Origin of the sequence: Planococcus soli (assembly GCF_016881065.1) — a bacterium.
GTDB classification, from domain to species: Bacteria; Bacillota; Bacilli; order Bacillales_A; family Planococcaceae; genus Planococcus; species Planococcus soli.
Window position 1 is genome coordinate 114,138 of sequence record NZ_WXYN01000012.1, and the last position, 57,671, is coordinate 171,808.

Sequence of the window (57,671 nt, forward strand, 5' to 3'; positions counted from 1 at the left end):
AATCAATTAAAATGGCACCATGCTGCAATATCACACCTTTTTGGCGCGTTTGCGCACTGCCCGCCACTTTCTTTCCTTCGACGACCATTTCATACCAGCTCGGTGCATCAAAACAAACCGCCGATTTTGGTTTTTTCAGATCAGCGCGCTTGGCGTCCGTATCCGGAACCGAGAAATAGGCATCCAGCCCGAGATTCTTGAAGCCTTCCAATAAGCCTTCGCTCAATACACGATAAGCTTCCGTAACGGTTTCCGGCATGTCCGGATAATCCTCGCTGACAATGATGCTATATGTAAGTTCATGCTCATGGAGAACGCCTCTGCCTCCTGTCGGCCGGCGGACAAATCCGAGGCCTAGCCGATTGACGGCCTCCATGTCAATTTCCTTTTCCACTTTCTGAAAGTAGCCGATCGACAACGCGGCCGGCTCCCAGCTGTAGAAACGGATAACCGGCGGAATAAGCCCTTCACTGTGCCATGTCAGCAAGGCTTCATCGAGTGCCATGTTGAAAGAAGGGCTGCTCGCACCGGAGTTCACAAAAATCCATTTTGGATATTTCACAAGATCGCCTCCTATTTCCGCTAATTAGTGTAACATTGGCATTGAATATCCGTCATCTCTTCTCTTATAATAAAGGAAGATGAGAAAGGGGCAAGAACATTGGAATTTTTGTACATTACGATTGCTGTTGTATTGGCAATCATCATTTACGCGGTTATTACTTATTTCCGCATGAAAAAAGCCGTCACTAATTTGACGCAGGAACAATTTATCGAGGGCTACCGCAGAGCACAGTTAATCGACGTACGCGAGCCGAAAGATTTTGCGGCGGGACACATTCTCGGAGCACGCAATATTCCACAATCGCAATTGCGCCAGCGCTACAAGGAAATTCGTTCGGACAAGCCGGTCTACTTATATGACCAGAACGGAGCACGCAGTGGACGCGTCGCAATTTTCCTGAAGAAAAAAGGCTACGATCAATTGTTCCAGCTGCAAGGCGGATTCAAACAATGGACCGGAAAAATCAAATCCAAAGCCTAAGTTCTATACGGGGCTGTCCCAAAAGGTCATGAAAATGACCTTTTGGGGCAGCCTCTTTTTGCATCCAAAAGAACGGGTCGACCGGGCAGATGTCATGCTGGCGGATTCCGTTAAACAAGACATCTTCCGTTCGATTGATGAATTTTTCAAAGCTGATTGCCAGTTTTTCCGGGATTACAGCGTTCCTTACAAACGCGGCATCCTTCTGTATGGGTCCGCCCGGCAATGGCAAGACCACGCGGGTGAAGTCCATCACCGGCTCTGCAGAAGCGCCTGTGGTCTATTGGCAGATCACCGAATTCACCAATAGCTACACCATCCAGGAAGTCTTTAGCATCGTCTCCAGGCCGGCTCCTGCTATCCTCGTGATCGAGGACATTGACTTGATGCCGGACTTCACGCACTTGCCGATATGGCCAAGCTGACAACCAGAACTGCCGATCGGGTTTTACTGACGACAAAAAAGGCGCGGAAGCTCAATGGCTTCCGTGCCTTTTAGGTTATTCGCCTTTGTAATAACGAAGTACCGGTTTACGTGCCGCTTTTGTTTCATCCAATCGGCTGATTACCGTTGTATGCGGTGCATTTTGTACGATTTCAGGATTTTCTTCCACTTCTTTGGCAATCTGAATCATTGCGTCAATGAAAGCATCCAAGGTTTCTTTAGATTCTGTTTCGGTCGGTTCGATCATCATGCCTTCTTCCACGTTCAATGGGAAGTAGATCGTTGGCGGATGATAACCGAAGTCAAGCAGGCGTTTTGCCATATCCAATGTCCGGACACCCATTTTTTTCTGGCGGCGTCCGCTTAAAACAAATTCGTGCTTGCAATGGCGGTCATACGGCAAATCGAAATGCGGCTGCAGTCTGCGCATCATGTAGTTGGCGTTTAATACGGCATATTCCGTAACCGCCTTTAGGCCATCTGGTCCCATGGAGCGGATATACGTATAGGCACGTACGTTGATGCCAAAGTTTCCGTAAAAAGGCTTAACACGGCCGATTGATTCCGGGCGGTCGTAGTCAAATGTATAAACGTCTTCATTTTTTACCAATACCGGTTTCGGCAAGTAAGGCAGAAGATCATTTTTCACGCCGACTGGACCAGATCCAGGTCCGCCGCCGCCGTGAGGTCCCGTGAAGGTTTTGTGCAAATTCAAGTGAACCACGTCGAAGCCCATGTCTCCTGGACGTGCTTTTGACATTACCGCGTTCAAGTTTGCGCCGTCATAATACAGCTTGCCGCCCACTTCATGGATAATAGCTGCCATTTCCAGAATCTGTTCTTCAAACAAGCCAAGTGTATTCGGATTTGTCAGCATCAACGCTGCTGTATCTTCTCCAACAACCCGCTTCAAGTCTTCCAAATCCACAAGTCCCTGGTCGCTTGATTTCACCGTCACTGTTTCGAAACCAGCAACCGTAGCTGACGCCGGATTAGTGCCGTGCGCCGAATCGGGAACGATCACTTTCGTCCGTTTCATGTCGCCTCGCGCTTCGTGATAAGCACGGATCATCATCAATCCAGTCCATTCTCCATGTGCGCCTGCAGCAGGCTGCAACGTGACTTCGTCCATACCAGTAATTTCTTTCAGGTGTTCCTGCAAGTCAAATAACAGTGCAAGGGCTCCTTGAACAGTTTTTTCATCCTGCAATGGATGGATATTTGCAAATCCCGGGAATCGGGCAACGGTTTCGTTAATTTTCGGGTTGTACTTCATTGTGCAAGAACCAAGTGGGTAGAATCCAGAATCTACACCATGGTTACGGTTGGATAGAGCTGTGTAATGGCGCATAATATCAAGTTCCGATACTTCCGGCAGTTCCGCTGCTTCAGTGCGGATTAAATCATTCGGCAATAGCTCGCTCAAGTCAACCTCCGGCACGTCAAGAGTCGGCAGGCTGTAGCCAACGCGGCCTTCTTTGGTCAATTCAAAAATTAGCGCTTGGTTGTCTTTATGCATGAGTAGCCCCCGCTTCCTTCACTTTTGCAGCAATTTCCTGCACAAATGCATCGATTTCTTCTTTGGTCCGCTGTTCTGTGACCGCGACAAGCATGTGGCCATTGAATTCTTCATAGCTCAAGCCAAGGTCATAGCCGCCAATCATATTGTTTTCAAACAAGCGATCGTTCAGCTGCTTGACCGACTCTTCCGTTTTCACAACGATTTCATTGAAATGAGCGCCTTCAAATGCAATGTCCAGGCCTGCTCTTTTCAATTGCTGTTTCATATAATGGGTTTTGATGATATTTTGTTTGGCAATTTCCTGCGTGCCGACTTTGCCGAGAGCCGTCATGGCAACCGATGCTGCCAGTGCGTTCAATGCTTGGTTCGAGCAGATATTGGACGTCGCTTTGTCGCGGCGGATATGTTGTTCACGCGCCTGCAGCGTTAATACAAATCCACGGCGGCCTTCTTCATCCGTTGTTTCGCCGACCAAGCGGCCTGGTACTTTGCGCATCAGTTTTTTCGTTACGGCAAAATATCCGCAATGAGGTCCGCCGTATGCTTCCGGAATCCCGAATGGCTGGGCATCACCCACGGTAATATCGGCTCCGAGCTGGCCTGGAGACGTTAAGGCACCCAGCGCTAATGGATTGGAAGAAACAGATAACAATGCGCCGGCTTCGTGGACGATGGGCTCGATTTCTTTCAAGTTTTCCACCTGGCCAAAAAAGTTCGGGTACTGGATCATGACGGTTGCAACGTTTTCATCAATCATGTCTTTTAACGCATCCAAGTCGGTATGGCCGTCTTTGAGTGGAATCTCAATCACTTCGATAGACTGTCCGAGCGCATACGTGCGAACAACATCGCGGGATTCCGGGTGAACTGCACGCGATACCAGAATTTTTTTGCGTTTTGTATGTCCCGCCGCAAGCATTCCGGCTTCGGCAAGCGCCGTGCCGCCGTCATACATAGAAGAGTTGGCGATGTCCATGCCCGTCAATTCGCTGATCATTGTTTGAAATTCAAAAATTGCCTGCAACTCACCTTGGGAGATTTCCGGCTGATAAGGCGTGTACGCTGTGTAAAATTCAGAACGCGAAATTACGTGATCCACGATAATTGGCTTGTAATGGTCGTAAACGCCCGCTCCAAGGAATGACGCATAACGGTTAGTGTCAGCATTTTTAGCTGCAAGCTGCGCCAATTCTTTTGTTAATGATGACTCCGATTTAGCAGGTTTGATATTGTATTCGCCTTTAAAACGGACTTTCTCCGGGATATCCGAAAACAATTCATCGATTGAATCAATGCCGATCGTTTCCAGCATTTCTTTTTCGTCTTGAGACGTCATTGGTAAATAACGATGCTTCATGGAGTGCTGTCCCCTTTTCAAATTAGATTAGTTGGATCGTTTGTAAAATGGCGTTTCCACTGTTTTCGCTCTTAATCGTTTGCTGCGGATTTCAACTTCCAATTCAATTCCCAATTCAGCAAATTCACTTGAAACCAAAGCAAGGCCAATATTTTTCTTCAAAGTTGGCGATTGCGTTCCCGTCGTGACTTCCCCGACTTGCTGATCCCCAGCGTATACCGGATAGCCGTGGCGTGGAATTCCTTTGTCAATCATTTCAATGCCCACCAATTTGCGTGGGACGCCTGCTTCTTTTTGAGCTGCCAATGCCTGTTTGCCGGAGAAATTCTGTTCTTTTTTCAGCTTGACGACAAAATTGATGCCGGCTTCCAAAGGCGTAATGTCTTTTGACAGCTCCTGGCCGTATAATGCGAGACAAGCTTCAAAGCGCAATGTATCGCGGGCGCCAAGTCCGACAGGCACGAGTCCTTCCGGTTGTCCTTCTGACAGGATTTTGTCCCAAAGAACAACCAGCGCTTCAGGTGCTGCGTAAATTTCAAATCCGTTTTCCCCCGTGTAACCGGTCCGCGACAAGATAACTGTCTGGCCTGCCACCTGAACATCATGCTTAAAACGGAATGGTTTGATGCTTGAAAGTTCTTCGTCTGTCAGGCGCTGAAGCACCGTCTCAGCCAGTGGACCTTGCAGGGCCAATAAACCATAACGTTCAGAAGCGTTGTCCAATGTCACATCGCCTTTTTTGGCGCGATCCATCCAGTCAAAATCTTTTTCAATATTGGATGCGTTGACGACCAGCAAATAATGCTCGTCTGCTATTTTATAAACCAACAGGTCATCAACTGTTCCCCCGTCTTCATAACACATTGCTGTATACTGAGCTTGGCCATCTTGGATTTTGGAGACATCATTTGTCAGGAGATGCTGAAGATAGTCTAAACTGTCTGCTCCTGTGACAAAAATTTCACCCATATGCGATACATCAAAAAGCCCCGCTTTTGTTCTGACCGCCTCATGTTCTTCTTTAATGCTCGAAAATTGAACAGGCAATTCCCAACCGCCAAAATCGATTGTCTTGCCGCCGTATTTCGAATACGTTTCAAAAAGAGGTGTACGTTTTAACTGTGCCAATGATTTTCCTCCTCATTTTTCAAAGCTCTTCCGCCTGCACTAGTTGTGCAAAGACGCGAAAAAGGACAGAGATTTCCCTTTAAAGGGAAATCTCTGTCCTGGAACCTGAAAGTTTACCATAATGGCTTTCCTCGTTGGTAGCTGACATGCAGCATTCTCCAGAGATGCGTCCTATACGAGTCTTTTTGCCTGAGAGATTCATAACTTTTGTCATTTGCTCCTTCGGCGACGCATTTGCGTTCTCTCCCCGTACAATCATCCGCCCAAATCAAAAATGATTGGTCCAAACCGTTATACAGAATAGTATAACTTTGAATATATCCTAACATTGTTCCAAGTGAAGCGCAATCTTTTTTCGTTAAAAGGACAAAAGACGAATGATAAGATTAATTAAAATCAAATCATTCGCCTTTTAGTCGATTTACTTGAAAAGCAGCGTATTGGGTAATTTGCCGCAGGGTCCGGAATTCCGTGCGGATCGTAATGTGTGCAGTTTGCTTATAGTCCCGGTAACGGGATTTGTGCAGCGCTTCGATTTCCTCGCGGGTTGATTGGCGGACGATGGGACGATTCGGATCCCGGTGAATTCGCCGCCAAATCTCACGGAACGGAGCATCCAAAAACAGCACCAGTCCGGTATTTCTCATAATCTTCTGGTTTGCTTTTCGCATGGTGACGCCGCCGCCTGTTGAGATGATGCAATAATCATTTTTAAAATTTTGCAAAAACTGTGTTTCCAATTCCCGGAAATATTCTTCGCCATGCTGCTCGAAAATTTCTGGAATCGTTTTTCCTGTCTGCCGGACAATCTCTTTGTCCATGTCGTAGAAAGGCAGTTTTAGCAGGAAACTCAGCCTCCTGCCGACTGCGCTTTTGCCGCAGCCCATAAATCCAATCAAATATATTCTGTTCATCCTACCCACCCGATACTTACCTCTACTCAGGTATTTTATTTTGCTCAATATCCTTCAGTAGTTGTATCGTAGCATGTCTGTGCATATTTTCCAAACCATCATATGTTTTATATTGGATGGCATAGACCGTCAATGTGTGGGATAACAACATCAAAGCTGACAGGAAAAAGACGATTGCAACGGGGTAAACCGCTCCTTTTTCGTTTCTAAGATTGGGTAAAAACATATTCTGCCTCTTCCATCGTCCCACTGATAAATTCAATGCGGACCTTCAACTTATGGCCATCCAGTGTAAAATGGCATAGCCGGACACGAGTCAGCATGACCTCATGTCCTTTCCGATCTTTTTGTTTGCGGATCATATCGGTATACAGTTCGATGTCATATTCCTCCCCCGTCTGGACGACACGGATGCCATTGCCTCCATTGATGATTTCAAGTGAGTCACTGTTGTTTAGATAACTCTGCAAATCCACAGCAAACAATTGCCATTCTGCGCGGTGCGGATCTAAATCTTCAGTAAAGCTAAGGGCGAATCCGAAGAACAGCACAATCAGCGGAAGCATTGTCATCAGCACCACCAAATCAAAGATGGATGTTAAAAATGAAAATCCTTTCTCATCCAGGCGGATTATTCGGCGCATAGCCGCTTCTGCTTTCCCTGATAATCCGCATAATCTACACATAAGAGGTCAGCCATCTGCCAGTTATAGACGATGCCGCCAACTTTTCGCTGCCCGTGCACAGAACCTGTCGAACTGACTTCTCTGGCAGCTTCGTGCAAGGTTTCATAAGCGCTGACGCGTTCTTTCTTCATGTGCAGGCTTTGCTGCACGCTGAGCATGACCGGCAGCAAACTGCCGAAGATTATGAAGACCATGAACAAGCTGAGCATCGTTTCTGCCCAGGAGACTCCTCTCTCATTCAGAAAACACCACTCTCCCTCTCCCAAGATGAACGACCAATGTCTTTTCTCCGCTGCTGGTCGCAAAACGGAACGTGCCGGATTGGACGACGGAGCCATTTGAATTGAAATAAATTTCAGTTAAGTTGCTGGTTTTTTTCAGCACCACTGATTCTGGAAGCTTTCTGGACAAGACGACTGACTGAAGGTCTGTGAATATTTCGTATGTTCCTTTGGTTTCCCTGAAAACCACTTTCGCGGTTTTTCCCAACGAATAGCTTTGGCTCTGTGCAAAGTAGATGTCCTGCTGGAGCAGATTAAAAAAACGCTGTTCTTCCTTTTTGACGGCAAAGGTCTGGTAGCCTGGAATCGATATGGCAATGACGGCCATCAGCACAACAAGCACCAACAGCATTTCCAGAAGTGTAAAGCCCTGTTCTTTTACGACGGTTTTGCAGATGTCACTACTCCATCAACTGAAATATTGACCACATCGCCATTCGGACAATCCGTTTCTCCTGTTTTCAAATAGCCTTCCGTCACAAGATCCGCCAAGGTTGGCATAACTTTCATATCCATGCGGTAAGACTCTACTTGCCCCTGAACCATCTGCACAAAAGCTTTGCATCCTTTTTCATCAACTGCCGATGATTGTTTTGTAACGTTTGGAATGGCGATGGCAATCAGCACCGTAATGATCAACATAACGATCAGCATTTCAATTAGCGTAAATCCTTTTTGGTTTTTTAAAAAGCGCATGGGTTTCCTCCTCAAATGGTATGGACCAGGTTATACATCGGCATCAAAATAGCCAGATAGGCACCTACGATGCAGACGGCGATCATAATAAAAAAACTCGGTTGGATAATGCGCAGCAGCTGCTGAGTCTGCTGTTCAATCCGCTCCATTAGAACTTCGCTGTAAAGAATCAATTCCTTCCCAAGGTAGCCGGTCATTTCCCCGTGGTGGACAAAAGCGGACATATCTTTGGAGACAAACGAAAAACGCTCGAGTGATGTGGAAAACGTTTGCCCCATCATTAGCTCATCGTGGGACTGCCGAGTCATAAACTGAATCACTTTATGATAGTTTTGGCGCTGCAGCAGATCGAGTGATTCCTGCATGGATATCCCACTGTGCAGCAATGTTCCAAGTTCACGTGCCAATAAATGCGACCAGTACAGCTTCATAAAGCCGCGAAGAATTGGAATGGCCAGCAGCCAGTTGATTTGCTGCTGAATCGCCTGCCTTTTGAGCAGCATCCTGAAAATATATGCTGATAGGGCGGCCACAGCAAAAAACGCAATGAAAAAATCGGGCAAGCTCAATAAATAGGAAGGAATGCCCGAACCCTCGCTACCGGATTGCAGCGACTCCATCATTTCCGTCAAATTCGGCACATAGCTGGTACGGAAAAACAAAAACAGCCCAGAAGTGAAAATCAGCAGGGATACAGGATAAATTAAAATGTTTTTCAGTTTTTTTTGAACTTGTTCAGTCCGTGCGAAACTTTTGGCAATGCTGTCAATCGATTCCGGCAGCCGTCCATGGTATTCCGCGATTTCGACCGGAAACAGCACATGGTCCTTAAACCCTAAGTACTTCAGGATTTCAGCAGCATTGCCGCCACTCTTTAAAATAACCGTTATGCCGCTCAATGTTTCTTCCAGCCTGGATGTATGCATGGGCAGCAATAAACTCAAGGCAATCGGCAGCAGATAGCCTTCTTTCATTAAAACAGCCAGGCGCACCAAGAACTGTTCGCGGTCACGAAGACGGATTTTGTCAGAGCGTGCAGGAAGTTTGAATCGCACCAATTTTCACTCCTTCCGTTACTTGACCCTCAAATGACAGTTCCGCAGGCAAAGAGTAAGGTTTTTTCAAGCTAGCTGCCAGCAAAGCATCTTCCAGCCGCTCGCCTTCCAGAATTTCAAAAAGCGCGCGATAGCACGATTCCGATTGGTTGATGTCAGAGAACACCGGAATGATCTTTTGGGCTGAAACGGCAATAAGGGTTTGGGACATGTCTTCAAATGATACGCCCAAATCTCGCAGCCGGTGCAGACAGCCGACAGAATGCCTGGCGTGGATGGTTGAAAAAACCAGATGGCCTGTCAATGCAGCTCGAACAGCAATTTGCGCTGTTTCAGCATCGCGGATTTCCCCGATCATAATAATGTCGGGATCGTGCCGGAGAATCGCTTTTAGTCCGGAAGCATAGCTGAGCCCTGCTTTTTCATTGACCTGGATTTGCAAAATCGACTGGTTCTTCCGTTCAACAGGATCTTCGAGTGTAATAATATTGCGGTTCAACTTCTCCGCACAATGCTTCAACAGCGAATACAAGGTCGTCGATTTGCCGCAGCCTGTAGGTCCTGTGAGTAGAATCAAGCCCTGTGAGGCTTCAGACAGTTTCTCCAAGAGACGGGCCGAGTCACGGAAAACGGCCAACTGGTGAAGGGACTCGGCGGTGTCGTCCGGCATGATGCGGATGACGATGCTTTCCTTTGTCAGCACGGAAGGCAGTGTGGAAATTCGGAAATAATGGGATCTTTCGTTGATGGGATGCTGGAATGAACCGGTTTGGGGTTTTCTCTTTTCACTCATGTCTAAAAGGGATAGGTATTTGAAGTAGGCGATCATGCGATCACCCAGATCCAAGGGGAATTGGGTCACTTGCCGCAAGTTTTGGAACGAGCGATAAGTAACGGTATAGCAGGATGGTTCGGGTTTGATGTGGATGTCTGTTGCGCCATTTTTTGCCGCATCGTGCAGAAGGTCAACACAGCGGCGCTCAATAATCGATTGCATATCCACCTCCTGTTTCGCTGTGAACAGAGGCTGCCTCTCTGTTCACACATAGTATAACCGGCTCTTTTTGAGAAAGAAACAGCTTTTGCCAAAATAAAATTTTGAACCGCGAATAGCCGCCAAATCCCATTTTTGGAGGGCAATCGTTTTTCTACTCAGAGGACAGGTTTACCTATTTTTTAAAAAATTATAGTGCCGGCAAACAACCGTACACCTGTTTGTCACAAAGAAAGACGAACTCGCTGTTTACACATTCACTCTATTTCCTATATAATAAATAAGAGATTATTGTGTTGTGGCAAAGGAGGGATTACCCATGAATAATATGTTCAAGTTAATGGGATGGTGGACTGGTATATTTGCAGTTCTCTTTTATGTAGGCGATATGGTTGAAGTATCATTATTAATGGTCGCTAACACCGGATTTTTTGTTCTTCTCGGATTCTTAAATATTTCTGAACGCATGTATTTGTACGTTTTTGGTGCCTATTTGACAGTATTTTTCGTAGGCTTCACTTATTACACTACGTTCATCCACGTTCCTGGTGCTGGACATTAATCAATACGAATAAAAAAACAAAAGGTGCATGGGGTTATCCCCATGCACCTTTTGTTTTATTTTATGAAGTTCACTTTGCAGCGGTTTAAAATCCGGACAGAAACGGATTGCTGTTAGTTTCCTGTCCAGGGGTCGTTTCCGGGCCGTGGCCAGGATAAAGGATCATGTGTTCAGGAAGCGTCAGCAGCGAGTCGTGAATGGACTGCAGCAGCTTTTTCTCGGATCCGTCGATCAGATCCGTACGGCCGATGCTTCCGCGAAACAGCGTGTCCCCCACAATAGCAAAACCTTCATTGCCGAATGAATAACTGACACTGCCCGGAGAATGTCCGGGAGTGTGAAGAATGTCCATTTGAAAAGAGCCGATCTGCAGGCGCTTTTCATCCGTCAGTAAAACATCCGCATCCTTTACCCGGTAGTCCGGCAAAGCTGCATACTTGCCTGAACCGTTCAGATTAGGCTTGCTTAGCCAGTCTTTCTCCAAATGATGCAAGTAAACCGGTATTGAATAGCGCTCTCGGACATCATCCACTGCCCCGATATGGTCAAAATGGGCATGTGTCAAAAGAATAGCGATCGGCTTCAAGTTTTTCTTTTTCAGCAGCGCATGGATTCTGGCGCTTTCTTCGCCTGGATCAAAAATCAGGCATAGTTTTTGGTCGTCCGAAATAATGTAGCAGTTGGTCTGGACAGCTCCCAGCTCCAGTTGGTCGATTTTCAGCATCTTCTTCACCTCTCTTCGATTATAGCACGCTGCGCTTTGCAGGACTGTCAACATACTGACACTTTTTGTCCTCGACAAAAGACAGTAATTTCTTTACAATATAAAGAGAACAAAGCGGCACTGGCTGTTTAAGTTGAAGGGAGTGTCATTCGATGAGTTGGATGTTAATGGTTATTTTTGGACTTACTGCAGTTCTTGCGGCAATCGGCACTGTACAAACCCTAAAGAATAAAGAAGTCCTCGGCTTTCTTTTTAACTTTGGAACGTTTGTGATTTTCGGCGCCTTTACAGTTGCGACAGTTATTACACACGGTTATCCACCAGGACTACATTAATCCGAAAAAAGCTGATGCTGTTAAATGCATCAGCTTTTTTTCATGCCATAAAAAAAAGAGGCGCTGGGCGCACTCTCTTTTATTGCTCCAAATCCCCTTCAGGAATTGTTGTCAATTGGCCGTCTTCTTCATCATAAAAACGAAGCAGGTCGCCATTGATGATCGACTCGGAATATTCAAGCTCGGTAAACGCCTGCTCAATATAAGGTGCGCACAACTCTTCTTCGGTTGGTTCGCCGGTTTCTTTGTCATAGCAAACATTTCCTGCATAGACCACTTTATCGGTAACAAATCGACCATCACGGAAAGGAACGAATTCTTCGTGTTCTTCCGAGAACAGATCGCCGCCAAACTGAATGTCTTTTGACGCATCGATGCCCATCAGGTTCATGATGGTCGGACGCATATCAATCTGTCCGCCGACTTCCTCATTGACATGGCCTTCACCATAGCCTGGAATGTGGACAAAGAAAGGAACTTTCTGCAGTTCAGCAGACGTAAAGTCCGTCACCTCTTCGCCCAAGTATTGCGACATGGCTTCGTTGTGGTTTTCCGAAATTCCGTAATGGTCACCGTACATGACGATAATCGAATTCTCATACAGCCCTTTTTCTTTTAACTCTTCAAAAAAGACTTCAATCGATTCATCCAAGTAGCGGGATGTCTGGAAATAACGGTTTAACGTTCCTGAATTTGAATCAAATTCAGGAATCGATTTGTCTTGTTCATCCAGTGTAAACGGATGATGGTTGGTCAGCGTCAGCAAACGGCTGTAAAAAGGCTGTTCCATTTCAGTCATGTGGTCGACCGACTGTTCAAGAAACGGAATATCTTTCATGCCCCAATTGACTGCTTCTCCTTCGCCAACTTCAAAGCTTTCGATATCATAGAATTCATCGATGTTCATCGATTCGTACATGATGTCGCGATTCCAGAAGCTTTTCGTATTGGCATGCTGGACATTCGTTGAGTAGCCATTGTTGCCAAGGCTCTCTGCCATGGAATTGTACGCATTGCCGCTATGCGTAAAGAATACCGCACCGCCGCTCAACGGATAAAGGGAATTCTCAAGCAAGAACTCTGAATCCGAGGTTTTACCCAATCCGGTTTGGTGATAGAAATTTTCAAAATAGATGGTGTCTTCGTCTTCTGTCAACGAGTTCAGGAATGGCGTAATCGTTTGCCCATTCATTTCGCCGTTGATTGTAAAACTTTGCAGCGATTCCAAAGTAACGACAATCAAGTTGCGCCCTTCTGCAACGCCCTTCATCTCTTCGGATGGTTCAATCTGGTTGGCGCGCACATAATTATTGGCTTCAACCAGCTCAGAACCGTCAGCCAATGCGCGCTGTGCCTGTGATTTGGATTGGATATACACATCATATAAATGATAATTGTACATTCCCAAATTTTTGACCAGCATTTCGCGGTCAAAGCTTCGCGTCAATAACTGCGGCCGCTCTGCCTCTGCCAGCCCCAAGTTAAAGAATAAGACAGCGAGTGCCAAAACATAATAGGCTTTGCGGTGCGCTGAAGAAGATATTGCTGTATGCGATTTTACTTTAATAAACTTTATCGCCAACAAGATAATGGCAACATCTGCGAAATACAGCAAATCTGTCCAGAATATACTCGCTGCCGCACTTGATCCCAAATCACCGAAATTCTCTGTTTGGAAAAGGACCGGCAAAGTGATAAAGTCACTGAAAAAGCGGTAAAATGCAACATTTCCGTAAAGAATGATTGATGTCATAACTGCTACAGCAATCAAATAGCGATTTTTCGATTTTTCGCTCTTGAAAAACAGCGAAATCCCGTAAATAAACAGCAGCATGCTCAATGGGTTAATGAACAAGATAAATTCCTGCAGCAAATTGTCTATTGTAATGGAGAAACTGGTCTTATAAACAATATATGTTTTAAGCCACGTGGCGATGATGGCAATTGCCAGGATTGAATGTTTCGGCCCTTCTTTTTTCAGCATACCCGGCCCCCCTCCTTGTTCGATGATTTATAAAAGTTGAACTAAAAACCGGTTTTGGCCCACCGCTTCGACCGCTTTGGGCATGGCTCCTGCAAATGTCATCAAGCAAAAATTACTAGTCCAACTTAATTTGCTTTGTTCTGAACAGTTTTTTAAAAAACCGAGCTACTATCGTTTAATTGTCGGTATAATGGTTCTTTCATATCGGTACACTCCATAATGGTCTAGTATAAAATAATTTTCTTCTTATATGAAGTATTTACCCTTATTCTAGACGAATGAAAACACGAGAAGTTTCGCTTCTCGAATTTATTTTTTATCATACTCTGATTTTTTCTGGCGAAGAATAAGCAGTGCCGAGGCATATTCTTTTGCGGAGATAAATTGTAAACGATACAGCTCTTTCACTTCATCTTCCATCAAATCCAGATCCGCTTTATAATCAGCGGTGTAAATGATGGTGCCGTAGCTCTTCAGCAATTGCATGACATCGTATAGGTTTTTCATTTGCCCACCGCCTTTGTATTGATATAGCCGCTTTCTGTGTATATTCCTTGAACCGGTAAATCATGAGATTCTACCGGAATCGATTCTGCAATCTGGCAATCAAACGCCAGCGAGCGGGTAATGCCCTCGTAATTCACCAAAAAGCGGTCATAATATCCTCCGCCAAAGCCGATTCTAAAGCCCTGCTTTGAAAAAACCACGCCCGGCACGATCAACAAGTCGATCGCTTCCGGTTTTATGTATGCCGTTTTGGAAACTATCGGCTCCTGAAGTTTCATATAGACAACTTCCAGCTGATCCATATTGCCGATCACCCGGAAATCCATGCCACGGGTTGCCGGGTAACACTTTGGCACAGCCACTTTTTTCCCTGCTGTCCAGCATGCATCCAGCAATCCGGAAGTATCCACTTCCGGAAAGGCAGCAAGCGTCATGCCGATAGTGTCCGCTTTTAAAAAAACAGGATCTTCCACCAAACGAGCCACTGCCGCATCCGATTTTATTTTATATTGTTCTTTAGTCATCTCATTGAGCAAAGCGAGTACGCTTTTTCTCTGCATAACTTTATCCATATCAGCACCAGCTCCTTTACAAAGAAAAAAGCCAAAACCTCTGGAGGTTTTGGCAATCAATGAATTACTTCGTTTCACGGTGTACTGTCATTTTCTTTTCACGTGAGCAATATTTTTTCATTTCAAGACGCTCAGGGTTGTTGCGCTTATTTTTAACAGTGCTGTAGTTACGTTCGCTACATTCTGTACAAGCTAAAGTGATGTTAACACGCATCGGTATCCCTCCTAATTCTTTCAAAGATCATTTGTAAATAAGCGTGATCTATACGACTTAATTATTATAGCATATTCCATCGTAAAGTCTACTGTAAAAATCCATTTTTTTAAACCTTTCTAAATAAAAATAAATGCTGGAGGCGAAAAGGCTTCCGGCATTTATTTTCACTCTTAAGAGAAGAACATTTGCTGGCAAGGCATAAGGAAACTCCGGCAAATGCTTGTCTTCCATTATTTATTTAAATCGTAATGCTGGCCCCGCACCAAATAAAACAATTGTTCAGCGATATTGGTGGCATGGTCTGCGGAGCGTTCCATGTAGCGGCTGATAAACGCCAGCTGAGTAATCTGGCTGAGCCGCTCCGGATTTCCTCCGCCTGCAAGCATGAGTTTGCGGATTACATCGCCGTATAATTCGTCCACTTGGTCATCCAGTTCGGCGATTTCTTTCGCTTTGACAATATCCTCTTCAACAAATGCATCGATCACTTGGCGCAGCATGGCAACAGCCAGCTTTTGCATCTGCTGGATCTGCGCGATTTGAGGCAGCAGTTCCTGGTTGCCGATGCGGATGGTCTCTTTCGCGATATTGACCGCATAGTCGCCTACACGCTCCATATCCGAAGCCACTTTAATGGTCACGATCAAACGTCTTAAATCAGTAGCCACTGGAGATTGTTTGGCAATTAACAAGATTACCCGATCATTGATGAATTCTTCCAGCTGATTGATATCTTTATCGTCTTCGATCACTTCAAGTGCCGCATCTACGTCCTGATTGACCAGTGCTTCCATCGATTTGTTTAAGGCATTGACTGCCATCGTACTTAAATCGATTAATTGTTCCTGTGCAGAATTTAGTTCAAACTCAAATTTTTCACGTAATGACAAAAGTTCCGCCTCCTTTTCCCTTAACCGAACCGGCCTGAAATGTAATCTTCCGTCCGTTTGTCGGAAGGGTTTGAAAAGATAGTATCGGTGTGGTCAAATTCAACCACTTCTCCATTCAAGAAGAATGCGGTCTTATCTGAAATCCGTGCTGCCTGTTGCATATTGTGTGTCACAATGATGATGCTGTAGTCTTTTTTCAGTTCCTGGACCAATTCTTCAACTTTCAATGTCGAAATAGGATCTAATGCCGATGTCGGCTCATCCATCAGAATAACGTCCGGTTCAATTGCCAGTGCGCGAGCGATACAAATACGCTGCTGCTGTCCGCCGGAAATGCTGTAGGCATTTTCATTCAGGCGGTCTTTTACTTCGTCCCAAATGGCTGCGCCACGCAAACTTTTTTCAACAATTTCGTCAAGTATTTTCTTGTTTTTAATGCCGTGGATGCGCGGGCCATACGCTACATTGTCGTAAATGGATTTCGGGAACGGGTTTGGTTTTTGGAAAACCATGCCGACACGCGTCCGAAGCTCTTCCACTCCATAGTCCTGATCAAAGATGTTGCGTCCGCGATACAGGATTTCACCTGAAGTTTTAACGGAAGTCACCAATTCGACCATGCGGTTCAAAGTCTTGATGTATGTTGATTTACCGCATCCTGAAGGTCCGATAATGGCTGTCACTTCATTTTCCATAATTTCCAGGTCAATGTTTTTTAGTGCATGGTTGCTGCCATACCAAAGATTAAGCTGTTTTGTTTCATAAACTGCCTTTTTAGCTGTCTGGTCTGCAGTTGCTCCAGACACTGATTTATTTGTAATGATGGTTGTCATTTGTAGAACCCCTTCCACATAATTTGCGTTTAGTAGCGTTTATCGAACTTGTTGCGAATGATGACGGCAATCGAATTCATGAACAGCAAAACTGCCATTAGCACGATGATTCCGGCTGCTGCCACCGCTTGGAACTCCGGCTGCGGACGGCTTGACCAATCATAGATTTGCATTGGCAAAGCAGTGAATGTGTCCATAACGCCTGCCGGCAAAAACTGAATGATGACCGGCACACCGATAACGATCAATGGCGCCGTTTCCCCGATGGCGCGTGACAGAGCCAAAATGCTTCCTGTCAAGATTCCTGGAATAGCAGCTGGCAGAATAATATTGACAATCGTCTGCCATTTTGTTGCGCCCATTCCGTAAGAAGCGTCGCGAAGCTCACCTGGAACTGCGCGGATCGCTTCTTGTGAGGCCACAATGATAACTGGCAGGATCAATAAACTCATCGTGAATCCTGCTGCTAAAATGCTGTTGCCCAGTGCCATTGCACGAACGAATATGGTCAATCCAAGCAATCCAAACACGACCGATGGAACGCCTGCAAGGTTTGAGATATTCATGCGGATAAAGCTGGTGATGCGGTTTTGCTTAGCGTATTCCTCTAAATAGATAGCCGATCCGACACCTAAAATGATCGATGTAGGCGCAACTACCATCATCAGCCAAAGCGAGCCGATCAGAGCCGCTTTAATGCCTGCCTGATCCGGGAAACGGGAAGCAAAGTTGGTCAGGAAATCAATTGATAAATTTCCGGCTCCTTGCGATACAATCCGGAAAAGCAAAATGACCAATGCCAATAATGCCAATAAAGTAGCTGCAAGGAAAATATATTTAAAGATGGCGTTGGCAATCAATCTGCCATTCATCCGTTTGACGACTGTTTGTTGTTCGATATATCTCATATTAATATTCCTCCCTGAAACGTTTGGATACGTAGCCGGCAAGGATGTTCATAGCCATGGTGAAGAGGAAGAGCGTGAATCCTACCGCGTATATGGAATAGTAGATTGTTGTTCCGTATCCGGCATCCCCTTTTGATACTTGTACAATGTAGGCTGTCATGGTCTGGATCGAACCGGTAAAGTCGCCGTCAAATCGTGGCGTCGACCCTGCCGCAAGCGATACGATCATTGTTTCCCCGATTGCTCTGGATACTGCCAAAACTATGGATGCTACAATACCTGAAAGTGCTGCTGGTATGGTGATTTTCCAGGCCACTTCAAACTTTGTCGACCCCATTGCCAAAGCCCCTTCACGAATGCTTTTGGGTACTGAAGACATAGCATCTTCCGATAACGAAGCAATCATTGGGATGATCATGATTCCTACGACAATACCAGGCGAAATGGCGTTAAAGATTTTAATTTCCGGAAAAACTGCCTGAAGAACCGGTGTTACAAATGTTAATGCGAAAAAGCCATAAACAATTGTCGGCACACCTGCAAGTATTTCAAGAATCGGTTTTATTACACGCCGCACATTCTCACTGGCGTATTCACTCAAGTAAATCGCTGCTGAAATGCCGATCGGCACAGCTACGATGATCGCAATTGCCGTTATTTTCAGCGTACCGATGATCAATGGCCAAATGCCGAACTGGGCTTCATTAGTAGAGAATGGCAGCCAAGTTGTACCGGTAATAAAATCAAAAAAAGGAACACGCGTAAAGAATGTGATGGTTTCAAATATTAATGTTAAAACAATCCCGATAGATGTCAAAACTGAAACAGAAGCAATTAAAAATAAAATAAACGGGATAATCTTTTCGATTATCTTTTTGTTTTTCTTGCCTTTCGACTGCGCGATCATTTCCTGCACAGATGGTCGCATATAGAATCCCCTTTCAACCGCAAAAGGCGAGCAGTGGCTGCTCACCCTTAGACTGGACTAAACTTTGATATTTATTCTTTTAAAGCTTCAAGATCTGCCAAACCTGATTCGTAGTCTTCCTCATTTAATGCTACATAACCTACTGCTTGTGCCATTTCACCAGAATTTTCAATTGTGTATTGCATAAAATCGTACATTGCGTCATTTTCGCTAATTGATGAGTTTTTCGCATATACGAAAAGCGGACGTGATAATGGTGCATACTCGCCGGATTCGATTGTCTCATCATTTGGCTCAATTCCATCGATTGGAACTAATTTCAAAGTATCCTGGTTAGCGATATAGTACGCGTAGCCGAAGAATCCGATTGCATTAGGATCACCCTGGATTCCCTGCACTAAAGTGTTGTCATCCTCTGAAAGCGTAGCTGAGCTGACAATGTCTTCTTCTTCAAGGATCACTTCGTTAAAGTAATCGTAAGTTCCTGAAGCAGTTCCCGGTGCGTAGAAGACAATTTCTTCTTCTGGCCATTCTGGATCGATGTCAGACCACATTTTCGTTGTGCCATCTTCCACCCATAGTTGCTTCAGCTGATCTACTGTCAGGTTATCTACAAAGTCATTTTCCTGGTTTACTACTACAGACAGGCCATCATATGCCAACAGGAATTCGGTATACTCGATTCCAGCTTCTTCAAGCGCTGCAATCTCTTCTTCCTCTATAGGACGCGATGCGTTTGAGAAATCAGTTTCACCAGCTACAAATTTCTCGAAGCCTCCGCCTGTACCGGAAACACCTACGGTAACTTGAACGTCTGGCTGAGCTCCTGCATATTCTTCAACAAGGCCCTCAAGAATCGGTGCTACGGTAGAAGATCCATCACCAATTACTGATCCTTCGACAGTTGCTTCTTCTCCAGCAGTGCCAGAACCTGTTTCTTCTGTTTCAGTACCAGTGTCTGTTCCTCCACATGCACCGAGAATTAAAGCCGAACCAAGAATAGTAGATGCCATTGCGAATTTCCAATTTCTCATTGCATTGTTTCCCCCTAAAGTTTATGTTTGTTTTGTTTACATCCCTTACTATAAACAGTATTTGTTGAGGACATATAAAGGCAATGTTAAGAAATTGTAAATCGGTATTTTTACTATTAAAAAAGCCCTAAGATAAAATCCTCTGCATGAGGATTTTATCTTAGGGCATTGTTCTACTCGCCTTCTACAACAACTGAATCGCTGTAAGGCTCTTTTATTAAGTTGGATGCTGAATCGGCTTCCTTGTTTTTCAACTCAAAGTACTTGTCAGCTGCCGCACGGGCGATTTCGTTATTGGCTCTTGGTACATTTTCTGGATCGGTTGTAACATAAGGAATCACCACAGCATATGCAATTTCTGGGTTGTCATATGGCGCATAGCCGACATGCGCGATGTTGATGGCATATTGGCCATTCATTTCATGGTCTTTTTCATAGAAATATACTTCGGCTGTTCCAGTTTTCCCGGCTGCAGTATAAGGTGCATCACTGAATTGCGCACGCGCCGAACCGGAATTTCCTATATATACATTGCGCATGCCTGTCTGGACCTGATCGATTTCTTCTTGTGTATTGTTGATCCGATTCAAAATCTTAGGCTCAACGATGGTTTCAATCGGACCAAGCGACTCTCCGTCCGTAGAAGCTGCCCGTATTTCTTTAACTACATGCGGCTCCATTCGGTATCCGTCGTTTGCAATCGTCGAGATATACTGTGCCAGCTGCAAGGGCGTATAGGTGTCAAACTGGCCGATGGCTAAATCGAGAAGTTTGGCTCCCGGAGAAGTGCCGCCCAGATAACCCGTTGCTTCGTTCGGCAAATCGATTCCTGTTTTAACGCCAAGTCCGAATTGCGCAAACGAATTGCGCATGACATCGAAACTTTCCGGAGCTATATACAAGCCCCGATTGTATTGGTATTCCGCTTCAGCTATTTCCATGGCAATCTTAAACATATAAACGTTGGATGAACGCTCGATGGCCATAACATCCGACATCGGTATGCGATTGAATAGCTGCGTATTGAAAATCGAATTTTTTTGCGCCGTTCCAGCAAATTTCAGCGGTTCATCTATTAGGACTTCATCCAATTCGACGGCATCTTCGGCATAACCAGTTAATAACGTTGCACCCTTAATTGTCGAGCCCATTTCATGAGAAGCTGTGAATGTGCCGAAAGCATAATCATTGATGATTTGCTGGCCATCTTCATCTTCGCCGATGCGCTTTCCTACCATAGAAAGAACTTCCCCTGTTTGCGGATCCATCATGACCAAGTAGGCATCTTTCACCAGTTTTGAACTTGGGCCAGCTTTCAGTTGAATAAGCTTGTCTTCCACTATTTTTTCCAGTTCACTCTGTAATTCACTGTCGATCGAAAGAACAAGATCCTTTCCAGCTTGGCCTTCATCCACAGGAACGGTTTCAATGACACTTCCTTTGCCATCTGTTACATTTTTGACGACCGATTTCTGGCCCTGCAGTACTTCCTCATACTGCTGTTCCAAAAAGCTGGTGCCGACACGGTCATTGCGTGAATAGTCCCGTGCCAAATAGTAGTCAAGCTTGTTGGCCGGGATTCCGGTTTCCGGGGTTGTCGTGCTCCCCAGTATCGTCAAGTCGCTCGTTTTGAGCCGCTTCCAGTCTGTTACCGTATTGACGCCTTTAAGGTTCGGGTCTGTCAGACGTTCCGAGACCCGTGCAAACTCTTCATCTGTCACGCCCTCATTTTTGATCATCTGCGGTGCCAGTGCATAGCCGGACGTCATCTCTCGATATATGGCCAACACTTCCAACTCTTCGGCACTTATACTGGCGAGCTCTTCATCCGTAATTTTCTCTCTGACCAGTGCATCGAGCTTTCGCTGTTTTTCCGGCTCTGTAATATCTTCTGCAGCGATTGCGGCTTTTTCTTCATCTGTCACTTTTTCGTTGGCACTTTCAGTATTTAATTGTATATAGAAGTCCTGTTTATCCCGGAGCGTCACTTTGTCATCGTCTTTTTCAATCAATGTGGCCAATTCTTTAGCCACTGTCAGCATTTCTTCTCTTTTGGTCGTCTGCATTGCGGTATACGTAATGGCATTAACCGGCGTGTTGTCGACCTGAATTCGGCCTTCGCTGTCAAAGATGCGCCCTCTCGGCACACTGGTGTTGACAGGTACTTCCTCTGTTCTGGCAATAGCGCGCGCATAGTCTTCCCCTTTAACAATTTGAAGAAAACCCAGACGCAGAATGAGAACAGAAAACAACAAAAAGATAGTGAAAAAGAGGATATTCATCCGAAAGACAGTATTGGACTGCAGTTTCACTCGTGCAAGTGAAACCCGTCTTTTTTGAGGCGGTTTCATAAGATGTTTGCTCCTTTCGCAAAAAAATATCCATTTACCAGTATATCACCACATAAAAAAAACACACACTTTTTCAGACGAAAAAGTGTGTGCAAAGTTTCAATTATTGACAATTATTTTGCAGTTTCGTAGCGGTTTGAAACTTCTTCCCAGTTTACAACGTTCCAAAATGCGTTGATGTAGTCTGGACGTTTGTTTTGGTATTTCAAGTAGTAAGCATGCTCCCAAACATCCAGTCCAAGCAATGGCGTTTTGCCTTCCATCAATGGAGAGTCCTGGTTAGGAGTCGATGTAATTTCAAGTTCTCCGTTTGAAAGAACCAGCCAAGCCCAGCCTGAACCAAAACGAGTTTTGCCGGCAGCAGCGAACTTTTCTTTGAATTCGTCAAAGCTTCCGAACTTGCTGTTGATAGCTTCGCCTAAAGCGCCTGTCGGGTTGCCCCCGCCGCTTGGAGATAAAAGCTTCCAGAACAATGAGTGGTTAGCATGTCCGCCGCCGTTGTTGCGGACAGCAGTACGTGCAGCTTCAGGAACTGAATCCAAATCAGAAATCAATTCTTCGATTGATTTTGACGCAAGATCGTCGTGGCCTTCTAATGCCGCGTTTACGTTTGTAATGTACGTGTTATGGTGCTTCGTGTGGTGGATGTTCATCGTTTCTTTGTCGATGTGTGGTTCAAGTGCGTCATACGCGTAAGGTAATTCTGGTAATTCATATGCCATGATTAAATTCCTCCTTGAGTCTATTGGTCTACCTTCTTAGCCTATCAAAATTTTCAGACCTACACAAACATAATGCACGGCAAATCCTGTTATTCAGACCTTTGACTGATTTCTCCTGATTTAACAGCACATGGAACTTTGCAGAAAAACCAATTTAAATGGTGAAGAAGAAAATCGCGACCATGACAATCTGAATAATTCCCTTTGTGAAGACGGAAGTGATAAAACCGACAACCGAACCGATACCGGACATGAATGACTTTTTTAAAGAAGATTTATTGAACAAGATTTCCGCAATGATGGCACCAACGAATGGTCCGATCAAAATACCGATGATCGGCAGAACAAATGGACCGATGATCAGGCCGATTGTGCTGCCCCAAAGCCCTGCTCTTGAGCCACCGAATTTTTTGACGCCAAAAGCATTGGCTACGGCGTCTGCTCCGAACAGCAAAATGACGAACAGGCTTTGGATTGCCCAAAACCACCAAGGCAAATCACTAAAGCTGAAAAACAGTCCGTACATGACAAAACCGCCAAAGACGAAAAGCACTGCAGGAATGATCGGGTAAATCAGGCCAACAAAACCAATTACAAAGCATAGCAGGATGACAATCCAGCCGATAACTTCCATCTGTATTCCTCCCCATAAAAAAAGCTCTCTTCCATCGTGCCCTACATTTTTTAAAATGTAAAGCGAGATGAAGGAGAGTCTTTCTTTAATGTAATTCGGTAATTTGAAGCGTTTGGATTGGTGCATCCGCTTTTCTTTGTCTAGACTTCAGCAGCCAGATTCTAGCGTCATAGGACACTCCCGCTGTGCGGCTGAAAAGATGCCGCTTCGCCGGAGTGGATTATGCCCGTCGAATCTACATGGCTGCTTACGCTTTTCTAGTTAAGCACGGTTGCCCAGGATGGCTTCTGCAATATTTACTGAATGGTCGCCGATTCGTTCCAGGTTGCTGACGATATCGACGAAAACAATACCAGCTTGAGCTGTACATGCGCCGTCATTCAAGCGCAAAATATGCTTTTTGCGGAATTTGCGTTCCATTTTGTCAATCAGGTCTTCTTGTTCAGCTACTTCACGAGCCAGTTCGTGGCTTGTTGTGTTTAACGCACTCAGCGCTTTTTCAACAGTGGCAATCGTCAATGTGAACATTTCTGTTAAATCTTCCATTGCATCTTCCGTGATTTTCACTTTGTTGTTTTCCTGATAATCAACCAATTCGATGATGTTTTCAAAATGGTCGCCAATCCGTTCAATGTCACGAACTGTTTCCATCAGCATTGTATGGCGAGTTGAATCGGCTGCTGAAATGGATTCTGCTGAAATTAACACCAGGTAATCCGTGATTTTGCTGTCAAGATTATTAATGGCATCTTCCAGCTGATAGCCCATTTCTGCGTGTTTTTTGCTCTTTGTCATCAAATACGAATAAGTTTCCTGCAGACCTTGGACTGAATAGGCACCCATGCGCAGGATTTCTTCTTTTGCCTGTCCAAGCGCAATCGAAGGAGATTGTTCGATAAAATGGATATCGAGATGCTTCGGTTTAAATTCGATCAGGACTTCCTCACCTGGTATGGCTTTTGTCACCAGGTAAGCCCAGGCACCGATCAACGGAAATTGAATAAGTGTATTCGCTACGTTAAATGAACCATGCGCAAAGGCAATCTGCATCATCGGCTCTAACGATAATACCCTAGCGATCCATTCTACATAAGCAGTAAAAGGAACCAGTAAAATTAAGAAAATGACCGACCCGACAATATTGAACAGGACGTGCACTGCTGCCGCACGGCGCGCAGCAATGGAAGTACCCAATGCTGCAAGCACTGCAGTAATGGTTGTACCGATATTGTCACCGAATAGGATAGGCAAAGATGCTGCAAGGGTCAGAATGTTTTCATCGTATAGACCCTGCAAGATTGCGATCGTACCGCTGGAGCTTTGGACAATCAACGTGAAGACTGTACCAACAACAACTCCCAAAATCGGAAATTCGCTTAAACTGATCGTCAAATCGATAAAGGCCGGCAATTCACGAAGCGGCTTCATGCCCCCGCTCATCAATTCCATCCCGTAGAAAAGTCCGCCGAAACCGAAAATAACTTGGCCGATGTTCTGAATTTGATTTTTCTTGAAGAAGAAAATCATTCCGGCTCCGATTGCCATGATTGGCAATGCATAAGCTCCTACATCCAACCCGATGATAAAGGCAGTCACTGTCGTCCCAATGTTCGCTCCCATAATGACACCAATCGCTTGTCTCAATGTCATAAATCCGGCACTAACCAGTCCAACCACTATTACGGTAGTACCTGAACTTGATTGGATTAAGATGGTAACGATAATCCCGACCAGTACACCCATGAATGGATTGGTTGTAAAGCGATCCAGGATGTCGCGAAGTTTGTCGCCCGCTGCTTTCTGCAAAGCGTCACCCATAAATTTAATTGAGAAAAGGAAAATCCCTAATCCACCGAAAAAGGAAAAGAGGATTTCTTGCCAGTTCATTTCCACGATACTTATTCAACTCCTAAATTTTCATATTCACACCTAACCTATTATGAATAGTTTACTAAGATTTTGTAAACACCTTTATTTAAAATTTACATTCCCGTAACAAAGCGACATTTTTTTCTTCTTCCCGCGTGGTACGATTATTGTAATAGAGGAAAGGAAGATGATCGTGAATATTTACCAATTATTCAAAGCGAGTTTAATGGAACCTAAAAAACAGGCAGCCGTCCGTATTATGGCAATCGGCAAAATAATACAGTTCGTTTTCCTCTTTATAGCCCTCTTGACCATTGTTTCTTTTATAGAATGGATTTTTGGTTTCGACACTGCCGCCGGCGGCATCGATGGGCTGATTGAGTTTGTGGAAGAAATCGAATGGCTGTTATATCCCTTCGCACTGGTGTTCCTGTTTGTTTCTACGACACTTTATCATTTCATTAAAATCAGCTTATTTGCATTGATTGCCCTGCTGATTTTGAATGCCAGAAAACGCCGCGGCGAATACCGCCATCTATGGAGAACTGCTGCTCTCAGTGTCACCGTCCCGACCCTGCTGGCATTTGCATTAAGCTTTTTCGATCTGGGATTGACCGTTTCGCTGGCAACCAGTGCTTTGACAATCCTCTATTTGTATTTGGCAATCGGCTATTATCCGAAAAAACCACCGATGCAAATGAAACAATCGTAAAGTTAATTTAATGTAAAGAAAGCTGGGAATCAGCCCTCTTTCTTGTCTTTTGGAGCGAGACACTGCTAAAATGGCTATAGGTAATGGAATAGAACCGACAACTTTCGGATATCCCGGCAATTGTTGGACAAACACAGATGAGCTGAAAGAACTGGCCATCATTAAAAAGGAGAGATTTTTTCATGAGCGAAATGACACACCGTTCAAACACACGCCCCGTAAAAGTCGGAGATTTGACGATTGGCGGCAGTAATGAATTGTTTATACAAAGTATGGCAACGACCAAAACCCACGATGTGGAAGCGACCGTAGCTGAAATCTTGCGCCTGGAAGAAGCAGGTTGCCAGATTGTCCGTGTAGCTTGCCCGGATGAACGCGCAGCTTATGCAATTGGCGCCATCAAAGAACGCATTAATATTCCATTAGTAGTGGATATTCATTTTGATTATAAATTGGCTTTGATCGCCATCGAACAAGGTGCCGACAAAATCCGCATTAACCCGGGCAACATCGGACGCCGCGAAAAAGTGGAAGCTGTAGTTAATGCGGCTAAAGCAAAAGGCATTCCAATTCGCATCGGTGTCAACGCCGGTTCACTGGAACGCAAAATTCTTGAAAAATATGGTTATCCAACTGCTGAAGGCATGGTTGAAAGTGCCCTTCATCACATCAAAATTTTAGAAGACCTTGATTTTCATGATATCATCGTTTCATTGAAAGCATCTGATGTCAGCCTGGCTGTTGAAGCCTATGAACTTGCTTCTAAAGCGTTCGACTATCCCTTGCACCTCGGGATCACGGAATCCGGCACTCTGTTTTCCGGTACCGTCAAAAGTGCTGCTGGCCTCGGCGCATTGTTCGCTAAAGGCATCGGCAATACACTGCGTGTATCACTGAGCGCTGATCCGGTTGAGGAAGTTAAAGTGGCTCGTGAAATGCTGAAGATCTTTGGCCTTTCCTCAAATGCCGCAACGTTGATTTCATGCCCGACATGCGGACGCATTGAAATTGACTTGATCACCATCGCCAACGAAGTGGAAGAATACATCTCCCACATCAAGGCACCATTAAAAGTCGCTGTATTAGGCTGCGCAGTCAATGGACCTGGCGAAGCACGCGAAGCTGACATCGGCATCGCTGGTGCACGCGGTGAAGGCCTGCTGTTTATGAAAGGCAAAACCGTCCGCAAAGTTCCTGAAGCGACGATGGTCGATGAGCTGAAAGTCGAAATCGATAAATTGGCGGAAGAATATTTTGCCAAGCAAGCTGCAGAAAAGAAAGAATTGGAACAACAACAAGCATAAGGTTGTGAGCAAAGTGAGATACCGTTTCGGAATAGACATTGATGGAACAGTGACATCCCCAACATCACTGATTCCTCATATAAACGAAAAGTTCAAAAGTGAACTGACATTGGACGATATTAAGGAATACGATTTGACCGCTGCCCTTCCCCATCTGGCACATGGCGAATTTTATTCATGGTTCCGGGATTCTGAACCGCGCATTTATGCGGCATCCCCGGTTTCGGAAAATGCCAAGAACATTTTGAATGACTGGAAAGACCAGTACGAGCTGTATTATATTTCTGCCAGAGGCGACAACGTCCGTGACGTCACCTTTGATTGGTTCGCAGAACACGCCATCGCTTATGACCACATTGAACTGATCGGCTCGCACAAAAAGATCGAAACAGCAAAGCGCCACAATGTCCATTTGTTCTTCGAGGACAAACACGACAATGCCGTGGAAATCGCTGAAGAGCTGGACATACCTGTTATTCTTTTTGATACGCCGTACAACCGTCAGCCGATTCCTGACAACGTCATCCGGGTTTATGATTGGCTGGAAGCGAACGAATGGGTCAAAAATGAATTCAGCATCCAAAAAACATTGAGCGGCAAATAAACGTACCAAATATAAAAGCGAGAGTGGAAAATTCCACTCTCGCTTTTATTTGCATTCGGGGCATTTCCCGTATATTTCAAACTTGTGGTTGGCAATTTCATATGCCGGCAACGCAGCTCCCAGCATATCCATCGGGCAAACCGGAATTTCTTTTATTTTGCCGCAGTCCATGCAGATAAAATGATGATGATGGTGATCGCTTTCGCATTGCATCCGGAAGTGGCGTTCGCCCGACAGCTCGGTTTCTTCCAGAATGCCCAGCGATACGAATGTCGCCAGATTACGGTATACCGTGTCATAGCTCATGCTCGGATAATCCTTCTGCATGACATCCAGCAAATCTCTTGCCGTCAAATAGCGTTCATCATTGGAAAACAACTCCAGAATCTGGTTGCGTTTTGAAGTTTCTTTATAGCCGTTGTCTTTCAGGATAGTCCATGCATTGGTTAAATTCATGCGATCGCTCCTTTTTTAAGTGAAACCATGATTTTTTTATAGGCAATGACCAGAAGCAACAGGAAAATGGACGTAACAACAATTGTGCCGCCCGGTGCCAAATCAAAATAAAAAGCAGTAACAAGGCCGGTGATGACGGAAACTTCACCGAAAATGATTGATAGAATAATGGTTTGCTTAAAACTTTTTGTTACCCGCATAGCGGTTGCAACCGGAATCGTCATCAATGATGACACCAGAAGGATGCCGACGATGCGCATCGAACCGGCAATGACCAGTGCCGTGACAATCATGAACATAAAATGAATCCACTTTGCAGGCAACCCGGAAGCCCGTGCATACTCATCGTCAAACGATAAGACGAACAATTCCTTGAAGAAAAAATAAATAAACGCCAATACGACGACGGCAATCCCAGCTACAATCAATAAGTCTTGTCTGCTGACTGCTGACACAGAGCCGAATAAATAGCCGAACAAGTCATTGGAGAATCCTTGTGCCAGCGAAATGAAAATCGCACCAAATCCGATGCCGGCTGACAAAATGATGGGAATCGCAAGTTCCTCGTAATGCTTATACAGGCTTCTCAACCGTTCAATCAGCACTGAACCCGCAACGGAAGCCGCAATACCGAGAAACAGCGGGTTTAAAAGTGCCAATGACGCTACACTCTGGCTCAAATACAGGCTTCCGGCAATTCCGGCAAGCGTGACATGGCTCAATGCATCCGCAATGAGGGAAAGCCTGCGGACAACGATAAATACACCGAGCAGCGGCGCGATGACCCCGATGATCAAACCAGCCGCAAAAGCATTTTGTAAAAATTCATAAGATAAAATAGCTTCAATCATGCATGGCTTCCCCCGATATGGTGAATTTTCCGGACAGAATGGCCGTACCACGCTTCGCGCTGTTCGTCGCTCATCGTGTGAAGCTGCTCTTTAAATCCGTGGAAATGAATGGTCTGGTTTAAACAGGCGACATGCGTGATCCGGTCTGTCACGGTATCCACATCGTGCGTCACCAGCACCAGCGTAATATTTTTGTCGCGGTTCAGCGAAGCCAGCATGTCATAAAATGCCTGGACATTCTGGTGATCCACCCCGACAGTCGGTTCATCCAGAATCAGGACTTTCGGTTTTGCCACCAGTGCACGGGCGATGAAAATGCGTTGCTGCTGGCCGCCTGACAGCTCACTGACGCTGCGGCCCATGAAGTCCTGCATGCCGACCGCTTCAAGCGCTTCTGCCACTTCTTGGTGTGCAGATTTTGGCAGGCGATGGAACAAACCGGTTTTTTTTGCCAGTCCCCCTGCTACAACTTCTTCCACAGTTGCAGGGAATCCTGAATTGAAGGAATTGGACTTCTGGGACACATAGCCGATCCACTCGCGATTTTTGAAGTTTTTTGCGTCCACACCGAAAAGTTCGATTTTCCCTTTGCTTGGCTTAATAAGCCCCAGCATGATTTTCAGCAAAGTGGATTTACCGGAACCGTTCGGACCTAAAATCGCCAAAAAATCGCCTTCTTCCACTTTCATGGAAATGTTATCGAGCGCTTTTGTTTGTTCATATTCAAAACTGATGTCTTTAATGTCAATTAATGGCGCGACCATTGTGCCGCCTCTTTTCTAATAATAATGATTACGATTTACCTTAAGAAAGTATAGTAGAGTTCACCGGTAATGTAAACAGATTGAGCTTAAATAACTTTCTGGTTTGCAGGGTGTTCTCAAATTGTTGAGAAATAAAAAATAAAAAGCTGAAGGCAGTCCCATAAAACTGGGTCCGTCTTCAACTTTAACATCCTAATCCTATAGTGGCGATTTCAAGTCTTCAATGGCGCCTGGTGAAAAGATGCCCGCTTTGAACATTTCGATTTCGAATGCATAAGGCGGTTTTTTGTTTTTAGCATCCAGTCCAACATAGGGCGTCTCGAGAATTTTTGGTACGTGCATAAGATCCCGGTGATGGACGATGCCATTCAAAGCCTCAAAGCCGATTTCACCAAAGCCGATGTTTTCGTGGCGGTCTTTGCCCGCTCCGCGAACATTTTTGCTGTCATTGATGTGCAGCACTTGGAGGCGCTCGATGCCGACAATTCGGTCGAATTCTTCCAACACTCCATCAAAATCCTCTTTGATGTTGTAGCCTGCGTCATGCGTATGGCAAGTATCAAAACAAACGGACAGACGCTCGTTGTGAGTTACGCCGTTGATGATTGCGGCGATTTCTTCAAAACTGCGTCCACATTCCGTCCCTTTGCCAGCCATCGTCTCAAGTGCGATATTGACGGGATGATCCTGCGTCAATACTTCATTCAAGCCTTCGATGATTTTGGCAATGCCTGCCTCTGCTCCGGCTCCGACATGGGCTCCGGGATGCAGAACGATTTGCCTTGCTCCCAGTGCTGCTGTCCGCTCAATTTCTTTTTGGAGAAATTCCACGCCATGCGCGAAAGTTTCGGGCTTTTGGGTATTCCCTAAATTGATGATATATGGCGCATGGACGACAATATTCGTTAAATTATTGGCAGCCATATGAGCAAGCCCCGCCTCAATATTCAACTCTTCAATCGGCTTACGGCGCGTATTTTGAGGGGCACCGGTATAGATCATGAAAGTCGACGCTCCGTAGGAAGCGGCTTCTTCACTTGCTGCAAGCAGCATCCCTTTGCCGCTCATTGATACGTGAGATCCTAATAGCATGAAACTATCTCCTTACTTTTTGCGATTTTTGCGTCGTTCCATTTTTTTGATTTCGTCCATTTTCCACTTCATTTTCTTTTTGTACATCGGTTTTACCGCTTTTGGCTTGTGAACCATTGTTTTCGCTTTCGCGTCCGCTTCGTTCACTTTTCTTGTCCGCGTCGTCCGGCTGTGGCGTTCTTTCAAATCCACAAACTCGCCTTTAACGATATCTTTTTGCTGGAAAGGAATGCCCATTTTTTCAATGCGGACAATGGCGTCATCGTCTTCCGGCTTGAACAATGTGATGGCTACACCTTTCATTCCTGCGCGAGCCGTACGGCCAACGCGGTGAATAAAGAATTCCAGGTCTTCCGGCAATTCGTAGTTGATGACGTGGCTGACGCCTTGAATATCAATTCCGCGTGCGGCAAGATCTGTCGCTACGATGTATTGATATTCCAAGTCGCGGATCTGGCGCATCATTTTGACGCGCTCACGCGGAGCCAAGTCACCATGTACACGGCCAACCCGGATGCCCTCTCTTGCCAATTGGTCTGCTACATAATCGGCGTTGGTGCGGGTATTGACGAAAATGATTGCCAAATAAGGATTGATGACTTTCATGACATCCTGCAGGCGCTCCATTTTCTTTTTGCTGCGGACAGGCACTAGGTAAAAGTCGAGGCCATCTGCAGTCGGACGCTTGTCCCCAATTTTCACGTGAACTGGTGACTCCATGTATTTTTTCAGGAACGGTTTTAATTTTTCTGGAATGGTTGCTGAAAAAACATACATTTCCAGTTTGTCCTGCATTTTTCCGGCTACCTGATCGATTTCTTCGATAAAGCCAAGGTCAAAAGCCAAGTCGGCTTCATCCACTACAAGAATTTTCCCTGTGTGTACCAATAGGGCATTTTCTTTTACCAAATCTTTCAGGCGTCCAGGTGTACCGATGACGATATGCGGCTGTGTTTTCAATTTGTTGATTGAACGTTGCTTGTCTGTTCCACCGATAAACGATTTCACTTCAATGCCGGATCCGACAACCAGTTTTTGCAACTCATTGAAGATCTGCGTTCCAAGTTCACGCGTCGGTGCTGCGATTACCGCCTGCACTTCCTGTTTGCTGACGTCGATGCGTTCTACGATCGGGATAATGAAACTATGCGTTTTACCAGTCCCTGTATGGGATTGGCCAATCGCACTTGAGCCTTTCAATATATGGGGCATCATTTCCTTTTGGATCGGTGTCGGTTCTGTAAACCCGAGTTTTTCTACCGCTTCCAATAGGAAGGGTTTGAATGGATATTCGTTGAATTTTGTCATGGGATAGAATTCCCTCCTTACGCTCTAGACATTATAGCATAAAATAATGCCTTTACGCGATGCAACTTTTGTAAACATGCGCCGTCTCCGTTATAATAAGTGTATGATTTTGAAAGGAGCGCGGTACTTGATGAAGGTTATGAAAATATCGCCAAGAGGATATTGCTACGGAGTGGTCGATGCCATGGTCATCGCGAAAAACGCTGCAATGGATGAAACATTGCCACGTCCCATTTATATACTAGGAATGATTGTCCACAATAAACATGTAACAGATGCATTTGAACAGGACGGCATTATCACATTGGACGGCACCAACCGCCTTGAAATTTTGGAGAAAGTGGAAACCGGCACCGTTATTTTCACGGCACACGGCGTTTCTCCGCAAGTACGCGAGCTGGCAAAGCGCAAAGGACTTGTTTCAATTGATGCAACTTGCCCGGACGTCACCGTGACACACGATTTGATTCGTGAAAAAACAGCTGACGGCTATCAGATCGTCTATATCGGCAAAAGCGGCCATCCGGAGCCGGAGGGCGCAATCGGCGTTGCCCCGCATATGGTCCATCTAGTGGAAACTGTTGAAGACGTCAACCGTTTGGAACTGGATTCTGACAAGATCATCGTCACCAACCAAACCACGATGAGCCAATGGGATGTTGTGGACATGATGAAACGGCTGAAGGAAAAGTTCCCGCATTCTGAAGTCCACAAGGAAATTTGCCTGGCAACTCAAGTTCGCCAGGAAGCTGTCGCTCAGCAAGCCGGAGAAGCGGATTTATTGATCGTCATCGGAGATCCGATGAGCAATAACTCCAATCGCTTGGCCCAGGTTTCCCAAGACATTGCAGGCACTCCTGCATACCGCATTTCCGATTTGTCCGAATTGAGGCTGGAATGGCTGGAAGGCGTTGAAACAGTCGGTATTACTGCAGGCGCTTCTACACCGACGCCAATCGTCAAAGAAGTCATGAAGTTTCTGGATCTTTTTGACCCGGCAGATCCAAGCACACATGCATTGACACGGTCTGTGCCGCTCAACAAGATTCTTCCAAAAATCAAGCACCCAAAACCATCGGAACGCATCGAGCCGTATCCTGTAGGTGAATAAAAAGAAGGCTGCCCCAAAAGTTAGTTTCCTGACTTTTGGCGGCAGCCTTCTTTTATGTCCTATATTTTCGAATTAAGAAATTTACCTGCTATAAAATCAGTGAAGAAACTATTCCTTAAATTTGGCTTAGATCAAACAGTTCAAAGAACGGCTTTTGTTCTTTCTATTTGCCAAAAGAAGATAAGAATTTAACTCTGTCTCCCATCGGCGGAATGCTGTTATCGACTAATGCTACTTCTAAGATTGCAGGGCCGTTTAAGTTCGTTAATGCAGCAAGCGCGTTTTGAGATATATCTTCCAAGGTTTCCACACGAAAACTCGGGATATTCATGGCTGCAGCCATTGCCGCAATATTGACTGGCTCTTGTTCGAAAGATGGGTGGGAGCGTTTGTATTGCAATGTATGTCCTTGGTACACCATCCCCAAACGTGCATTATTCATGACGATAAACAAAATAGGCAAATTATATTCTTTAGCCGTTAAGATTTCCATTCCATGCATAAAAAAGCAGCCATCTCCCGTTATTGCCACTACAGGTCGATCAGGTTCAGCGAGTTTAGAGCCAATTGCTGCGCTTAGCCCGCTCCCCATTGCTCCAAAATGCACATTGATATCAAATGTATCTTCTTCCAACACTTCCATGTCATGAATAACATAGGCCATAAACTCTCCTATATCAATGGTATAACGGGTAGAAGAAGGCAAGAATTCCTGCAATTTCCGCAAGACATTCCTTGTATTATATACCTCGACTGTTTCAGGCGCTGATTCTGGTTCGATCAACTTCATATTTGGCGGTCGCTTCAGCCCTCTTGTTTTGAGTTCTTCATTTAGCGCCTGTAAACTATCTGACATATCGCCAAGCATTGGAATGTCGACCGGATACTTTCGGTTAAATACTGTTGGATCAAAGTCAACTTGAATCACAAATCGGCCTTTCGCCAGGTTCGGGTTGTAATTACTTGTCGCGGTCTCACCTAGACTCGATCCGAGGACCAGCAGCGTCTCCGCATCTCCTTCATTCACTAACAAAGATGTCTGTTCTTTTCCGGCAAATCCAAAAACTCCAGCAAATAGCGGGTGATCTTCCCGGAAAAGACCTTTAGCAACAGGTGTCGCGACGATTGGCCATTGGAGCAATTCCGCAAGCTCTATTACTTGAGCTACCGAATTGCGAACCCCTTGCCCAGCGAAAATGATCCCATTTTTCTTTTGCATCAAATGGTCGGCTGTCTGTTTTACAATTGCTGGATCAACAAGTGGATGCCGCTCGATTTCCAGCGCCGGTATGGACACTTCTCCAACATCTCTCATTTGCACATCAATTGGCATGGCGACATGTACAGGGCCTGGTACTCCCGAGAGTGCAATTTTAGTTGCTTTTAAAATCTCACCCAATAAATCAGCTGAATCCAGCACAGTTACACTATACTTTGTCACAGATTGAAAGATTGCCTGAGCATCAAGCTCTTGAGAAGCATTCAATCCCATCGTACTGACCGGAACTGCCCCGGTCAAAAATAGAATGGGCAAGTGTTCCCGCATCGCATTAGCAGCTCCTGTCACCAAGTTAGTGCCGCCCGGTCCACTGCTGCCGATACAGACACTTAGCTTCTGCGAATATTTCGCATAGGAAGCCGCCATATAAGAGGCAGCTCCTTCGTGTTTTGTGACAATTGGCGTGATTTCAGGAAAATCGTATAGTTGATCATAAAAAGCATTGACCGAACCTGCAGGTATCCCGAACACATACTTAACACCGTTTTCCTCTAAAAATTCCAAAACAGAACGAATCGCTTTCATCCTATACCCACTCTCCATAAATATTGTTAGATACTGTAAATACTTCTAGTTAAATTCTTTTGACACCTTGAATAAACGGTCGATCGATTTCTTCCATTCATTTTTTATCCTAATTTTTGAAGTCCGCTACTCAATAATCACTCCCTGCTTCTCCATTTTCTTTAATAGGCTTTCTATTCACAATACTAAAAATAGTCTTATTTTCTCAATTTTAACATTTAAAACTGTATCTTTGCTACTAATTTTTTATATTTTATTGTGTAAGAGATCAACTGTAATTTTCCAAAATAAAATATAAGCAAGGATTTGAGGGTGCACTTATCTTAATAAAACCTGAAACTACTATCCCATTAAAGTTTTAAGTAGATTAAGCATGAAAAGCTGGTGGTTCCATTCCTGGTATGCTCACGCAATGTTTCACATTTACGAGAAAAAATCCGGCCTGTAACTTCTTTAACGAAAAGTTCACATTCGTAAACGCGCCCAAACGCATTACAAACGTCTGCCAATTTTTGTGGGCTTTGATGATAGCTTTCTGGAAGGATTAATTGAACTCCATTGCTTTTAAAGAGGGAGGCGCAAGTAAGTGTTTTTCATTAAAAATCATTAATAAAACAAAAAGAAGAGGCCGCGGCCTCTTCTTTTTAAACGAACCGGAAAGGTTCTGTATTGGTTTTTGACGGCAAAAATTCGCATTGCCAGTTTGGCTGCTGCTTCGACATATGTTCCACGACGCCCTGGATCATCACTTTTTCTACATGATGCCCTGGATCGATAATATTCAGTCCTATTGCCTGCGCATCCTGTGCAACGTGAAAATACATATCGCCTGTTACATAGACATCTGCGCCGGCGCGTTTTGCCTGATGGATGTATTTATTGCCATCGCCGCCAAGAACAGCTACTTTTTTTATGATGTCATTCGGATCACCGACTAGACGAAGAGCGGGAACATCGAGCTGCTGTTTTGCCCAAGCCGCGAATTCCTCTAATGTCATCGGAGTTTCAAGCGTTCCGACACGGCCCAACCCCATCGCAACTTCTTTGTTTTCCAATGTAAAAACGTCATATGCCACTTCTTCATATGGATGTGCCGCAAGCATCGCTTTGATGACACGGTCTTTTTCATTTTTGCGGACGACCACTTCCACTTTCGATTCGGCCGTCACTTCCATTTTTCCAGCTTTGCCGATATATGGGTCAGCTTCAGCTGTTGGCTGGAAACGGCCGGTGCCCGACAACGTATAACTGCAATATTCGTAATCACCGATGGCACCGGCCCCCGCTTTGCCAAACGCTTCCCGGATTGCATCTTCATGGCTTTCTGGAACAAATACAGCGATTTTCACCAGTTCCGCTTCATATGTCGGAACCAGCACACTGGTATTCTTTATTCCGAGTGCATCTGCCAACAAATCGTTGACCCCGCCGCTTGCCACATCCAAATTGGTGTGCGCAGCATAGACAGCAATATCAGCTTTAATCAGCTTTTCCATCAAACTTCCCTGCGGAAAATCCGTTTGCAGATTTTTCAAGGGACGGAAAATCGGCGGATGATGTGCAATGATCAATCCCGCGCCTTTGGTTATCGCTTCGTCAACCACTTCTTCATTGACGTCCAGGGTAACGAGAACCCGATCGATTTTTTTATTCAATGTGCCTACATGCAAACCGATCGGATCGCCTTCCATCGCCAAATATTTTGGCGACCATTTCTCGAACTCCGAGATAATTTCCTGGCCATTAGGGATTTTCATGCTGCAGCACCTCTTCTACTAACTGTATTTTTTCAACAAGTTCCTGTTTTTTTTCAATGATTTCCTCTGTTTGGGCAGTGGATTCCATAGAAGCGACAATTTTTTTCCATTGATCACTCTCACGCCGCCATTTTTCCTGAAAAATCGGTGTTTGATCTTTCAGCAGCTCTGGACCCATCAATAATTGCTGCTGTGTCCACAAGACGGTCGATTGGACTTTTTCAAGCACCAAAATTTCGTAGATTTTTTCATTTTCCTTTAAAATTTCTTCCTCGGTGATGGTCCAGTTGTTTGCGGATGCCCAATCACGGATGGATTTGGAATGGACATTCGGCTGCAAAATCAACCGTTCCACTCCAGCCAACTGTTCTTTGCCCTGCTCTAAAATAGAACAAATCAATGGGCCACCCATGCCCGCTATCGTAATTGCCGTTATATGGTCTTCCGGATGGATGGCATCAAGTCCGCTTGCAAGGCGGACATGGATCTGTCCGGCCAACCCTTCCTGCTGAACCTGTTTTTGGGCCGATTCAAAAGGACCTTTAACAACTTCCCCCGCGACGGCTTTATCCACTACGCCATTCAATACGAGATAACATGGCAAATATGCATGGTCACTGCCAATATCTGCTACAACCGCGCCTTTAGGCACGTGATGAGCGACTCTTGTCAGCCGATGTGATAATTGTTGAGCATTCATTCGGATCCTCCTAATTTGACAGAAAAACCCTTAGCTCCAGAAGAACTAAGGGTTTTTAGATGCTATTCGAGTGATAGTACCCACTCAGCCATTGCTGCTACGTTCTCTTCTGGAACAAGCCCGCCTGGCATCGTGCCTTTACCGTTGATCAAAATTTCTTCGATGTCTTCTTGTGGAAGCTCAGTGCCAATCAAAGATGGACCGACTCCGCCTTCATAGCTTGAACCGTGGCAAGAAATACAGTTTGCCTGTGCGTGTGCTTCAGGATCGAAATCACCAGCTGCTGCTTCTTCTCCGCCTTCTTCACCTTCAGCCGCTTCTTCTCCGCCGCCTTCTTCTGCTGCTTGTTCTTCTGCGATTTCAGCTTCGTCACTAACTCCTTGTACTGATAAGAAGAAAATTAGACCAATACCGAACGCCATGATTAAGATATAAGGTACAATTGCATTTTTTTGCATCCGTTAACCCTCCCTCTACTAAGTTCTGCTAGATGATATTATTCGTATCATTCATTATTGTACTGTATTATCAATGAAACGAAAAGTCTTAACAGATAACTTTTCCTTGTTTGTGACAAAAACGGTAATTTAATTGTCATTAGGTCTAGCTATAGTCAAGTTCCCTCTATCATTCCCCATAAAACTTATTTCACAAAATCTTTTTGGAAAGCAAATGGCCCGCTATCAGAAAAACCCTGCAGTTTGCAGGGCCGCCTACGGTTTCTTTAGCAGCCGATTTGGCGTGCTATAACCATGCGTTGAATTTCGGAAGTGCCTTCACCGATTTCCAGTAATTTCGCATCGCGCATATAGCGTTCAACTTCGTATTCCTTCATGTAGCCATAGCCCCCGTGAATCTGGATCGCTTCATCCGCCACTTCCATCGAAATCTCGGAAGCATACAATTTTGCCATAGAAGCTTCTTTTGTAAACGGCCTTCCCTGGTCCTTCAGCCAAGCTGCTTTATAGACCATGTTGCGGGCCAGTTCAATTTTCATCGCCATGTCGGCCAGCTTAAACTGGGTGATCTGGAATTCGGATAATGGCTTGCCAAACTGCTTGCGTTCTTTTGAATAAGCCAAGGCTTTGTTAAATGCCGCCTGCGCGATGCCTACAGCCATAGCTGCAATGCCGATGCGTCCGCCGTCTAATGTCACCAGGAACTGTTTAAAGCCCTCTCCACGGACGCCTAACAGGTTTTCCTTTGGCACCCTTACATTTTCAAGAACCAATTCCGTCGTATTGGAGGAATGCAGCCCCATTTTCTCGTAGTTATCAATGATGGTGAAACCTTCAGCATCGGTCGGCACAATGATGGCACTGATTTCTTTTTTGCCGTTGTTCATCCCGGTAATGGCCGTAATCGCCAAATGCTTGGCATGGCTGGCGTTGGTGATATAAACTTTTGAGCCGTTGATGACCCAGTCGTCGCCATCTTCAACCGCACGGGTTTCCGTGCCTCCAGCATCCGAACCTGCATTGGGTTCTGTCAATCCGAAAGCACCAAAAGAATCGCCGGTGCAAATCGGCGTCAAGTATTTTTCTTTCTGTTCTTCTGTTCCAAATAAATTCAGCGGCGCGCCGCCAAGAGAAATATGTGCAGAATATGTGATTCCTGTGGACGCACAGGCACGGCTTAACTCTTCTGTCACAATCGCAAAACTGGTGGTGTCTGCTCCGGCCCCACCGTATTTTTCATCAAACGGCAAGCCCATCATCCCCATGTTGGACAGCTGTTTGAAGATTTCTGTCGGAAACTCTTTCGAGCGGTCTCGGTCAATGGCACCAGGTGCCACCACCTTGTCGGCAAATTCTTTCATGGTCTTTTTGATCATCTGCTGTTCTTGTGTCAAATCGAAATCCATTTGTGTACATCCCCTTTGTAATGAATACGCTTACACTTTTCATTATATAGGGAAAATTAAGTCAAACTCAAGCTTTAACCCGAATTCCTTTAAACCATATAAAAAAGCCGCTTTCCAAAAAATCTGGAAAGCGGCTTAACAAGCAGACTTATTCAAGAAAATCTTTCAAGCGTTTGCTGCGTGAAGGGTGGCGCAGTTTGCGCAAAGCTTTCGCTTCAATTTGGCGAATCCGCTCCCGCGTGACCCCAAATACTTTCCCGACTTCTTCCAACGTCCGCGTACGGCCATCATCTAAGCCGAAACGAAGACGCAGCACGTTTTCTTCACGGTCAGTCAATGTATCCAAAACATCTTCCAATTGTTCTTTTAACAATTCATAAGCAGCATGGTCAGATGGAGATTGAGCATCTGAATCCTCGATAAAGTCGCCTAAATGCGAATCGTCTTCTTCGCCGATCGGTGTTTCCAGTGAAACCGGCTCTTGAGCAATTTTCAGGATTTCACGGACTTTTTCAGGAAGCAGGTCCATTTCTTCTCCGATTTCTTCCGGAGAAGGCTCACGGCCAAGGTCCTGAAGCAATTGGCGCTGTACACGGATCAGTTTGTTGATGGTTTCAACCATATGAACCGGGATGCGGATTGTACGGGCCTGGTCCGCGATGGCGCGTGTAATGGCCTGGCGAATCCACCATGTGGCATAAGTGCTGAACTTGAATCCTTTAGAGTAATCAAACTTTTCAACTGCTTTGATCAAGCCCATATTCCCTTCCTGGATCAGATCCAGGAAGAGCATACCGCGTCCGACATAGCGCTTGGCAATACTGACAACTAAACGCAGGTTGGCTTCTGCAAGGCGTTTTTTCGCCTCTTCATCACCTTGTTCGATCAATTTTGCCAAACGGACTTCTTCTTCCGCTTTCAGCAAATCGACGCGTCCAATTTCTTTCAGATACATGCGGACCGGATCATTGATTTTGACGCCCGGTGGCACGCTTAGATCATTCAAATCGAATTTATCTTCGGTCGGTTTCATTAGACGGTCCAAATGTTCCTCGTCGTCGGATTTCCGTTCCAATTCGATGCCGTGGCCTTCCAGTTGGTCGATAAACTCTTCTACTGCATCGGATTCCATTTCGAAAACCGCTAATTTGTCAGCAATTTGTTCGTAATTGAGCTCTCCGGTTTTTTTACCTGTTTCGATCAGCTGTTTTTTCGCTTCTTCGACAGTTGCTTCCGGACCTTCAGTAGTCAATGGTACATTGCTTGCTTCAACTTCAGTTTGGCGTTCAGATTTCTCGGCCATGTGACTTCCTCCTTTAAAAAAACCGGAATTAACTTACAATGATTTCCGTAAAGCAATCACTTCTTGTGCAAGAAGTAAAGCGCGCTTTAAGTCATGCTGTTTTTCCGCTTCTTTTGATTGCTGGATTTTTAGATTGATTTGCTGCTCGATCCGGTGTTTTTGCAGATGCTTTAAACAATCGGAAATTTCTTCATCTGCATGTTCCGGATCTCGTTCGGACAATGCCGTTTCCATGACAAGTTTGCGGAGTTCAGCGTCTTGCAGGGTTTCCAGAAATTTATGAAAATCAGCTTTGTCCCATTCCTCGTAGAAACCGAGCAGCTGAACGTACAGCGCCTGGAATTCCTCACTGACAAACGGAATGCCGCTGTCTTCGCCTGCCAACTTATCCATAACGGATGGGTCTGCCAGTGCATGTGCCAGCAGCGTTCGTTCCGCCCGGTGCAGTGAAGTGATTCGTTTCGGCTCTTTTTTAACCGTCTTTACTGCAGGTGGTTCGGGTCGATTTCGTTCAATCGTCTTATTTTCCAATTTCCGATAATGCTGTAGGATCGCTTCTTGAGATAATCCGGTTTCCTCTGATAATTGCTTTATATATAAATCCCGCTCTAAGGGCGAGGATCTACCGGCTAATAGTTGCAGCACTTCCTGAATATATTGGAGCAGATCGTTTTCGTACTGGAAATTCTTGTGCCTCCGGGCATGCATCATCGCAAATGCTATAAAAGCGTGCGGCTTGCCGATTATCTGCTCTTTGAAAGCTGCAGCTCCGTTTTCACGGACATAATCATCCGGGTCCATTTTGCCTGGCAGAACAGCTACTTCCACTTTGAAATTATCTTCGTTCAAGGAAATGGCTGCTCTTTTGGCAGCTTCCCAGCCTGCATCATCACCGTCAAAACAAATTACCACTTCCTGGGCAAAGCGTTTCATTTGCCGAATGTGCTGGGAAGTGAGTGATGTGCCCATAGTAGCTAAAGCATTGTCAACTCCTGCTTTACCCGCTGCGATAACATCCATAAACCCTTCAAACAAAATGATTTTCCGATTTTTGCGTATGGCGCTTCTGGCATGATGCACATTATAAAGCACTTGGCTTTTTTGGAAAATCGGAGATTCCGGGCTGTTCATATATTTGGCTTCCTGTTTGGTGTGCTCAAGGACCCTTCCCGAAAAGGCAATGACTTTGCCGTTTTCGTTCATGATTGGAAACATGATTCTACCGCGGAATCGATCAAAATAGCCACTTGACTGCTCACGGGGAATCGCCAATCCGCTCGATTCCAGCTCTTCTTCGCTAAAGCCTTTTCGCTTGAGCGCAGAAGCCATGTAATTCCATTCCGGGAGCGACCAGCCAATTTTATTTTTTTCGATCATTTCCCGTGTAAAGCCCCTATTTTCCAAATAGTCCAATGCCACTTGGCCTTCCTCAGTATTCAGTAGAATATGGTGGTACATATCTGCAGCAAACTCGTGCATCAGGATTAGTTGATGATCGCTTTTTGATTGCACCGGACCGGATTCCGCAGGGCTCTGTATATCAACCTCAATGCCTGAACGGTTTCCCAATCTAGACAAGGCTTCCTGAAAGGTTAAATTTTCAATATCCATCAAAAACGTGATGACATTGCCACCGGCTCCACAGCCAAAGCAATGAAAAATCTGCTTGTCGGCAGTGACAGAAAAAGATGGTGTGCTTTCTCCGTGGAAAGGGCAAAGGCCGAACCAATTGCGGCCCCTCTTTGTTAACTGGACATACTCACCGACGACATCCACAATATCTGTGCTGGAACGGATCTTTTCAATCACTTCTTCAGGAACTCGATTGGACATTTTCTCACCATCTTTGTTTGCTTAACTTACTTTATTCGTGATTGAAAGACAAAATCCTTCATTTTTCGACAAAAAGATAAAGCAAACTATTTTATCCAATAGTAAGCTTTAGCCACAATTCTTCATTATAAAACGTTTATATCAAAAAATCTACCAAAAAGAAAGAAAAACCGCCTATGCAGGGGGTTTTCCTGAATTTATTTTTGAAGTTTGCTTAGGATCAGGTTAGCGGTTTCTTCAACTGCCCGATTTGTCACATCAACAATCTCGCAGCCAATGCGGTCCACCACTTTATGGAAGTGGCTGATTTCCTCGTGAATGCGGTCGATTTTTGCATAATTGGCATCATCGTTCAAGCCGAGGGCAATCAACCGTTCTTTGCGGATGTTATTCAGTTTATCCGGTGAGATTACCAGACCAAAGCATTTGTTTGGATCCACATGATACAGTTCGTCCGGCGGGTCCACTTCAGGGACTAGTGGAACGTTGGCGACTTTCAGCCGCTTATGCGCCAAGTATTGAGACAGCGGTGTCTTAGACGTTCTTGAAATTCCGACCAGGACAATGTCGGCCATCAGAATGCCGCGCGGATCCCGTCCGTCGTCGTATTTGACGGCAAATTCAATCGCTTCTACTTTTTTAAAATAATCATCGTCCAGTTTGCGGACAAGGCCCGCTTCCTGCAGCGGCGGAGCATCCAGCTCTTTTTCCAGTGCATCCAGCAACGGCCCCATCAAATCAACCGCTGTAACGTAGAATTTTTTTGTTTCAGACTGCATATAGTCCCGCAGTTCCTGGGAAACTAAGGTATAGACGATAAAAGCTTTTTGCGCGACAGCCAATTTGACGATTTCCTGCAGGTGATCGATTGAGTCGATATACGGAAACCGTTTGAGGACTGCATTTTGATCTGCATTCAAGTATTGGCTGATCGCCGCTTTTGCGACCAGTTCCCCTGTTTCTCCGACGGAATCGGAGACAATGAACAAGCGGAGTGAATTCATAGTTGGCACCTCACAAATCGTGGTTTTCCGATAACGATAAAAACGCACGAGTAATATTCGTTTTTGTTAATCTGCCGACGACTTTGAAGCCATCCGGCTGTTCTTCCACCACTGGCAGGGCATCGATTTGCTGATTGATCAGGCGATGCGCTGCCTGGATCAACGATTCGTTTTTTGCGCAATAGGTAATGTTCGGCATGCGCGTCATAATGATATGTACAGGAATAGCGGCTAAATTCTGGCTGCCCAAACTTGCACGCAATAAATCTTTTCTCGACAGCACACCCGCGAGATATGATTTTTTGTCCACGACAAAAAGCGTGCCGACATCATCAAGGAACATCTGGCTGATGGCGTCGTATACGCTGACATCATCCCTGACGACAACCGGAATCGACTGAAAATCCTTGACCTTCATGTTGTTCATCGTATCAGTGACGTCCTGCCCCGGTTTTTTCCCCGAATAAAAATAGCCAACACGCGGACGGGCATCTAGAAAGCCTGCCATTGTCAGGATGGCTAAATCAGGTCGTAACGTTGATCTTGTTAAGTTCAAGCGATCCGCTATCTGTTCACCGGTAATCGGACCATTGCCTTTAACGATTTGAAGAATTTCCTCTTGCCGTTTATTGAGTTCGATTGGACTCACCGCCTCAAAATATATATATGTGATACTCAATACTAATTATTATATACTAATTAACGCGATATTGCGAAGAAAACATTGCCGTGATACAATGTGTAGGAACTTAACACAGGCAATGACGGATAGATAAGTACTGTACACAAAAGCGAGCAGGGATGGTGTAAGCCTGCAACTACAGGAAAAGGCGATCCAGAGCCATTTTTTATTTTAAGCGGACTGCATTTTGCAGTCAATCGAGGTGGAACCGCGGGTCTTAACGTACTCGTCCTCGGACATGTTGACATGTCCGGGGACCGGTGCGATTTTTTTATTTTATGGAGGTAATTTTATGTCAATGGAAGATGTAGTAGCGTTAGCGAAACACAGAGGATTTGTATTCCCGGGCTCTGAAATTTACGGCGGTTTGGCAAACACATGGGATTACGGTCCACTTGGTGTCGAACTGAAAAACAATATTAAAAAAGCATGGTGGAAAAAATTCGTCCAGGAGTCCCCTTATAACGTCGGATTGGACGCAGCCATCCTAATGAACCCTAAAACGTGGGTCGCTTCAGGGCATGTCGGCAACTTCAATGACCCGATGATCGACTGCAAAAGCTGCAAAACGCGCCACCGTGCAGACAAATTGATCGAAGATGCATTGGATGCAAAAGGCATTGAATTGATCGTCGACGGCTTGTCGTTCGAACGCATGGCAGAACTGATCCAAGAACACGAAGTAAAATGCCCGACTTGCGGGAAGCAGGACTTCACGGATATCCGCCAGTTCAATTTAATGTTCAAAACTTTCCAAGGTGTCACTGAAGCTTCAACAAATGAGATTTTCCTTCGCCCTGAAACGGCTCAAGGGATTTTCGTCAACTATAAGAACGTCCAGCGTTCAATGCGCAAAAAAATGCCTTTCGGGATTGCCCAGATCGGCAAAAGCTTCCGCAATGAAATCACACCCGGCAACTTTACTTTCCGGACGCGTGAGTTTGAACAAATGGAGCTTGAGTTTTTCTGCAAACCCGGTGAAGATTTGGAATGGTACGCATACTGGCGCGACTTCTGTAAAAAATGGCTGTTGGATTTGAATATGGCTGAAAGCAATATGCGCCTGCGCGAACATGACCAGGACGAACTTTCCCACTATTCGAATGCAACTGTTGATATCGAATACAAATTCCCATTTGGTTGGGGCGAACTTTGGGGCATTGCAGACCGCACCGACTTTGACCTGAAGCGCCATATGGAGCATTCTGGAGAAGATTTCAATTACATCGATCCAGCAACCAACGAACGTTTTGTACCTTATTGCATCGAACCGTCTCTTGGAGCTGACCGCGTGACATTGGCTTTCCTTGTAGATGCTTACAGCGAAGAAGAACTTGAAAATGACGACAAACGTACAGTATTAAGATTCCATCCCGCTTTGGCTCCTTATAAAGCAGCTGTTTTGCCGCTGTCCAAGAAATTGGCAGAAGGCGCAACCGGCGTATTTGCTGACTTGGCCAAGCATTTCATGGTGGATTACGACGAATCCCAATCCATCGGTAAACGCTACCGCCGCCAGGATGAAATCGGTACGCCGTTCTGCATCACTTACGACTTTGATTCTGTCGAAGATGGCCAGGTAACCGTACGCCACCGCGATTCCATGGAGCAGACACGCATGCCGATCGCTGAAGTGCAGGCGTATGTTGAGAAGCATATTCAATTCTAATCTTTCAACATGATACTCCGCAAAACAACTCCGCTTTCCTGCGGGCTTGCGCTGAACTAACTCGGGCTATTGCCCGAGTGGATTTTTCTTAGGTCGCTGCGCTGTTCCCGCGGGAGTCTCCGTTGTTTTGCTCCATATCATTTAATAAAATTGGATTATCCATTAAATCAATCATTTGCTATCGGAAAAATTTTAATCTGATAACCTTCATGACTTGGAATAGAAAGAGCAAAAGGCAATGAAGGGCATAATATGCTGTTTCGTTCATCTGGAAAAATTTCTCTATTTCTTTTCAACTAAAAGCAAAAAAAAAGAGTTGCCAAAAGACTATTCGTCTTTCGGCAACTCTTCTTTTTTAGGCAAAAATTCAGGCGTCCGCTCCAATTGTTCGAGGAATTTCCTGGACTTTAAGCGGATACCCGCCTTTTCTTCGTAGATTGTGCGGACGATTTGTTTCAGCAAGGTCTTGGATTCCTTTTTCAAGGTCAAAGAGCCGACGCGCTCAATCGGCACAAAATAGAAGGTGCGGATCAGCTTAACTAAAGCCGGGCTTAAACGAATAATGTAGCGGTCGATATGGAAGCAGCGGTGGCAAAGAAAGCCCAGTTCCTGAAACGAAAAAGCAAATTCTCCTTCAGTAGCTCCGCAGTTGGCGCATTGATGCAGCGTTGGCGCAAGGCCTGCCGCCTGCAGCATCTTCCACTCGACAAACAAAGTGATCGCTTCTGGATCATAGCCTTCATCAATGGCATGAAGTGCCTGGTAAAGCATATCGTAGATGACCGGCTGGGGCTCATCCTGCTCCGTCAGCCGGTCGATCAATTCGGTGACGTAACTGGCATAAGCGGTCGACATGATGTCTTCCCGAATATGCCGCAGCGATTCCAGCGGATCACCTGCCTGCAATGTGCCCATGCCTCTTCCTTTGTAGATGGAAAAACTGCCATGGGTAAACACTTGGGTGATTGCGGCCAGCCGGCTTGCCGGCTTTTTCGCCCCTCTTGCCATGCAGGTGATTTTTCCTGCTTCTCTCGTAAACAAAGTGACAATCTTATTTGTCTCGCCATATGGCATCGTACGAATGACAATTCCCTCTACCTGACTTTGCATGGGAAGGACTCCTTAGTATTCGTCTTCTCTGAAGCCGAAATCACGTAAATGCATCGCTTTGTTGCGCCAATCTTTTTGCACTTTGACCCAAAGTTCCAAATACACTTTTGAACCAAGAAGATTTTCGATATCTTGGCGTGCACGCGTTCCTATTTGTTTTAGCAATATACCTTTTTTCCCGATGACAATGCCTTTTTGGGAATCGCGTTCAACCATAATGATTGCCTGAACCCGGATCATGTCTTTGTTTTCAGAATCCGGTGCAATTTTTTCAATAACCACGGCAATTGAATGCGGAATTTCTTCGCGCGTTAAATGCAAAGCCTTTTCACGGATCAACTCGGAAATGATAAAACGCTCCGGGTGATCTGTAATTTGGTCAGCCGGGTAATATTGCGGCCCTTCTGGAAGCCGCTCGTTGATTTTAGCCAATAAAGTTTCGACATTATTGCCTTCCAACGCTGAAATTGGAATCGCTTCAGCAAAATCAAACTCTTTGCGGTAGGATTCAATGATTTTCGGCAAATTATCCGGATGCACTTGATCAATCTTGTTGATGACCAGAAATACCGGCACATCGATGCCTTTCAGCATTTCAAGCACATAGCGGTCTTCTTTGCCGACACGCTCAATGCCGCTAGCAACAAACAACAGCACATCCACTTCACGGAAGGTGTTTTTTGCCACTTTCAACATGAAGTCGCCTAATTTGTGGCGCGGTTCGTTGATGCCTGGTGTATCAATGAAAATCATTTGGCTTTCATTAGTCGTCACAACACCCTGAACTTTATTGCGTGTAGTTTGGGGTTTATCACTCATAATGGCAATTTTCTGCCCCACAACCCGGTTAAGGAATGTGGATTTGCCGACATTTGGACGGCCGATGATGGAAATAAATCCGGATTTGAAGCCGTTATTCTCTTGCTGCATATTTTAAATCCTCCGTTGAAAATGCGCCAGGAAGCAATTCACTGATAGTCGTTTCCTGGACGTCACCTTTTAAGTTTGTTAAGTAAACCGGCATATCCGGCGAGCAGAACTCAGCCAATACTTGTCTACACGCACCACAGGGCGATACAGGGCCCGGCGTGTCTGCAGACACTGCGAGTGCCGTAAAGGTTTTATCGCCTTCAGACACCGCTTTAAAGATGGCTGTGCGTTCTGCACAATTTGTCATAGAATAGCCTGCATTTTCGATATTGCAGCCCAAGTATACTTTTCCGTCAGCTGTCAGCAATGCTGCACCAACAGGGAATTTTGAATAAGGCACATATGCATTGCTGCGTGCCGCGATCGCTTGCTCCATCAATTGTTCTTTTTCCATGTTTATCACCTCTGCGAATTTATAGCCATTTGGGTAGAAATATCAGTAATCCAATTATAGCACTTGCCGCGGCAAATACCAAAACAGCGCCTGCCGCCATGTCTTTGGCCTGTTTGGCAAGCGGATGCAGTTCAGAAGTCGCCAGGTCAACGACACGCTCGATGGCAGAATTGACCATTTCCAATCCAATCATGCCACCGATCAGCAGGATTACTATCAGCCATTCCATATATGACAAACCTGTCAAAAATCCTGCAAGCACCACCACAACTGCCGCCGTTACATGGAAGCGGATGTTCTGTTCGCGTTTTAGCGCAGTACCTATGCCTTGGGCCGCAAACTGAAATGAACGTAAAAACCTACGCGCCGCCATGATTGTCACGGGTTATGCCGAGTGAGGCCAAAATTTCCTCTTGGCGGGAAAACATTTTCTTTTCATCTTCCTCTGTCATGTGGTCATAACCCAGCAAATGCAGAAAGCCGTGAATGGCCAGAAATCCCAGTTCCCGTTCGAACGAATGGCCGTAATCAGCTGCCTGCTCTTTTGTCCGGTCCAACGAAATGATGATGTCTCCGAGCATGCGCGGCTCCGGGGAACCGATGATGGCCGTCTCTCCTTCACCCAGTTCCTCCATAGCAAACGAAATAACATCAGTCGGCTGATCTTTGCCGCGGTATTCGCGGTTGATATCACGAATCATTTCATTGGTGACAAATGTCACCGATACTTCAGAATCTCCCAGGCCTTCTTCTTTTGCTGCGTGTTCCAGTATTTTTTGGACAAAATCCAGTTCCTGTTCGTTCAGGCTTTCTGTTTCGTCCATAAAATCGATGGCTATCATAGCTGCTCCTCCTGTCAGTTGGTTTCTTTCGGGTATTCAATGCGGGAATGGAAAATGCCATTCAAGGTCTCGCACATAACCGCTTTCACTTTCTTTAACTCTTTCAAGGATATATCACATTCCTCGAATTGCCCATCTTTCAGTTTATCTTCTACTATCGCATCCACCAATTTTTTTATTTTTTCTGATGTTGGTTCTTTCATCGAGCGGACAGCCGCTTCCAGGCTGTCTGCTATGCAGACGATGGCAATTTCTTTGGTTTGCGGTTTCGGCCCTGCATAGCGGAAAGATTCTTCTTTAATATCAGGGTCCGTTTCTTTCGCTTTGTAATAAAAGAACTTTAATAGACTGGTGCCGTGATGCTGTGCAGCCACATCCACAATTTCTTTCGGCATCTTGTATTTCCGGAGCATTTCGGCTCCCTGTGCACCGTGCGCGAGAATGATGTCCCGGCTTTTTTCGGGCGGCAGACGATCGTGTGGATTTTCGATATTCACCTGGTTCTCTATGAAAAACTGCGGCTGTTTCGTTTTCCCGATATCGTGATAATAGCAGCCGACTCTCGCCAGCAATCCATTGGCCCCGATGGCTTCACAGGAAGCATCTGCCAGATTGGCGACCATTAAGCTATGGTGATACGTACCGGGCGTTTCCATCAGAATTTTTTTCAGCAGCGGATGATTGGGATTGGACAACTCAATCAAACGCATCGTCGACAGCATTCCAAACGCCGACTCAAAAAATGGCAGCATGCCGATTGCCAACGCACCGGACATTAAGCCTGAGACGATCGCAGCAGTAAAATAAAAACCGATTTCTGACCAGCTGTATTGGGTTTGCCCTATTAACAAGTAAAAAGCGACAAACAGTGCATTCACTCCGGCAACTGCCAAACTAATTTGCATGAGGCGGCCATGTCCGCCGTCCCGGTCAATCAAATAGATTGCAGTGAGCCCACCCAAAAGAATATACAAGGCAACGTCCACCTGCAAGGAAGAAGAATAACCGCTTTGCAGCATGATTCCTGCTGCAGCACTGATAAGAATCGTTACATAAACAGCTGCCCGCTCATTGACCAGCAGCCTGATAAGCATCCCTGCCAATGCTGTAGGAAAAATAAACGCAATCACCAATTCAAAGTTATCGCTGACAGCATATATCAGTTTCATAAGCGCTAATGCAATGGCAATCACCACAATCATGACCATCACTTCAGTAATTTTTCCTCTATCATCTTTTTGTGACCTTGACACGACCCCCATCATAAGGCCCATCGCAATCACTACAAAGATCAGCAATCCCAGCAACGGCTTGTAATTCCGCTGTTCTTCTGTCATTCCAGCCAGCTCAAGCTGGCGGTATACTTCACGGTCCACTACCTGCCCTTCCTGAACGAGCACCTGTCCTTGCAGGATGCGCGTTGGCTCGACGCTATTGCGGACCTGTTCTATTTGTCCAGCGGTCAGCTCCTCGTTGACCTGCTCGGTCGGAATAATGCCGAACCTTCCAATTGTCACGGCTGCCAGAACAACATTATCTGGTATTTGTTCGCTTCGGCGGATATCCTGTTCTATTTCTGTCCGAATCCGCGCAACGCCCTCTACCCTTATTGGTTCTTCTAAATAAGACTCCAGCAAACGCTCCAGTTCTTCCTGGACGTCCACTAACCTGTTATCCGAAAGCGACAATAATGCGTCCAGCATTTCATCTGTCAAACGCAGGCCATTTTCACTGGTTTCCATCAGCCGCAAATCCTCTCGCAACTGTGCCATCATCGCTTCGGAAGAACGTTCATCCCCCTCTTCTTCCGGAACAGCTTTTGCATCCACCAGGTAACCGAATAAGGATTCAATCACCGCAGTTTGATTGTCAGCTATTTCATCGACAAACTGATAGCTTGGCGCTACTTCTTCCGCTAACCGGTCTCTTTCCAGCTCGGTTTTAATCGGATCTTCCACGGTCTTTTCAGAACGAATTGTTTCTGACGACAGTTGAAACAGGTTAATATCATATGTATTTCCACGAATTGGATCCACTAAAAATCCGTAAAGGATCAGGCCAGTCATCAAAATACCCAACCTCATTATTTTTTGGTAGCCCAATTTTCTGAAAATTTTCTGTGCCCGTTGACGCATGCCTTACACCCCGCATTTCTTATTTCCATCATAACAACTACAGAAATGGATTTCACGGTGTATTTCTAAAATTTTGAAAATATCACCAAATTTACGGGAAATAATTAGTTCAATCAGCCAAAACATAGTCCCTTACACGTAAAAAAGTGCAGGAATGTGGATCCCTGCACTTTTTTCTGCTTGTTAAGTAGGCTGATTTTCGTATGCTTCGATGATTTTAGCCACCAGCGGGTGCCGGACAACATCGCCGCTTTCAAGGTATTGAAAATGGATATTTCGAACACCCTTTAAAATCGTTTCAGCGGCAATCAATCCGGATTCTGCGCCTCTTGGCAAATCAATCTGCGTTTTGTCGCCGGTAATGATCATTTTCGAACCGAAACCAAGCCGTGTCAAAAACATTTTCATCTGTGCCTTGGTGGTGTTTTGCGCTTCATCAAGAATAACGAATGCTTCGTCTAATGTGCGGCCTCTCATATAGGCAAGCGGAGCAATTTCAATGGTGCCGCGTTCGATAAATCGATTGGTTTGCTCCAACCCAAGCACATCGTGCAGCGAATCATACAACGGACGAAGGTAAGGATCGACTTTTTCCTTCAAGTCGCCAGGCAGGAAGCCGAGGCTTTCTCCAGCCTCAACGGCAGGGCGCGTCAAAATGATTTTTTTGACTTGGCCATTTTTAAGCGCCTGTACGGCCATAACTACTGCCAGGTAAGTCTTGCCCGTTCCGGCTGGTCCGATTCCGAACACCAGGTCTTTGCTGCGGACAGCATGGATGTAATGGCGCTGGCCAATGGTTTTCGCCCGAATCGATTTGCCGTTGGCATTGCGCGCCACTTCTTCGTCGTACAGTTCAGCAAAATATTCAATTGTCCCGTTTTTAGCCATTTCGATGGCAGAAACAATATCCCGCTGATCGATATTAATGTTTTTGCGGATAACACGAAGCAATTGTTCGATTAATAATTTGCCTGTATGTTTGCCTTCTTCTGAACCCGATAACTTGATAACTTCGCCGCGGGTGATCACTTGAATGTTAAAGGCTTCTTCAATCAACGTTAAGTGGTTGTCTGATATCCCGAGCAGCTGAACCGCTTCATTTGGGTCTTTCACATGTAATTCTAGTAGGTTGTTTTCTGTCATGTGGACGCTCCTTGGAATCGAGTATTTACTGCTGATTTCACTCTATCATTAAAGATAATCACTTGTAAAATATTTGCCTTATTGTGCTCGGGCACCGCAATTCCCTTTTCATGAATCATTGTTTTAAAATTTAAAATTTGAGCAACTGATTTTATAATCTGCAATATTCTGCAAAACAGCTGCGCATGCCCCGGGTGGGCTTTTCCGCCGTTTTGCTCCATAGCCAGTATTTTCTTTAGGAAAGCGTTTCAAAAGTTTCGGCTCATTGCTAGAGCCATGAAAATCTAAAAGAAATCTTTTGGCGGCACTTTTGTTTACATAATAATATTATTTAATTAAAAAGCCGGCCAGTTTGCACTGGCCGGCGGCTGCTATCTTTTGGACTTTGGCGGCATAAGGATCTCCGCCATAATAATACCTCTTCGGATATCGTCGCTGCTTAACGGCAGGAGTTCATCCATGTCTTTTTCCACTCCAGTAGCAGGCGGGCGGCTTCTCAATACGCTCGCTTCGGTTTCCTTAATGCGGTCATGTATCTCGTTGCGTGTCTCCCTTGGCGGAACGCGGCGCTGCACTTCCTGGCGCGCTTCCCGTAAAGGGGTGCGATTGACAGCTTCTTCGACTTTTTTCTTGGCTTTTTCTGCAAGTTCAGGGCGTTGAGTTTTTTGATTCTGCAGTTCCCCATAAATTTCTTTCGCATAATCTTCTACTCGTTTGAACGTTTTTTGTCCGGAGCGCCTGTCTGTACCAGGTGATGATCTTGTCGGGACAGGTTTTTCCGGAGCATCATCGGCCGTATCTTTTTTGCCTTTATTGAAAAAAGCGCTTACCGCCATGATTACCAGTCCAAATATGAGAGCTTCCATACGACAAACCTCCCTTATGGCTACCGCCGATTATTTATCGTCGGATTTGTCCATGCCTGTTTTCGAGATGGACTCTCGCATACCTGTATCTGCTTGAACATTTTTGTAATTGACATAATCCATTACACCAATGTTGCCTGTACGGAGCGCTTCAGACATTGCCAATGGCACTTCTGCTTCCGCTTCAACAACTTTTGCTCTCATTTCCACGACTTTCGCTTTCATTTCCTGTTCGCTTGCTACAGCCATTGCACGGCGTTCTTCTGCTTTTGCCTGTGCAATTTTCTTGTCTGCTTCTGCTTGTTCAGTCTGTAATTCAGCACCAATGTTTTTGCCGATATCAACGTCGGCAATATCGATTGACAGGATTTCGAATGCTGTACCTGAATCCAAGCCTTTAGACAATACGGTCTGAGAAATCAGGTCTGGATTTTCAAGAACTTTTTTATGGCTTGTGCTTGAACCAAGTGTTGAGACAATACCTTCACCAACACGGGCGACGATCGTTTCTTCACCTGCACCACCGACTAAACGGTCGATGTTAGCACGAACGGTAATTCTGGCTTTTGCTTTTACTTCGATTCCGTCCATCGCAACACCTGCGATAAATGGCGTTTCAATCACTTTCGGGTTTACCGACATTTGAACAGCTTCCAATACGTCACGGCCTGCAAGATCAATCGCTGCTGCGCGTTCAAACGGCAATTCAATATTGGCACGATGAGCCGCAATCAATGCATTGACGACACGGTCTACGTTACCCCCGGCTAAGTAATGGCTTTCCAATTGGTTGATGGTTACTGTCAACCCAGCTTTTGATGCTTTGATCAATGGATTTACAATCCGTGATGGAATAACCCGGCGCAATCTCATACCGATCAGTGTAAAGATACTGATTTTCACTCCTGCGGCCAATGCTGAAATCCATAATGTAATTGGCACGAATGTGAAGAAAATTGCCAAAACGATGATGATACCTATTATTGCTGCACCTAAACCAATTGTTTCAAGTCCCATTCTTCTATTCCTCCTCTTGTTTTTCAAGTTCGCGAACAACTATACGCGAACCTTCTACCTTGATTATCTTAACATCTTTTCCGCCATCGATGAACCGGCCTTCAGAAACAGCATCTATACGTTCATCGTCCAGCTTGATCGTACCGGACGGACGAAGCGCTGTCACTGTCAGCGCAATTTTGCCGACAAGCTCCGGGCGATTTGTAGTCGATACATAGCCATGTTCCGTATCAGTCGCATCAGTCAAGATAATCCGTTTGAACAAATCCAGCCGTTTACCAAAGAATTTCACTACAATCACCATCCCTACTGTTGCTACAATCATTGCAATAAGTACTGCTATGGCGGTGGATTTAAGATCTCCGCCCGCCAATAAAATACTGCCGAGAATGGCGGCGATCCCCAGGAATCCCGCAACACCGCCCGGGATGATAAATTCTGCCACCAACAGCCCAAATCCGATTACCAGCAGAATGATGGACTCATATCCGGCCAAACCTGCTACCAAATGGCCGTAGAAAAACAGCAGGAGAAAAGTCAGGCCGACAAGTCCAGGAATTCCGACACCTGGGGTAAACAGTTCAAGAAGCAACCCAAGACCTGCGAATGATAAAAGGATTGGCACAACAATCGGGTTGGTCAGAAAACGGGCCAGGCTTTCCGAAAATGTTTCGTCGATCGTTACGACAGTGGCATCTTCAAAGCCTTTCAAAGCCAGCAGTTCGGCCAGAGTAGAAACAGTTCCTTCCGAATAGCCTACATCTAAGGCTTCAGATGCCCCCAGCGTTAGTAATTTCCCCTCAGCTACGCCCAGTTCAGGAATGGCAGCTGAGGCATCTGCCATTGCCAAAGCGAAGTCAGGATCACGGCCAGCAGTCTGAGCCGCACTTCTCATGGAAGCCAGCCAAGCGCTATTTGCTTTGTCCGCTGCGGCATTTCCAGTTTGATCAATCACTTGTGCCGCACCCATTCGGCCATTGGGATGCATATAAATCTCATCATTATGCAACGCCAGGAATGCGCCTGCAGAAAGAGCATCCTGATTGATGAAAGCCAGTTTTTCCAATTGGGTTTTGTTCAACGAACGCGCTATCCCATCTGCTGCATCCACAAATCCACCCGGTGTATCAATTTCGAAAATAATGGCTTCGGCGCCAGCTTCTTCCGCTTCTTCAATGCCCCGTTCGATAAAAGCCTGCAGTCCTCTTTCAACTTCATCTTCGATCGGTATGACATACACTGTCGAAGTGTCAGCCTGGATAGCCGGGAGCATGAGCAGAAACGATAACAGTAAAAGTCCAAAACCTAAATAGACTTTGACTCTGCTCAATGGGACCTCTCCTTTCGCATTACAGATTTACTGTTTGTATATATACGGATGAACAGGAATTAGGTTTCATTTTTCCGGGCTGCAATTGCTAAAGAAAGCATCAGCATTTCAACATCCATAATCTGTTGATTTTGAAGCAAGCTTCTGCAGCCCTTTGATCTCAAGAAACAGATGAGGTTCAATAGCAGAAGCTCCGAGCGCAGCCGCTAAACATTAGCTGCGGCCTATATCCTTATTATAAAGGAAAGCTTCTCCAATAACGAAAGAATGCGCTTACAAATGTGACAATTAGAAAAACCGCCAACACAATGAATGTGTTGGCGGTTTAGGCTGGTCGTTCATATTTTTTAAAAGTCATTATACTCGTTAAAGTCAATTAAAATTTACGTTTACGCGCAGCTTCTGATTTTAGTTTACGTTTCACGCTCGGCTTATCATAGTACTCGCGCTTTCTTACCTCTTGCATTGTTCCGGATTTAGAAACAGTACGTTTGAAGCGGCGAAGAGCATCTTCAATCGATTCGTTTTTACGAACGGTAGTTTTTGTCATCTCTTTTTCCCTCCCTCCGAACACACGTTGAAGCGAAGAACAACAAGTGTTATATACTCAAAAATTATATCGTATTCCCAAAGAAAGGTCAATAGTTAATAATCGGAATCTGAAGTTAGTCCCTGCATGATTTTAACGCCAGAGCTGGCGCCGATGCGTGTAGCTCCTGCTTCGATCATCGCTTCGACATCTTCCAGGCTGCGAACTCCGCCGGAAGCCTTAACACCCAAATCAGCTCCAACAGTCTGGCGCATCAGTTTCACATCTTCAACCGTTGCACCGCCAGTAGAAAAGCCGGTCGACGTTTTGACAAAGTCAGCTCCCGCTTCTTTAGACAGTTGCGAAGCAGTGGCTTTCTCTTCGTCCGTCAGCAGGCAAGTTTCCAAGATCACTTTGACGATCGCTTTGCCTTTTGCCGCATGGACGACTGCTTCGATATCTTTTTTCACATGATCAGTGTTGCCGCTTTTCAACGCGCCAACATTGAGGACCATATCAATTTCGCCGGCGCCTTTTGAAATGGCATCCGTTGTTTCAAAAGCTTTTGTTTCAGGTGTAGATGCTCCCAGCGGAAAACCGATAACCGTACACACTTTTACGCCGCTGCCTGTTAACTCAGCCGCTGCTGTTTCAACCCAAGTCGGATTAACGCATACAGATGCAAATTTAAACTCGGCCGCTTCTTTACACAATTGAACGACCTGGCTTTCTGTCGACTCAGGCTTTAACAAGGTATGGTCAATATAAGATGCAATGTTCGTCATGAATAAAATCTCCATTCTATTATAAAGTCATTTTGTTTGTCAGCAATTTTCCCCAACCGGAAAATGTCGCTGCAGCTCAGTGCCCTGTATTTTTAATCACGCTCACCTTTATTCAAATTCGCAGGAGATAGCAGCCAGTGCATACAAAGGTGCTGTTTCCGTCCGCAAAATCCGAGGGCCGAGAGAAGTAAAAATGGCCCCGGCATTTTTCAGCGCCGTCACTTCCTTGTCGGAAATGCCGCCTTCTGGACCAAAAATAATCAGGACTGAATCTTTATCATACAATGATTTCAAAGTTTCGGCAAACCGCGTCCTGCCGCCTTGCCGCGCCTCTTCTTCGTAAGCTACGATCACCGCGTCATACGAACCCGCCTGGCTTAGCAGCTGGTTGAAACTATAGATGTTATGGATATCAGGTACACGCGTCCTGTGCGACTGCTCAGCCGCTTCCTTGGCAATTTTTTGCAGCCGTCCAATTTTTTTCTCACTCTTGGAACTGTCCCATTTTACAATAGACCGCTCTGCCGAAAATGGCAGCAGTGCGTACATTCCGAGTTCAGTCGCTTTTTGGGTGATCAA

Annotated in this window: 60 protein-coding genes, 1 pseudogene and 1 riboswitch (2 of these 62 cut by a window edge); of the genes and pseudogenes, 9 read left to right on the forward strand and 52 right to left on the reverse strand. The window is 45.4% G+C overall.

The window, feature by feature from the left end:
- Positions 1-562 carry the 5' portion of a lipoate--protein ligase family protein gene (locus tag GJB59_RS06045; protein WP_142827841.1) on the reverse strand. Its footprint begins 275 nt before the window's first position, so only the first 562 of its 837 coding nucleotides appear in the window; its start codon is at positions 560-562; its stop codon lies off the left edge, out of view.
- 99 nt (positions 563-661) lie between these two features.
- Here GJB59_RS06045 and GJB59_RS06050 point away from each other — a divergent pair, with 99 nt between their 5' ends.
- Together GJB59_RS06050 and GJB59_RS06055 are read left to right on the forward strand one after the other, a co-directional pair.
- On the forward strand, positions 662-1,045 hold the full coding sequence (locus GJB59_RS06050; protein ID WP_142827840.1) for a rhodanese-like domain-containing protein: 384 nt from the start codon (positions 662-664) through the stop codon (positions 1,043-1,045).
- A gap of 76 nt (positions 1,046-1,121) precedes the next feature.
- Positions 1,122-1,440: pseudogene (locus GJB59_RS06055) on the forward strand (ATP-binding protein); the annotation flags it as partial.
- Positions 1,441-1,545: 105 nt separating this feature from the next.
- Here GJB59_RS06055 and gcvPB read toward each other — a convergent pair.
- From gcvPB to comGA, 10 genes are all read right to left on the reverse strand, one after another.
- A complete protein-coding gene (gene gcvPB / locus GJB59_RS06060; RefSeq protein WP_142827839.1) occupies positions 1,546-3,009 on the reverse strand; it encodes an aminomethyl-transferring glycine dehydrogenase subunit GcvPB in 1,464 nt (487 codons plus the stop codon).
- A complete protein-coding gene (gene gcvPA / locus GJB59_RS06065; protein WP_142827838.1) occupies positions 3,002-4,369 on the reverse strand; it encodes an aminomethyl-transferring glycine dehydrogenase subunit GcvPA in 1,368 nt (455 codons plus the stop codon). Before gcvPA ends, gcvPB begins: the two co-directional genes overlap by 8 nt.
- A gap of 27 nt (positions 4,370-4,396) precedes the next feature.
- Complete coding sequence (gene gcvT / locus GJB59_RS06070) at positions 4,397-5,497, reverse strand: glycine cleavage system aminomethyltransferase GcvT (protein ID WP_142827837.1); 1,101 nt, start codon at positions 5,495-5,497, stop codon at positions 4,397-4,399.
- Positions 5,498-5,664: 167 nt separating this feature from the next.
- Positions 5,665-5,756: riboswitch (glycine riboswitch) on the reverse strand.
- Positions 5,757-5,898: 142 nt separating this feature from the next.
- The gene (locus GJB59_RS06075; protein ID WP_142827836.1) at positions 5,899-6,411 is read right to left on the reverse strand and encodes a shikimate kinase; all 513 of its coding nucleotides are present in this window, start codon (positions 6,409-6,411) and stop codon (positions 5,899-5,901) included.
- Positions 6,412-6,617: 206 nt separating this feature from the next.
- Positions 6,618-7,055, reverse strand: a complete 438-nt coding sequence (comGF, locus tag GJB59_RS06080) for a competence type IV pilus minor pilin ComGF (RefSeq protein WP_142827835.1) — start codon at positions 7,053-7,055, stop codon at positions 6,618-6,620.
- Positions 7,043-7,306 carry a hypothetical protein gene (locus tag GJB59_RS06085; protein WP_142827834.1) on the reverse strand — a complete coding sequence of 88 codons (264 nt, stop codon included), beginning with the start codon at positions 7,304-7,306 and terminating at the stop codon, positions 7,043-7,045. The genes comGF and GJB59_RS06085 overlap by 13 nt, the downstream gene beginning before the upstream one ends.
- 25 nt (positions 7,307-7,331) lie before the next feature.
- Entirely contained in the window at positions 7,332-7,775 is a 444-nt protein-coding gene (comGD, locus tag GJB59_RS06090) for a competence type IV pilus minor pilin ComGD (RefSeq protein ID WP_280525826.1), read from the reverse strand.
- On the reverse strand, positions 7,757-8,074 hold the full coding sequence (gene comGC / locus GJB59_RS06095) for a competence type IV pilus major pilin ComGC (RefSeq protein WP_142827832.1): 318 nt from the start codon (positions 8,072-8,074) through the stop codon (positions 7,757-7,759). Before comGC ends, comGD begins: the two co-directional genes overlap by 19 nt.
- An 11-nt stretch (positions 8,075-8,085) precedes the next feature.
- A complete protein-coding gene (comGB, locus tag GJB59_RS06100) occupies positions 8,086-9,129 on the reverse strand; it encodes a competence type IV pilus assembly protein ComGB (protein WP_142827831.1) in 1,044 nt (347 codons plus the stop codon).
- Positions 9,101-10,126: a competence type IV pilus ATPase ComGA gene (comGA, locus tag GJB59_RS06105; RefSeq protein WP_142827830.1), complete on the reverse strand. Its 1,026-nt coding sequence runs from the start codon at positions 10,124-10,126 to the stop codon at positions 9,101-9,103. Before comGA ends, comGB begins: the two co-directional genes overlap by 29 nt.
- 316 nt (positions 10,127-10,442) lie before the next feature.
- Here comGA and GJB59_RS06110 point away from each other — a divergent pair, with 316 nt between their 5' ends.
- Positions 10,443-10,685 (forward strand): DUF2626 domain-containing protein, encoded by a 243-nt coding sequence (locus tag GJB59_RS06110; RefSeq protein WP_142827829.1) that lies wholly within the window; start codon positions 10,443-10,445, stop codon positions 10,683-10,685.
- Positions 10,686-10,770: 85 nt separating this feature from the next.
- Here GJB59_RS06110 and GJB59_RS06115 read toward each other — a convergent pair whose 3' ends face one another.
- On the reverse strand, positions 10,771-11,409 hold the full coding sequence (locus GJB59_RS06115; RefSeq protein WP_142827828.1) for an MBL fold metallo-hydrolase: 639 nt from the start codon (positions 11,407-11,409) through the stop codon (positions 10,771-10,773).
- A 152-nt stretch (positions 11,410-11,561) separates the two neighbouring features.
- On the opposite strand from GJB59_RS06115, the gene GJB59_RS06120 reads away from it, so the two are divergent.
- Positions 11,562-11,744: a DUF2759 domain-containing protein gene (locus GJB59_RS06120; protein ID WP_142827827.1), complete on the forward strand. Its 183-nt coding sequence runs from the start codon at positions 11,562-11,564 to the stop codon at positions 11,742-11,744.
- 79 nt (positions 11,745-11,823) lie between these two features.
- Here the strand turns inward: GJB59_RS06120 and GJB59_RS06125 are convergent, their stop codons facing one another.
- From GJB59_RS06125 to GJB59_RS06185, 13 genes are all read right to left on the reverse strand, one after another.
- Positions 11,824-13,728, reverse strand: coding sequence for an LTA synthase family protein (locus GJB59_RS06125; protein WP_142827826.1), 1,905 nt, complete (start codon positions 13,726-13,728; stop codon positions 11,824-11,826).
- 309 nt (positions 13,729-14,037) lie between these two features.
- Entirely contained in the window at positions 14,038-14,235 is a 198-nt protein-coding gene (locus GJB59_RS06130; protein WP_142827825.1) for a YqgQ family protein, read from the reverse strand.
- Complete coding sequence (locus GJB59_RS06135; RefSeq protein ID WP_142827824.1) at positions 14,232-14,807, reverse strand: 5-formyltetrahydrofolate cyclo-ligase; 576 nt, start codon at positions 14,805-14,807, stop codon at positions 14,232-14,234. Before GJB59_RS06135 ends, GJB59_RS06130 begins: the two co-directional genes overlap by 4 nt.
- Positions 14,808-14,871: 64 nt before the next feature.
- A complete protein-coding gene (gene rpmG, locus GJB59_RS06140; RefSeq protein WP_006830468.1) occupies positions 14,872-15,021 on the reverse strand; it encodes a 50S ribosomal protein L33 in 150 nt (49 codons plus the stop codon).
- Between the two features lie 233 nt (positions 15,022-15,254).
- Positions 15,255-15,914, reverse strand: coding sequence for a phosphate signaling complex protein PhoU (gene phoU, locus GJB59_RS06145; RefSeq protein WP_142827823.1), 660 nt, complete (start codon positions 15,912-15,914; stop codon positions 15,255-15,257).
- Between the two features lie 20 nt (positions 15,915-15,934).
- Positions 15,935-16,747 (reverse strand): phosphate ABC transporter ATP-binding protein PstB, encoded by an 813-nt coding sequence (pstB, locus tag GJB59_RS06150; protein WP_142827822.1) that lies wholly within the window; start codon positions 16,745-16,747, stop codon positions 15,935-15,937.
- Between the two features lie 29 nt (positions 16,748-16,776).
- A complete protein-coding gene (gene pstA, locus GJB59_RS06155; RefSeq protein ID WP_142827821.1) occupies positions 16,777-17,655 on the reverse strand; it encodes a phosphate ABC transporter permease PstA in 879 nt (292 codons plus the stop codon).
- A 1-nt stretch (position 17,656) separates the two neighbouring features.
- Complete coding sequence (pstC, locus tag GJB59_RS06160; RefSeq protein ID WP_142827820.1) at positions 17,657-18,583, reverse strand: phosphate ABC transporter permease subunit PstC; 927 nt, start codon at positions 18,581-18,583, stop codon at positions 17,657-17,659.
- A 71-nt stretch (positions 18,584-18,654) separates the two neighbouring features.
- Positions 18,655-19,617 (reverse strand): PstS family phosphate ABC transporter substrate-binding protein, encoded by a 963-nt coding sequence (locus tag GJB59_RS06165; protein WP_142827819.1) that lies wholly within the window; start codon positions 19,615-19,617, stop codon positions 18,655-18,657.
- Between the two features lie 173 nt (positions 19,618-19,790).
- Entirely contained in the window at positions 19,791-21,968 is a 2,178-nt protein-coding gene (locus GJB59_RS06170; protein ID WP_142827818.1) for a peptidoglycan D,D-transpeptidase FtsI family protein, read from the reverse strand.
- Between the two features lie 113 nt (positions 21,969-22,081).
- Positions 22,082-22,690, reverse strand: a complete 609-nt coding sequence (gene sodA / locus GJB59_RS06175; protein WP_142827817.1) for a superoxide dismutase SodA — start codon at positions 22,688-22,690, stop codon at positions 22,082-22,084.
- A 154-nt stretch (positions 22,691-22,844) separates the two neighbouring features.
- The gene (locus tag GJB59_RS06180; RefSeq protein ID WP_142827816.1) at positions 22,845-23,324 is read right to left on the reverse strand and encodes a DUF456 domain-containing protein; all 480 of its coding nucleotides are present in this window, start codon (positions 23,322-23,324) and stop codon (positions 22,845-22,847) included.
- Positions 23,325-23,585: 261 nt separating this feature from the next.
- Complete coding sequence (locus GJB59_RS06185; protein ID WP_142827815.1) at positions 23,586-25,217, reverse strand: Na/Pi cotransporter family protein; 1,632 nt, start codon at positions 25,215-25,217, stop codon at positions 23,586-23,588.
- 163 nt (positions 25,218-25,380) lie between these two features.
- On the opposite strand from GJB59_RS06185, the gene GJB59_RS06190 reads away from it, so the two are divergent.
- From GJB59_RS06190 to GJB59_RS06200, 3 genes are all read left to right on the forward strand, one after another.
- Positions 25,381-25,905 carry a DUF1189 family protein gene (locus GJB59_RS06190; RefSeq protein ID WP_236015453.1) on the forward strand — a complete coding sequence of 175 codons (525 nt, stop codon included), beginning with the start codon at positions 25,381-25,383 and terminating at the stop codon, positions 25,903-25,905.
- Between the two features lie 182 nt (positions 25,906-26,087).
- The gene (gene ispG, locus GJB59_RS06195) at positions 26,088-27,209 is read left to right on the forward strand and encodes a flavodoxin-dependent (E)-4-hydroxy-3-methylbut-2-enyl-diphosphate synthase (protein WP_142827814.1); all 1,122 of its coding nucleotides are present in this window, start codon (positions 26,088-26,090) and stop codon (positions 27,207-27,209) included.
- A gap of 13 nt (positions 27,210-27,222) precedes the next feature.
- Positions 27,223-27,813, forward strand: a complete 591-nt coding sequence (locus GJB59_RS06200; RefSeq protein WP_142827813.1) for a hypothetical protein — start codon at positions 27,223-27,225, stop codon at positions 27,811-27,813.
- Between the two features lie 45 nt (positions 27,814-27,858).
- Here the strand turns inward: GJB59_RS06200 and GJB59_RS06205 are convergent, their stop codons facing one another.
- From GJB59_RS06205 to GJB59_RS06225, 5 genes are all read right to left on the reverse strand, one after another.
- Positions 27,859-28,269: a Fur family transcriptional regulator gene (locus GJB59_RS06205; RefSeq protein ID WP_142827812.1), complete on the reverse strand. Its 411-nt coding sequence runs from the start codon at positions 28,267-28,269 to the stop codon at positions 27,859-27,861.
- A complete protein-coding gene (locus GJB59_RS06210) occupies positions 28,266-29,120 on the reverse strand; it encodes a metal ABC transporter permease (protein WP_142827811.1) in 855 nt (284 codons plus the stop codon). The genes GJB59_RS06205 and GJB59_RS06210 overlap by 4 nt, the downstream gene beginning before the upstream one ends.
- On the reverse strand, positions 29,117-29,884 hold the full coding sequence (locus GJB59_RS06215) for a metal ABC transporter ATP-binding protein (protein WP_142827810.1): 768 nt from the start codon (positions 29,882-29,884) through the stop codon (positions 29,117-29,119). Before GJB59_RS06215 ends, GJB59_RS06210 begins: the two co-directional genes overlap by 4 nt.
- A 198-nt stretch (positions 29,885-30,082) precedes the next feature.
- Entirely contained in the window at positions 30,083-30,976 is an 894-nt protein-coding gene (locus tag GJB59_RS06220; protein WP_142827809.1) for a deoxyribonuclease IV, read from the reverse strand.
- 12 nt (positions 30,977-30,988) lie between these two features.
- Positions 30,989-32,284: a DEAD/DEAH box helicase gene (locus tag GJB59_RS06225; RefSeq protein WP_142827808.1), complete on the reverse strand. Its 1,296-nt coding sequence runs from the start codon at positions 32,282-32,284 to the stop codon at positions 30,989-30,991.
- Between the two features lie 130 nt (positions 32,285-32,414).
- Here GJB59_RS06225 and GJB59_RS06230 point away from each other — a divergent pair, with 130 nt between their 5' ends.
- The gene (locus tag GJB59_RS06230; RefSeq protein ID WP_142827807.1) at positions 32,415-33,395 is read left to right on the forward strand and encodes a 4-hydroxy-3-methylbut-2-enyl diphosphate reductase; all 981 of its coding nucleotides are present in this window, start codon (positions 32,415-32,417) and stop codon (positions 33,393-33,395) included.
- A 163-nt stretch (positions 33,396-33,558) separates the two neighbouring features.
- Here the strand turns inward: GJB59_RS06230 and GJB59_RS06235 are convergent, their stop codons facing one another.
- The 9 genes from GJB59_RS06235 to ccpN form a co-directional block, all read right to left on the reverse strand.
- Positions 33,559-35,199 (reverse strand): thiamine pyrophosphate-binding protein, encoded by a 1,641-nt coding sequence (locus GJB59_RS06235; RefSeq protein ID WP_142827806.1) that lies wholly within the window; start codon positions 35,197-35,199, stop codon positions 33,559-33,561.
- A gap of 644 nt (positions 35,200-35,843) precedes the next feature.
- Positions 35,844-36,956 carry a Nif3-like dinuclear metal center hexameric protein gene (locus GJB59_RS06240; RefSeq protein WP_142827805.1) on the reverse strand — a complete coding sequence of 371 codons (1,113 nt, stop codon included), beginning with the start codon at positions 36,954-36,956 and terminating at the stop codon, positions 35,844-35,846.
- On the reverse strand, positions 36,943-37,656 hold the full coding sequence (locus GJB59_RS06245) for a tRNA (adenine(22)-N(1))-methyltransferase (RefSeq protein ID WP_142827804.1): 714 nt from the start codon (positions 37,654-37,656) through the stop codon (positions 36,943-36,945). Before GJB59_RS06245 ends, GJB59_RS06240 begins: the two co-directional genes overlap by 14 nt.
- A 62-nt stretch (positions 37,657-37,718) precedes the next feature.
- The gene (gene cccA, locus GJB59_RS06250) at positions 37,719-38,114 is read right to left on the reverse strand and encodes a cytochrome c550 (RefSeq protein ID WP_142827803.1); all 396 of its coding nucleotides are present in this window, start codon (positions 38,112-38,114) and stop codon (positions 37,719-37,721) included.
- Between the two features lie 266 nt (positions 38,115-38,380).
- Positions 38,381-39,520: an acyl-CoA dehydrogenase gene (locus GJB59_RS06255; RefSeq protein WP_142827802.1), complete on the reverse strand. Its 1,140-nt coding sequence runs from the start codon at positions 39,518-39,520 to the stop codon at positions 38,381-38,383.
- A gap of 148 nt (positions 39,521-39,668) precedes the next feature.
- Positions 39,669-40,823, reverse strand: a complete 1,155-nt coding sequence (rpoD, locus tag GJB59_RS06260; protein ID WP_142827801.1) for an RNA polymerase sigma factor RpoD — start codon at positions 40,821-40,823, stop codon at positions 39,669-39,671.
- Positions 40,824-40,856: 33 nt separating this feature from the next.
- A complete protein-coding gene (dnaG, locus tag GJB59_RS06265) occupies positions 40,857-42,656 on the reverse strand; it encodes a DNA primase (protein ID WP_142827800.1) in 1,800 nt (599 codons plus the stop codon).
- Positions 42,657-42,853: 197 nt separating this feature from the next.
- Positions 42,854-43,660 carry a pyruvate, water dikinase regulatory protein gene (locus tag GJB59_RS06270; protein ID WP_142827799.1) on the reverse strand — a complete coding sequence of 269 codons (807 nt, stop codon included), beginning with the start codon at positions 43,658-43,660 and terminating at the stop codon, positions 42,854-42,856.
- Between the two features lie 10 nt (positions 43,661-43,670).
- Positions 43,671-44,309 (reverse strand): transcriptional regulator CcpN, encoded by a 639-nt coding sequence (ccpN, locus tag GJB59_RS06275; RefSeq protein WP_142827798.1) that lies wholly within the window; start codon positions 44,307-44,309, stop codon positions 43,671-43,673.
- A 325-nt stretch (positions 44,310-44,634) separates the two neighbouring features.
- Here ccpN and GJB59_RS06280 point away from each other — a divergent pair, with 325 nt between their 5' ends.
- The gene (locus GJB59_RS06280) at positions 44,635-46,011 is read left to right on the forward strand and encodes a glycine--tRNA ligase (protein ID WP_142827797.1); all 1,377 of its coding nucleotides are present in this window, start codon (positions 44,635-44,637) and stop codon (positions 46,009-46,011) included.
- A 327-nt stretch (positions 46,012-46,338) separates the two neighbouring features.
- Here GJB59_RS06280 and recO read toward each other — a convergent pair whose 3' ends face one another.
- The 13 genes from recO to GJB59_RS06345 all read right to left on the reverse strand — a co-directional run.
- Entirely contained in the window at positions 46,339-47,121 is a 783-nt protein-coding gene (gene recO / locus GJB59_RS06285) for a DNA repair protein RecO (protein ID WP_142827796.1), read from the reverse strand.
- 12 nt (positions 47,122-47,133) lie between these two features.
- Positions 47,134-48,051: a GTPase Era gene (gene era / locus GJB59_RS06290; RefSeq protein WP_142827795.1), complete on the reverse strand. Its 918-nt coding sequence runs from the start codon at positions 48,049-48,051 to the stop codon at positions 47,134-47,136.
- Complete coding sequence (locus GJB59_RS06295; protein WP_142827794.1) at positions 48,035-48,445, reverse strand: cytidine deaminase; 411 nt, start codon at positions 48,443-48,445, stop codon at positions 48,035-48,037. The genes era and GJB59_RS06295 overlap by 17 nt, the downstream gene beginning before the upstream one ends.
- Before the next feature lie 19 nt (positions 48,446-48,464).
- Positions 48,465-48,818: a diacylglycerol kinase family protein gene (locus GJB59_RS06300; protein WP_142827793.1), complete on the reverse strand. Its 354-nt coding sequence runs from the start codon at positions 48,816-48,818 to the stop codon at positions 48,465-48,467.
- Positions 48,805-49,287, reverse strand: coding sequence for an rRNA maturation RNase YbeY (gene ybeY / locus GJB59_RS06305; RefSeq protein WP_142827792.1), 483 nt, complete (start codon positions 49,285-49,287; stop codon positions 48,805-48,807). The genes GJB59_RS06300 and ybeY overlap by 14 nt, the downstream gene beginning before the upstream one ends.
- Before the next feature lie 14 nt (positions 49,288-49,301).
- On the reverse strand, positions 49,302-51,422 hold the full coding sequence (locus GJB59_RS06310; protein WP_142827791.1) for an HD family phosphohydrolase: 2,121 nt from the start codon (positions 51,420-51,422) through the stop codon (positions 49,302-49,304).
- A gap of 183 nt (positions 51,423-51,605) precedes the next feature.
- The gene (locus GJB59_RS06315; protein ID WP_142827790.1) at positions 51,606-52,565 is read right to left on the reverse strand and encodes a PhoH family protein; all 960 of its coding nucleotides are present in this window, start codon (positions 52,563-52,565) and stop codon (positions 51,606-51,608) included.
- Positions 52,566-52,936: 371 nt separating this feature from the next.
- Positions 52,937-53,431, reverse strand: a complete 495-nt coding sequence (locus tag GJB59_RS06320) for a YqfB family membrane protein (RefSeq protein WP_142827789.1) — start codon at positions 53,429-53,431, stop codon at positions 52,937-52,939.
- A gap of 30 nt (positions 53,432-53,461) precedes the next feature.
- Positions 53,462-54,448 carry a flotillin-like protein FloA gene (gene floA / locus GJB59_RS06325; RefSeq protein WP_142827788.1) on the reverse strand — a complete coding sequence of 329 codons (987 nt, stop codon included), beginning with the start codon at positions 54,446-54,448 and terminating at the stop codon, positions 53,462-53,464.
- A 4-nt stretch (positions 54,449-54,452) separates the two neighbouring features.
- Positions 54,453-55,778, reverse strand: a complete 1,326-nt coding sequence (locus GJB59_RS06330; protein WP_142827787.1) for an NfeD family protein — start codon at positions 55,776-55,778, stop codon at positions 54,453-54,455.
- Between the two features lie 376 nt (positions 55,779-56,154).
- Positions 56,155-56,328, reverse strand: a complete 174-nt coding sequence (gene rpsU / locus GJB59_RS06335) for a 30S ribosomal protein S21 (RefSeq protein ID WP_008431605.1) — start codon at positions 56,326-56,328, stop codon at positions 56,155-56,157.
- A 95-nt stretch (positions 56,329-56,423) separates the two neighbouring features.
- Positions 56,424-57,092: a deoxyribose-phosphate aldolase gene (gene deoC, locus GJB59_RS06340; protein WP_142827786.1), complete on the reverse strand. Its 669-nt coding sequence runs from the start codon at positions 57,090-57,092 to the stop codon at positions 56,424-56,426.
- 108 nt (positions 57,093-57,200) lie between these two features.
- Positions 57,201-57,671: the 3' portion of a 16S rRNA (uracil(1498)-N(3))-methyltransferase gene (locus GJB59_RS06345; RefSeq protein ID WP_142827785.1), read on the reverse strand. 267 nt of this gene lie beyond the right edge of the window; only the last 471 of its 738 coding nucleotides appear in the window; its start codon lies off the right edge, out of view; the stop codon is at positions 57,201-57,203.

Excerpts from the sequence above, each read along its gene's own strand:
- gcvPB (WP_142827839.1), bottom strand. The coding sequence starts at position 3,009 with ATGCATAAAGACAACCAAGCGCTAATTTTTGAATTGACCAAAGAAGGC.
- gcvPA (WP_142827838.1), bottom strand. The coding sequence starts at position 4,369 with ATGAAGCATCGTTATTTACCAATGACGTCTCAAGACGAAAAAGAAATG.
- GJB59_RS06075 (WP_142827836.1), bottom strand. The coding sequence starts at position 6,411 with ATGAACAGAATATATTTGATTGGATTTATGGGCTGCGGCAAAAGCGCA.
- comGF (WP_142827835.1), bottom strand. The coding sequence starts at position 7,055 with ATGCGCCGAATAATCCGCCTGGATGAGAAAGGATTTTCATTTTTAACA.
- GJB59_RS06085 (WP_142827834.1), bottom strand. The coding sequence starts at position 7,306 with ATGCTCAGCTTGTTCATGGTCTTCATAATCTTCGGCAGTTTGCTGCCG.
- comGC (WP_142827832.1), bottom strand. The coding sequence starts at position 8,074 with ATGCGCTTTTTAAAAAACCAAAAAGGATTTACGCTAATTGAAATGCTG.
- comGA (WP_142827830.1), bottom strand. The coding sequence starts at position 10,126 with ATGCAATCGATTATTGAGCGCCGCTGTGTTGACCTTCTGCACGATGCG.
- GJB59_RS06110 (WP_142827829.1), top strand. The coding sequence starts at position 10,443 with ATGAATAATATGTTCAAGTTAATGGGATGGTGGACTGGTATATTTGCA.
- GJB59_RS06115 (WP_142827828.1), bottom strand. The coding sequence starts at position 11,409 with ATGCTGAAAATCGACCAACTGGAGCTGGGAGCTGTCCAGACCAACTGC.
- GJB59_RS06120 (WP_142827827.1), top strand. The coding sequence starts at position 11,562 with ATGAGTTGGATGTTAATGGTTATTTTTGGACTTACTGCAGTTCTTGCG.
- GJB59_RS06125 (WP_142827826.1), bottom strand. The coding sequence starts at position 13,728 with ATGCTGAAAAAAGAAGGGCCGAAACATTCAATCCTGGCAATTGCCATC.
- GJB59_RS06130 (WP_142827825.1), bottom strand. The coding sequence starts at position 14,235 with ATGAAAAACCTATACGATGTCATGCAATTGCTGAAGAGCTACGGCACC.
- GJB59_RS06135 (WP_142827824.1), bottom strand. The coding sequence starts at position 14,807 with ATGGATAAAGTTATGCAGAGAAAAAGCGTACTCGCTTTGCTCAATGAG.
- rpmG (WP_006830468.1), bottom strand. The coding sequence starts at position 15,021 with ATGCGTGTTAACATCACTTTAGCTTGTACAGAATGTAGCGAACGTAAC.
- pstB (WP_142827822.1), bottom strand. The coding sequence starts at position 16,747 with ATGACAACCATCATTACAAATAAATCAGTGTCTGGAGCAACTGCAGAC.
- pstA (WP_142827821.1), bottom strand. The coding sequence starts at position 17,655 with ATGAGATATATCGAACAACAAACAGTCGTCAAACGGATGAATGGCAGA.
- pstC (WP_142827820.1), bottom strand. The coding sequence starts at position 18,583 with ATGCGACCATCTGTGCAGGAAATGATCGCGCAGTCGAAAGGCAAGAAA.
- GJB59_RS06165 (WP_142827819.1), bottom strand. The coding sequence starts at position 19,617 with ATGAGAAATTGGAAATTCGCAATGGCATCTACTATTCTTGGTTCGGCT.
- GJB59_RS06170 (WP_142827818.1), bottom strand. The coding sequence starts at position 21,968 with ATGAAACCGCCTCAAAAAAGACGGGTTTCACTTGCACGAGTGAAACTG.
- sodA (WP_142827817.1), bottom strand. The coding sequence starts at position 22,690 with ATGGCATATGAATTACCAGAATTACCTTACGCGTATGACGCACTTGAA.
- GJB59_RS06180 (WP_142827816.1), bottom strand. The coding sequence starts at position 23,324 with ATGGAAGTTATCGGCTGGATTGTCATCCTGCTATGCTTTGTAATTGGT.
- GJB59_RS06190 (WP_236015453.1), top strand. The coding sequence starts at position 25,381 with ATGATCGTGAATATTTACCAATTATTCAAAGCGAGTTTAATGGAACCT.
- ispG (WP_142827814.1), top strand. The coding sequence starts at position 26,088 with ATGAGCGAAATGACACACCGTTCAAACACACGCCCCGTAAAAGTCGGA.
- GJB59_RS06205 (WP_142827812.1), bottom strand. The coding sequence starts at position 28,269 with ATGAATTTAACCAATGCATGGACTATCCTGAAAGACAACGGCTATAAA.
- GJB59_RS06210 (WP_142827811.1), bottom strand. The coding sequence starts at position 29,120 with ATGATTGAAGCTATTTTATCTTATGAATTTTTACAAAATGCTTTTGCG.
- GJB59_RS06215 (WP_142827810.1), bottom strand. The coding sequence starts at position 29,884 with ATGGTCGCGCCATTAATTGACATTAAAGACATCAGTTTTGAATATGAA.
- GJB59_RS06220 (WP_142827809.1), bottom strand. The coding sequence starts at position 30,976 with ATGCTATTAGGATCTCACGTATCAATGAGCGGCAAAGGGATGCTGCTT.
- GJB59_RS06225 (WP_142827808.1), bottom strand. The coding sequence starts at position 32,284 with ATGACAAAATTCAACGAATATCCATTCAAACCCTTCCTATTGGAAGCG.
- GJB59_RS06230 (WP_142827807.1), top strand. The coding sequence starts at position 32,415 with ATGAAGGTTATGAAAATATCGCCAAGAGGATATTGCTACGGAGTGGTC.
- GJB59_RS06235 (WP_142827806.1), bottom strand. The coding sequence starts at position 35,199 with ATGAAAGCGATTCGTTCTGTTTTGGAATTTTTAGAGGAAAACGGTGTT.
- GJB59_RS06240 (WP_142827805.1), bottom strand. The coding sequence starts at position 36,956 with ATGAAAATCCCTAATGGCCAGGAAATTATCTCGGAGTTCGAGAAATGG.
- GJB59_RS06245 (WP_142827804.1), bottom strand. The coding sequence starts at position 37,656 with ATGAATGCTCAACAATTATCACATCGGCTGACAAGAGTCGCTCATCAC.
- cccA (WP_142827803.1), bottom strand. The coding sequence starts at position 38,114 with ATGCAAAAAAATGCAATTGTACCTTATATCTTAATCATGGCGTTCGGT.
- GJB59_RS06255 (WP_142827802.1), bottom strand. The coding sequence starts at position 39,520 with ATGGATTTCGATTTGACACAAGAACAGCAGATGATCAAAAAGACCATG.
- rpoD (WP_142827801.1), bottom strand. The coding sequence starts at position 40,823 with ATGGCCGAGAAATCTGAACGCCAAACTGAAGTTGAAGCAAGCAATGTA.
- dnaG (WP_142827800.1), bottom strand. The coding sequence starts at position 42,656 with ATGTCCAATCGAGTTCCTGAAGAAGTGATTGAAAAGATCCGTTCCAGC.
- GJB59_RS06270 (WP_142827799.1), bottom strand. The coding sequence starts at position 43,660 with ATGAATTCACTCCGCTTGTTCATTGTCTCCGATTCCGTCGGAGAAACA.
- GJB59_RS06280 (WP_142827797.1), top strand. The coding sequence starts at position 44,635 with ATGTCAATGGAAGATGTAGTAGCGTTAGCGAAACACAGAGGATTTGTA.
- recO (WP_142827796.1), bottom strand. The coding sequence starts at position 47,121 with ATGCAAAGTCAGGTAGAGGGAATTGTCATTCGTACGATGCCATATGGC.
- era (WP_142827795.1), bottom strand. The coding sequence starts at position 48,051 with ATGCAGCAAGAGAATAACGGCTTCAAATCCGGATTTATTTCCATCATC.
- GJB59_RS06295 (WP_142827794.1), bottom strand. The coding sequence starts at position 48,445 with ATGGAAAAAGAACAATTGATGGAGCAAGCGATCGCGGCACGCAGCAAT.
- GJB59_RS06300 (WP_142827793.1), bottom strand. The coding sequence starts at position 48,818 with ATGGCGGCGCGTAGGTTTTTACGTTCATTTCAGTTTGCGGCCCAAGGC.
- ybeY (WP_142827792.1), bottom strand. The coding sequence starts at position 49,287 with ATGATAGCCATCGATTTTATGGACGAAACAGAAAGCCTGAACGAACAG.
- GJB59_RS06310 (WP_142827791.1), bottom strand. The coding sequence starts at position 51,422 with ATGCGTCAACGGGCACAGAAAATTTTCAGAAAATTGGGCTACCAAAAA.
- GJB59_RS06315 (WP_142827790.1), bottom strand. The coding sequence starts at position 52,565 with ATGACAGAAAACAACCTACTAGAATTACATGTGAAAGACCCAAATGAA.
- GJB59_RS06320 (WP_142827789.1), bottom strand. The coding sequence starts at position 53,431 with ATGGAAGCTCTCATATTTGGACTGGTAATCATGGCGGTAAGCGCTTTT.
- floA (WP_142827788.1), bottom strand. The coding sequence starts at position 54,448 with ATGGGACTTGAAACAATTGGTTTAGGTGCAGCAATAATAGGTATCATC.
- rpsU (WP_008431605.1), bottom strand. The coding sequence starts at position 56,328 with ATGACAAAAACTACCGTTCGTAAAAACGAATCGATTGAAGATGCTCTT.
- deoC (WP_142827786.1), bottom strand. The coding sequence starts at position 57,092 with ATGACGAACATTGCATCTTATATTGACCATACCTTGTTAAAGCCTGAG.